This window comes from Telluria sp. ZB4P36, from assembly GCF_059685865.1.
In genome coordinates this window covers 169,935-226,247 of record NZ_JCASIE010000003.1, presented here as the reverse complement: position 1 = coordinate 226,247, position 56,313 = coordinate 169,935, and the positions used below count along the sequence as shown (strand labels likewise).

Genomic DNA, 56,313 nt, shown 5'->3' with positions numbered 1-56,313 from the left:
TGATCGGAGGCAACGTTATTTATGTCTACGACGAGCGGCCTGATTGGTATTTTGTTCAATACGATAATGGAAAAAAGAAGACAACCGGATGGATCAGAAAAATTGACACGGTCCAACCGTGATTCATCGACTGTCGACAGGAATGTTGCTATTGCGTAAGAGGCTCATAGTCGATCAACCACAACATCAGCGAGAATTACGCTCAGGTAGGTAACTCCGCTTGAAAACGCCGCGAGGCGCACAACATGCAGTTGTGATCACGTTTTCGATGAGGAGCACCACCATGAGCCCATCCGATACCCAAAAGCTGCATGATTTCCTCGGCCAGCTCGTCCAGGCCCGGGGCATCCAGAAAGACCCCGAAGCCGACGCGCTCATCCAGCGCGCGGTCGCCCAGCAACCCGACGCTGCCTACCTGCTGGTCCAGCGCGCCCTCTTGATGGAACAGGCCCTGGACAGCGCAAGATCCCAGATCGCCGCACTGGAACGCCAGCTGCAGCAACAGCAGCGCCATGGCGGCAGCTTCCTCGATCCACACTCGTGGGGACATCGCCGGCATGCGAGCCATCCGCAATCCCAGCACATGCATTACCAGCATGCCGGCATGGGTTCGATGGGCCAGGGCATGGGCGGCTTCCTGCGCGGCGGCGGAGGTGGGGGATTGCTGGGTTCGATCGCGGCAACGGCCGCCGGCGTGGCAGCGGGCAGCTTTCTCTTCCACGGCCTCGACAACCTGTTCCACGACCATGACGGCAGCGGTGCGGCCCACCTGCTGGGCGGCGAGAACCAGGCGGGTAGCGACCTGTCGGGCAGCGCACTGGCCGACCAGGCCGGCCTGAACGACATCGGCACCGGCGACGGCCTGCTCGGCGCCGAAGCTGGCATCGAAGGCAGCGGCGGTTTCTTCGACGGCGACGGCTCCGACGAAGGCCTGTTCGGCTGAGCGCGGCCTAAGGAAAACCCGTCACATCTGCTGGAACAGATGCCCGTGATTGCGGCTGACTTCCAGCTCGTCCGGGAAGCCGCGCAGCCTGAGCATCTGCCGTCCGCGCACGTCGCGGACCACTTCGGCGATCGCATCCACCCGCACCAGGGTCGAGCGGTGGATGCGCCAGAACTCGTCCGGGTCCAGCTCGTCCGCCAGTTCCTTGAGCGTCTTGCGGATCAGGAGCTGGGCGGTGGCGGTCTGGACGCAGGTGTACTTGTCGTCGGACTGGAAGAACAGGATCTCGCGCGTGCTGACCATGCGCAGGCTGCCGCCCACCTGCGCCTGGATCCAGCGCAGGTAGCTCGGCTTGGCCGCTCCCCCTTGCTTCAGCAGCGTGCCCAGTTCGGCCAGCTGCGCGCCGATGTCTTGCGGCGAGCGGTGCAGGCGCGCGCGCAGGCGCTCGCAGGTGGTCTGCAGCCGTGCCGGCGTCACCGGTTTCAGCAGGTAGTCGATCGCGCCCTGTTCGAAGGCGTCCAGCGCATATTGGTCGTAGGCGGTCGCGAACACGATGTGGCAGCGGTCGTAGAGCTGGCGGGCGGCATCGATGCCGCCCATGCCCGGCATGCGGATGTCGAGGAAGGCGATGTCCGGCTTGTGCCGCGCGGCCAGCTCCAGCGCCTCGGCACCGTTGGCTGCTTCGGCGACCACGCGCAGTTCGGGCCAGGCTTCAAGCAGGCGCATGCGCAGCTGGTCGCGCATCGGCGCCTCGTCGTCGGCGATCAGGGCAGTCACGGTCATCAGTCGAACTCCGTCATGCGGTAGGGCAGGCGGATCGAGGCGCAGGCGCCGCCGCCAGGCGGCATCTCGATCACCAGCTCGGCATCCTTGCCGTACAGGAGCGCGAGCCGTTCACGGATGTTGGCCAGGCCCACGCCTTCGTCGGCATGCAGGTCGATGCCGACACCATCGTCGCACACGTCCACGTGCAGCGTGGCGACTTCGACGTGGGCGCGGATGGTGATGGTGCCGCCGGCCACCTTCGGCTCCAGCCCGTGCTTGATCGAGTTCTCGATCAGGGTCTGCAGCATCATCGGCGGGAAGGGCGCGCTGCCGAGGAAATCGGGCACCTCGAAGCGCACTGCCAGGCGTTCCTTCATGCGTGCCTGCATGATGGACAGGTAGGCGCGCGACAGTTCGACCTGCTTGCCGAGCGTGCCCTGCGTACCGCCTCCGCCTGCGCGCATCTGCGGCAGCGAGGAGCGCAGGTATTCGATCAGGTGCGCATGCACGCGCGCCGCTTCCTTCGGGTCGGTCTCGATCAGCTGGCCGATCAGGGCCAGCGTATTGAACAGGAAGTGCGGTTCGACCTGGGCCTGCAGCGTGGCCATCTGCGCTTCCATCAGGCGGCGCTCCAGGGTCGCCACGTTGGCCTTGTCGGCGGCTTCGCGGGCGGTGAGTTCGGCGCGGCGCTTGCCGCCGGCCAGCACCTTGACGCCGAAGGAGATCAGGATGAACCACACCGCCGGTTCGGTCAGCTGGAAGGAGATGCCGAACACGAAGACGATGAACCAGGTTACGTACAGCTTGCGCCACTCGACCAGGGCCAGCCAGTCGAAGAAGCTCCACCACAGGGCGCTGGCTTCGCTGACGGCTTCGCGCACGAAGTCGACTGCACGGTTGATCGGGGCGGCGGTCATGGCTTACTCCACGATCTGGGCCGGACGGCGGCCGAACAGGGCCGCGGCCACGAATTTCAGCAGCAGGAAGCAGACGAACAGGGTCAGCGCGAGCGGCACGATGCTCAGCACGAGTGCCAGGGCGATCGACACGGCCAGCAGCGATGGCCAGGACAGGGCGGCCAGGCTGCGGGCGCCGGAGCGCACGGCGCGGTTGGTCTGGCGGCCGATGGCTTTCATGTCGTCGATGAACGAATCGAAGCGGGAGGTTTTCATGCGTGTGTCCTTCGGTTGAGTTGATGGCGCCACTGTAGGCCCTCGGCGCCAGCAGCGCCATGGTGATCCGACGAACGGTCGAAATCCCGGTTCTGGCGGTAGCGTGGGGCGATAAGCGGAAGGCGCCGTCTTACTGTCGGGGGAGCTTTGCCGCTTCCTGCTGCATCAGTGCGAACAGGGTGTCGCCGGGCCGTGTTGCGCAAGCGGCAACGGCTGCCGCTGCGACAGCACTGCTGTTGCGCGCGTAGGGCATTTGCTGCGGACCCGGCAGCGTAAAGATGACCCTGTCCTGCAGCGCCTTCACCACCTCCATGTCGCCCGGCCTCTTCCAGGGGAAGGTGGCGCTGAACCAGGCCTTGTCGATATTGAAATCCGCGCAGGTTTTCTTCGGCAGGTCGGACGGGCGATCCTTGATAAAGCGGATCGTGACCAGGGTTTCGCTCCCCGCTGCGCCCTTGCTTGCCGGTGGGTAGGGATAGGAGCGTGCCAGGGCCAGTGCCGCATCGTCCAGTTCACGCGAGCGCGAGGAGGTGCCGATGGCGGCGGCGGCAGCCTTGCCCTCGGCATTCACCGACACGCGCACCACCGTCCGGCCTTGCACGCCGCGCGCGGCGAGGCCGGCCGGGTAGGCGGCGTCGCCGGGATAGACCAGGGTGTCGCCGACCATCATGTGCCCGTCGGGCTGGGCCAGTGCGCTGGGCAGTTGGAAGGCGGCCAGCATGAAAGTAGCGAACAGCGCAGCGTGGGTGCTCATCGGTATCCGGTTCAGGTGCGCGCGCGCGCGTCCCAGTAGCGGCGCAACAGGCCGTAGTTGATCGTGTCCGCCATCTCGCCATGCACGAACCAGCGCTCGGGCATATAGCCTTCCTTGCGAAACCCCATCCGCTCCAGCACGGCGGCCGACGCGCCGTTGCGTGGATCGATGTCGGCTTCGACGCGGTTCAGGCGCAGTTCATGGAAGCCGTAGTCGAGCGCCGCTTGCAGGGCTTCGGTGGCATAGCCTTTGCACCAGTGCGGACTGCCGAGCGCGTAGCCCAGTTCGCAGCGGCGGTTTTGCGGGAAGAAGTGGTGCAGGTTGACGGTGCCGATCATGGCGCCGGTGGCGGCGAGTTCGATCCCGAAGCGCACCTCCGACTGTTCCCGGTAGCTGTCGAGCGCACGCGCGATGGCGTTTTCCGCGAAGGCGACCGAGGTCCAGGGCTCAGCGCTCCAGTAACGCACCACGGCCGGGTCGGAGAACACCGCGAACAGGTCTGCCGCATCGTCCGGTGTCAGGGGGCGCAGCGTGAGCCGCGCGGTCGTCAGGATAGGGGTGGGATAGCTGGACATGACGGAAATGATAACACCCGCGCGGCATCAAGCCGCCGCGGCCACCGCCCGCACCACCATGTCGCCGATCAGGCGTTCGGCGCCCTCGAAATCTTCCCCCGTGAGTTCGGGTTTGCCGAGCACCAGTGTCATCTGGGCCGCGAAGTCGGCATACGACTGCGTCATGGCCCACAGCGCGAACAGCAGGTGGGTGGCGTCCACCCGGGCGATGCGTCCGTCCGCCATCCAGCGTTCGAAGACCTCGATGTCGCGGCGCAGCAGCGGCACCACGCGGGCGCGGATCTGCTCGCCGTAGAACTTGGCGCCGCCGATGACTTCCATCGCATACACGCGCGAGGCCCAGGGCTGCTCGCGCGAGAAGCGCAGCTTGGCCGCTACGTACGCGCGCAGCACCTCGGCCGGTTCGGCCCCGGCATCGGCCAGGTGGGCCATGCGCGCCAGCCAGTCGTCGAGCACGTCGTCGAGCACGCGTTCGTACAGACCGTGCTTGGTCGGGAAGTAGTAGAGCAGGTTCTGCTTCGAGATGCCGGCCTGCTCGGCGACGGCGGCGATGCTGGTGCCTTCGAAGCCGCATTCGGCGAACAGGCGGGTGGCGGCGGCGAGGATCGTGCCTTCCAGTCGGTCGCGCCGTTTGGCGCCGTCGGTAACATGAATGTCCATGGTGTCCTCAGCGCTGCGCGCGCAGGAAGGCCAGCAGTTGCGGGTGGTCCGCATAGGCGGCATTGAATCGGAACCAGATGCCCTGCGGTTCGCGCTGGGTGAAGAATTCGCCCGGCGCCAGCAGGATGCCGGCGCGCAGGGCTGCGTCGGCGATGGCCCGGCCGGTACGGCCGGGCGCCGTTGCTGCGTCCCAGCCGGCGCTGACGAACATGCCGCCGCGCGGACGCGCCAGCGCCGCCATGCCGATGCCGGCCAGGGCCTCCAGGGTACGCTCGCGCGCGTCCTCGAGCTGGGCCGCGAGGCGCTCGACCACGCGCCGGTAGCCGCGCGCGCTGGTGGCGTGGAAGACCGCGCGCTCGTTGATCTCGGAAGTCGTCAGGCCCGCGACCATCTTCACGCGCAGCAGTTCCGGCACCAGCGAAGGCGAGGCGCACAGGGAACCGACGCGCAGCACCGGCGACAGGGTCTTGGAAAAGCTGCCGACCCGGATCACGCGGCGCAGCCCGTCCATCGCCGCCAGCGAGGCTTCGCCGGGCGCGGCCAGTTCGCGGTAGATGTCGTCCTCCACCAGCCAGAAATCGAACTGCTCGGCCAGCGCCAGCAGGCGGTGCGCCTGGGCCGGCGACAGCGAGGTGCCGAGCGGGTTCTGAAGCACCGTGTTGACGAACATGAGCTTGGGATGCAGCAGGGCGGCCTGGCGCGCCAGCTCGTCCAGGTCGAGGCCGGCCGCGGTGCGCGCGATGCCGACCGGGATGCAGCCGTGGTGGCGCACCAGGGCCAGCAGGTTGCTGTAACCCGGGTCTTCGACCATTACCACGTCGCCCGGGCGGGTCAGCGTGCGCAGCACCAGGTCGAAGGCGTGGGTGGCGCCATTGGTGAGCAAGACCTGGTCGGGCTCGACGGGGAACAGCTCGCTGGAGAGGCTGGCCGCCAGGTGCTGGCGCAGCGAGGGAAAGCCGAGGGGGTGGCCGTAGCCGCGCAGGCGGCTGGCCGGGATCTTCATCGCATGGCGCACGGCGTCGAGGATGGTGTTCTCCCCGTACCACTCGGGCGGCAGCCAGCCGGCGCCCACCGGCAGCGCTTCGCCCTGGCCGCTGTACAGATCGGGGGCGAGGGCATCGATCTCGGATTGCAGGCTGGGCTGCGCGGGACCAGGGCTGCTGGGCGCATGGGGCAGGCTGCGTGCGACGAAGAATCCGGAACCGCGGCGCGAGGACAGCAGGCCCAGCTGGTGCAGGCGCTCGTAGGCTTCCACCACGGTGAATGTGCTGACGCCATTGCACTTTGCGAATTGTCTAACCGATGGCATTTTCGTACCGGAACCGAGCTGGCGCTCGTTTACCATCGCGGAGATAGCGCCGACGATCTGGTCGACCAGGCTGGCCCGTCCCTTCCTGTCGATGGCGAGCAGGGGCCAAGCCTTGGCGGATGCCATACTGGACGCCAATCGCAAGGTTTCAGAAGGAATAATCTCTGTCAGAACAGCTTCTTCCATCGCCACCACTCCAGTCACGGGGTTATCACTGTACAGGCCGCGTGACCTGTACGGTTGGTCGGTTTTGCCCTTGGTGTATCTGTGCCGGTGTTGCCTCGCTGACTATTATTGATCAATATTTTGCCAACTGGTAAAAATTTTCGCCACCATGGCGGGGAGAGAGACGCATGAACGAGTCCATGCCCAAGTCGATGTCCGCATTCTGGATGCCATTTACCAATAACCGCGACTTCAAGGCCAATCCGCGCCTGCTGGTGTCGGCTGAGGGGATGTATTACAAGGATGTGGACGGCAACAGCGTGCTCGACGGCACCGCCGGTCTCTGGTGCGTGCCCTGCGGCCACGCCCAGCCGCGCATCACGCAAGCCGTCAGCGAGATGGTCGGCCAGCTCGACTTCGCGCCCACCTTCCAGATGGGCCACCCGGCCGCCTTCGACCTGGCCGAGCAGCTGATGCACTACACCGGCCATAAGTTCGGCCACGTGTTCTATACGAATTCCGGTTCGGAAGCGGTGGACACCGCGCTGAAGATGGCGCTGGCCTACCACCGGGCGCGCGGCGAAGGCGGGCGCACGCGCCTGATCGGCCGCGAGCGCGGCTACCATGGCGTCGGCTTCGGCGGCCTGTCGGTGGGCGGCATCGGCAACAACCGCAAGAGCTTCGGTCCGCTGCTGCCGGGCGTCGACCACCTGCCGCACACGCACAACCTGCTGAAGAATGCCTTTTCGCGCGGCGAACCGGACTTCGGCGTCGAGCTGGCCGACGAGCTGGAACGCCTGGTCACCCTGCATGACGCCTCGACGATCGCGGCGGTGATCATCGAGCCGGTATCCGGTTCCACCGGCGTGCTGGTGCCGCCCAAGGGTTACCTCAAGCGCCTGCGCGAGATCTGCGACAAGCACGGCATCCTGCTGATCTTCGATGAAGTCATCACCGGCTTCGGCCGCCTGTGCACGCCCTTCGCGAGCGATTACTTCGGCGTCGAGCCGGACATGATGACCACGGCGAAAGGCCTGACCAACGGCGTGGTGCCGATGGGCGCCGTGTTCTCCAAACGCTTCATCCACGACGCCTTCATGGACGCGCCGGCCGGCATCGAGCTGTTCCACGGCTACACCTACTCGGGCCACCCGCTCGCCTGCGCCGCCGCGATCGCCACCCTCGACGTATTCCGCGAGCAGGGCATCATCGAGAACGCGACAGCGATGCAGTCCTGCTTCGAGGATGCGCTGCATTCGCTGCGCGGCCTGCCGCACGTGATCGACCTGCGCTCGATCGGCCTGGTGGCGGGCATCGAGCTCGAACCGATCGCCGGCAAGCCGGGTGCGCGCGCTTACAGCGCCTTCAAGAAGGCCTTCGCGGACGGCATCCTGATCCGCGTGACGGGCGACATCATCGCGCTGTCGCCGCCGCTCATCCTGGACAAGCAGCACATCGACGAACTGTTCGGCAAGCTTGCCGACGTATTGAAAAACCTGGACTAGAGACATGACCATCATTTCGCATTTCATCAACGGCCAACTGGCACACGCGGAAGGCACGCGCCAGGCCGACGTCTACAATCCGGCGCGCGGCGAGCCCTGCGCGCGGGTGGCACTGGCCGAGCCGCGCGACATCGACGCCGCCGTCAACGCCGCCCTGAAGGCCTTCCCGGCCTGGGCGGCCACGCCGCCGCTGGCGCGCGCCCGTGTCCTGTTCAAGTATCTGCAGCTGTGCCAGCAGCACACCGACGACTTCGCGGCCATGGTCGTGCGCGAGCACGGCAAGACTTTCGCCGACGCCCAGGGCGAAGTCGCGCGCGGCATCGAGGTGGTGGAATTCGCGGTCGGCATCCCGCAGATGCTCAAGGGCGAATTCACCGACCAGATCGCGCGCGGCATCGATGCCTGGTCGATGCGCCAGCCGCTCGGCGTGGTGGCCGGCATCACGCCCTTCAACTTCCCGGTGATGGTGCCGATGTGGATGTTCCCGGTCGCGATCGCCTGCGGCAACACCTTCGTGCTGAAGCCCTCGGAACGCGACCCTTCGCCCTCGCTGCTGCATGCCCGGCTGCTGAAGGAAGCCGGCCTGCCGGATGGCGTGTTCAACGTGGTCCAGGGCGACAAGGTCGCGGTCGACGCGCTGCTCGACCATCCCGACGTCCAGGCCATCAGTTTCGTCGGCTCGACCCCGATCGCCGAATACATCTATTCGCGCGGCTCGGCCAAAGGCAAGCGCGTGCAGGCCCTGGGCGGCGCCAAGAACCACATGGTGGTGATGCCGGATGCCGACATGGACATGGCGGTCGACGCGCTGATCGGCGCCGCCTACGGCTCGGCCGGCGAGCGCTGCATGGCGATCTCGGTCGCGGTGGCGATCGGCGACGCCGGCGACAAACTGGTGGCGGCACTGGCCGAGCGCACCGCCAAACTGAAAATCGACGACGGCATGGCCGAGGGCGCCGAAATGGGGCCGGTGGTGACCAGCGCCGCCAAGGAGCGCATCGAACGCCTGATCGGCCAGGGCGTGGAACAGGGCGCGACCCTGGTGGTCGACGGCCGCGGCTACCGCGTGGACGGCTGCCCGAATGGCTTCTTCGTGGGCGGCACCCTGTTCGACCACGTCACGCCCGACATGAGCATCTATCAGGAAGAGATCTTCGGCCCGGTGCTGTGCGTGGTGCGCCTGCCAGACGTGGGGCGCGCGGTCGAGCTCATCAACGCCAACGAGTACGGCAACGGCGTCGCCATCTTCACGCGCGATGGCGGCGTGGCGCGCGAGTTCGTGCGCCAGATCGAGGTCGGCATGGTAGGGGTGAACGTGCCGCTGCCGGTGCCGATGGCCTTCAACAGCTTCGGCGGCTGGAAGCGCAGCCTGTTCGGCGACCACCACGCCTACGGTCCCGAAGGCGTGCGCTTTTATACCCGCCACAAGGCGGTGATGGAGCGCTGGCCCAATACGGCCAGCAGCGGGCCGCAGTTCGCTTTCCCGCAAATGAAGTAAGCCCGGGTTCAACAACACAACAGGGATGCCCATGATCGAATCACTCCAGCACCTGCCACCCGCGGCAGGGTCGAACGGCGAGCTCGCCTCGCAGTTCACCGACCTGGCCCCGCCGCTGACCGCACGCCAGGCCGCCGTCGAGGCGGCGCGCTGCCTGTACTGTTACGACGCACCCTGCATGAACGCCTGCCCGACCGGCATCGACGTCGCCAGCTTCATCAAGAACATCCACGACGGGAACATCGACGGCGCCGCCCACGGCATCCTGAAGGCGAACATTTTCGGGGGCAGCTGCGCCCGCGTGTGCCCGACCGAGATCTTGTGCGAGGATTCCTGCGTGCGCAACAACCCGGCCGAGCGCGAACCGGTGCGCATCGGCCTGCTGCAGCGCTACGCGATCGACAATGCCGGTTTTACCCACCATCCGTTCGCGCGCGCTCCGGCTACCGGCAAGGTGATTGCCGTGGTCGGCGCCGGCCCGGCCGGCCTGTCCTGTGCCCACCGTCTCGCCATGCTCGGCAACGACGTGGTGGTCTACGAAGCGCGTCCCAAGGCGGGCGGCCTGAACGAATACGGCATCGCCAAGTACAAGCTGCCGGGCGACTTCGCCCAGCGCGAAGTGGACTTCCTGCTGTCGATCGGCGGCATCCACGTCGAGTACGGCCGCAGGCTGGGCGAGAACCTGAGCCTGGCCGAACTGCATACCCGCTACGACGCGGTCTTCCTGGGCATCGGTTTGCAGGCCAGCCGTGCGCTCGGCCTGACCGGCGAAAACGCGCCGGGCCTGATGGCGGCGACCGACTACATCGCCGCGCTGCGCCAGGCCGGCGACCTGTCCACGCTGCCGGTGCCGCGCCGCGCGGTCGTGATCGGCGCCGGCAACACCGCCATCGACATGGCGGTGCAGATCAAGCGCCTCGGCGCCGAGGACGTGACCCTGGTGTACCGGCGCGGCCTGGAGTCGATGAGCGCAACAGGCCATGAAATCGAGATCGCCAAGGCGAATTTCGTCCGCATCCGCACCTGGGCCGCGCCGCTCGAGGTGCTGCTCGACGACAGCGGCCGGGTGGCCGGCATGCGCTTCGAGCAGACCCGCATGGAAGAAGGGCGGCTGGTACGCACCGGCGGCTTCATCGAGATCGCCGCGGACGCCGTGTTCAAGGCCATCGGGCAGGGCATGAGCGAAGAGGACTTCAACGAACCGCTCGCACGCGAGCTGTCGCGCGAGGGCGAGCGCATCGGGATCGACAGCCGCTTCCGCACCGCGCTGCCGGGCATCTACGCGGGCGGCGACTGCGTCGCGCCGGGGCAGGACCTGACGGTGCAGGCGGTCCAGCACGGCAAGCTGGCCGCACTCAGCATCCACCAAGACATCCAGGCAAAAACGGAGGCAGCATGGCCGACCTGAGCATCGATTTCTGCGGCATCAAGAGCCCGAACCCGTTCTGGCTGGCCTCGGCGCCGCCGACCGACAAGGCCTACAACGTCGTACGCGCCTTCGAGGCCGGGTGGGGCGGGGTGGTATGGAAGACGCTGGGCGAGGATCCGCCGGCGGTCAACGTCTCTTCGCGCTATTCGGCCCACTACGGCAAGAACCGTGAAGTCATCGGCTTCAACAACATCGAGCTGATCACCGACCGCAGCCTGGAGATCAACCTGCGCGAGATCACCCAGGTCAAGAAGGACTGGCCCGACCGCGCCGTGATCGTCTCGCTGATGCTGCCCTGCGAGGAAGCGCCCTGGGCCGCAATCCTGCCGCTGGTCGAAGCCACCGGCGCCGACGGCATCGAACTGAACTTCGGCTGCCCGCACGGCATGCCCGAACGCGGCATGGGTGCCGCGGTGGGGCAGGTGCCGGACTACGTCAGGATGGTCACTGCCTGGTGCAAGAAGCACACGCGCCTGCCGGTCATCGTCAAGCTCACGCCGAACATCACCGACGTGCGCCAGCCCGCGCGGGCGGCGCTGGCCGGCGGCGCCGACGCCGTCTCGCTGATCAATACCGTCAACTCGATCACCCACCTCGACCTCGACCGCATGGTGGCTTTCCCGGTGGTGGGCGGCGCCAGCACCCACGGCGGCTATTGCGGGTCGGCGGTGAAGCCGATCGCGCTGAACATGGTGGCCGAGATCGCGCGCGATCCGCAGACCGCCGGCCTGCCGATCTCCGGCATCGGCGGCATCGGAAGCTGGCGCGACGCGGCCGAGTTCATCGCGCTGGGCGCCGGCAGCGTGCAGGTGTGCACGGCCGCGATGCTGCACGGCTTCCGCATCGTCGAAGAGATGAAGGACGGCCTGTCGCGCTGGATGGACAGCCAGGGCTACGAGAACATCGCGGCCTTCTCGGGCAAGGCGGTGCGCAACACCACCGACTGGAAATACCTGGACATGAACTACCAGGTGATCGCCCAGATCGACCAGGACAAGTGCATCAAGTGCGGCAAGTGCTACGTGGCCTGCGAGGACACCTCGCACCAGGCGATCTCGCGCGCCGTGGATGAGCTGGGCGCCCGCCGCTACGAGGTGATCAAGGACGAATGCGTGGGCTGCAACCTGTGCGAGATCACCTGCCCGGTGGAGGCCTGCATCACCATGGTGCCGCAGGAGAGCGGCAAGCCCTACATGAACTGGACCCAGGACCCGCGCAATCCAAGGGCGGAGCCGGTCGCAGTATGAGCCGCGCATCCGCCCCGGCGATTGCGCTACACTCGGTTGCATAATCTGCAACCGACGAGGAGAGTCCGACCGTGACCACACAGCACAACGCAAGCTCCGAACTCTGGAACGAGGACCTGGCCCCCACCGCGGCCGCGCAGCGCACCTGGCGCTGGTACCACTTCGCCGCGCTCTGGGTCGGCATGGTGATGTGCATTCCCGCCTATACGCTGTCGGCCAGCCTGATCGAATCCGGCATGTCGTCCTGGCAGGCGGTATGGACGGTCTTCCTGGCCAATGCCATCGTGCTGGTGCCGATGCTCCTGATCGGCCACGCCGGCACCAAGTACGGCATCCCGTATGCGGTGCTGGCGCGCAGCTCCTTCGGTACCAGCGGCGCCAGGCTGCCGGCCTTGATGCGCGCCATCGTGGCCTGCGGCTGGTACGGCATCCAGACCTGGTTCGGCGGCAGCATGATCTACACCCTGCTGGGCGTGATGAACGGCGCACCGATCGGCGGCGAGCCGATCGCGGGCCTCGGCATCAACCTGGCGCAGCTGCTGTGCTTCCTGGCCTTCTGGGCGATCCAGCTCTACTTCATCGTGCACGGCATCGAGTCGATCCGCAAGCTCGAGACCTGGACCGCGCCGCTGAAGATCGCGATCTGCTTCGTGCTGCTGTGGTGGGTCTACGAGCGCGCCGGCGGCTTCGGTCCGCTGCTCGACCGTCCGTCGGCCTTTGTGCCGGGTGGGCCGAAAGAAGGGCAGTTCTGGCAGGTGTTCTGGCCTTCGCTGACCGCCATGATCGGCTTCTGGGCCACGCTGGCCCTCAACATTCCCGACTTTACCCGCTTCGCCAAGACCCAGCGCGACCAGGTCGTGGGCCAGACCGTCGGCCTGCCGGTGCCGATGGGGCTATTGGCTGCCCTGGCGGTGATCGTCACCTCGGCCACCGTGGTCCTGTACGGCAAGGCGCTGTGGGACCCGGTGGACCTGGCCAGCCGCATGGAAGGCACGGCGGTGCTGGTGGCGCTGATCGTGCTGCTGGTCGATACCGTCAGTGTCAACCTGGCGGCCAACCTGGTCGGCCCGGCCTACGATTTTTCCGCACTGGCGCCGCGCGCGATCAGCTACCGCATGGGCGGCTACATCACGGCCGGCCTGGCGCTGGTCATGATGCCCTGGAAGATCCTGGAAACCACCCAGAACTACATCTTCACCTGGCTGGTCGGCTACTCCGCGCTGCTCGGACCGATCGCCGGCATCCTGATCGTCGACTACTACCTGGTTCGCAAGACCCAACTCGATGTCGGCCAGATGTACCGCGACGACGGCATCTACTCGTATAAAAACGGCTGGAACATGGCGGCTGTCGTCGCCTTCGTGCTGGGCGTGCTGCCGAATATCCCGGGATTCCTGAACGCCGCCTTCCCGAATTCCTTCCCGGGCGTCGGCGAGGTGTTCAAGACGATCTATACCTATGCATGGTTCGTCGGCGTCGCCATTGCGGCAGTCGTCTACGGCGCCATGATGAAGGGGCACCGCACGCAGGTGGAATCAGCCCTGGCAGCACACCAATCCTAGACAAGGGGAAAAGCATGACGACTCTGATCCGTGGCGGTACCGTCGTGAACGCCGACCGTGCCTTCCGCGCCGATGTGCTGTGCGTGGGCGACAAGATCGCGGCGGTGGGCGAGAACCTGGAGGCCCCCGTGAACGCGGCGGTCGTCGACGCCGGCGGCCAGTACGTGATGCCGGGCGGGATCGATACCCACACCCACATGCAGCTGCCCTTCATGGGCACCGTCACGGCCGACGATTTCTTCACCGGCACCGCGGCCGGCCTGGCGGGCGGCACGACCACCATCATGGACTTCGTGATCCCCGACCCGAAGCAGTCGCTGCTCGAGGCCTTCCATACCTGGCGCGGCTGGGCGCAGAAGTCGGCGGGCGACTACAGCTTCCACGTGGCCGTCACCTGGTGGGATCCCTCGGTGCATGAAGAAATGGGCGTGCTGGTGCGCGAGCACGGCGTGAACAGCTTCAAGCACTTCATGGCCTACAAGAACGCGATCATGGCCGACGACGAGACCCTGGTGAAAAGCTTCCGCCGCGCCCTCGAACTGGGCGCGATCCCGACCGTCCACGCCGAGAACGGCGAACTGGTCTACCAGCTGCAGCAGGAGCTGCTGGCCAGGGGCATTCGCGGCGCCGAAGCGCACCCGCTCTCGCGCCCGCCCGAGGTGGAAGCGGAAGCCGCCAACCGCGCGATCGCGATCGCCAACGTGCTCGGCACCCCGGTCTATATCGTGCACGTGTCCTGCGCCGAATCGCTGGAAGCCATCACGCGCGCGCGCGCCAAGGGCCAGCGCGTCTACGGCGAAGCGCTGGCCGGCCACCTGGTCATCGACGACAGCGTGTACCGCCACCCCGATCCCGAGTTCGCACGCGCCCACGTCATGAGCCCGCCGTTCCGCAGCAGCCACCACCAGCAGGCGCTGTGGCAGGGCCTGCAGGGCGGGAACCTGCACACCACGGCGACCGACCACTGCAGCTTCTGCGCCGAGCAGAAGGCGGCCGGCAAGGACGATTTCACGAAGATCCCGAACGGCTGCGGCGGCGTGGAAGAGCGCATGGCCGTGGTCTGGGACGCCGGCGTCAACAGCGGCCTGCTCACGCCGATGGAGTTCGTGCGTGTCACCTCGACCAATGCGGCCCAGATTTTCAACATGTACCCGCGCAAGGGGCTGATCGCCGCCGGCGCCGATGCCGACATCGTGGTCTGGGATCCGAACGGCAGCCGTACCATCTCGGCCCGGACCCAGCATTCGAAAGGCGGTTTCAACGTCTTCGAAGGCCGCACGGTACGCGGCGTTCCGACCCACACGGTGGCCGCCGGCAAGCTGGTGTTCGAGCGCGGTACGCTGCGTGCCGAAGCGGGCGCCGGGCGCTACGTCGAACGTCCCGCCTTTAGCGCCACCGCAGCCTGAGGAGAACCCGCATGAACGAACTGCATATCGATGGCGACCGCCTGTGGAAGTCGCTGATGGACCTGGCCGCGATCGGCGCCACCGAGAAGGGCGGCGTCAAGCGCCTGGCGCTGACCGACCTCGACCGCCAGGGCCGCGACCTGGTCGTGCAGTGGGGCCGTGAGGCCGGACTGGAAGTCACGGTCGACCAGATCGGCAACGTCTTCATGCGGCGTGAAGGACGCAACGCGTCCTTGCCCCCGATCGTCACCGGCAGCCACGTCGACACCCAGCCGACCGGCGGCAAGTTCGACGGCAACTACGGGGTGCTGGCAGGGCTGGAAGTGGTGCGCACCCTGAACGACATGAAGATCCGGACCGAGGCGCCGATCGAGGTCGCGTTCTGGACCAACGAGGAGGGCTCGCGCTTCGTGCCGGTGATGATGGGGTCGGGCGTGTTTTGCGGCGCCTTCAGCCTCGAGACGGCCTATGCGGCGCGCGACGTGGAAGGCAAGAGCGTGCGCGAGGAACTGGAGCGCATCGGCTACCTGGGCGACGAGGTGCCGGGCCGGCATCCGATCGGCGCCTATTTCGAGACCCACATCGAGCAGGGGCCGGTGCTGGAAGACGCCGACAAGGTGATCGGCGTGGTGCCGGCCGTGATGGGCCTGTCCTGGTACGACTGCACGGTGACCGGGATGGAAGCGCATGCGGGTCCGACGCCGATGGGCCTGCGCCGCGATGCCCTGCAGGTGGCCACCACCATCATGCAGGAGGTGGTGCGGATCGCGAACCGCTACCCGCCCTACGGCCGCGGGACCGTGGGCATGGTCCAGGTATTCCCGAACAGCCGCAACGTGATCCCGGGCCAGGTGAAGTTCAGCATCGACCTGCGCAACGTGAACGATGCGCTGCTCAACACCATGCATGAGGAGATGCTGGCCTTTGTCGCCAAGACCCGGCAGGACAGCGGCTTGGGCATCGAGGTCGAGCGGGTGTCCTACTACCCGCCATGCCCCTTCCACCCCGACTGCGTGAATGCCGTGCGCGCCGCCACCGACAAGCTGGGCTATTCGACCATGGACGTGGTGTCGGGCGCCGGCCACGACGCCATCTATGCCGCGCGCGTCGCGCCGGCGGGCATGATCTTCGTGCCCTGCAAGGACGGGATCAGCCACAACGAGATCGAAGATGCCCAGCCGGCGCACCTGGAGGCGGGCTGCAATGTGCTGCTGCATGCGATGCTGGAACGGGCCGGCATCGCGGACTGAGCGAGTATTCCTGTCGAGAATATTTACACTTGCCTGGACAGGAAACCCACCGGCTCGGGCAAGTCTTTGTTTCAAATCACTTTAATTTTCTTGGCATAAATATTGCTTTCTCACCCTTATCGTTAATTAAAGGTAAGGGAAGTTGGAAATGAGCAAAATCACCACGCTGCTGGCCGGTATCGCATTCGTCGCTGCTGCGGGCAGTGCCATGGCGGCGCCAATTCCTGTCGACCACTTTGTCTTCAAGGACAATCGCCTGGACACCGGCTCGAAGCCTTTGACCATGAACCAGAGCGGTACGGTCACGTACGCGGCGACCGCGCCGGCCGCGGCCGAAGGCAAGGCAGCCGTCTTCAATGGCACCGGGTATATGCGTTCGACGGCCGTGCCATCGAATAACATCTCGGGTGATTTCAGTGTGTCGTTCTGGATGAAGACCGCCAGTGTCGGTCCGCAGAATGCCGGCCAGTGGTACCAGGGCCTGGGCCTGGTCGATGCGGAACGCGGCGGCGTGACGACCGACTGGGGCCTGAGCTTCATGAACAACAAGGTCGGTTTCGGTATCGGCTGGCCGGATACCACGATCACGACCGCGAAGAACGTCAACGACAACCAGTGGCACCTGATCAATGCGACCTGGCAGATGAACACCGGCAGCATGTCGCTCTACCTGGACGGCGTACTGAGCAACTCCACCATTGCCACCCGCTCGATCGGCATGCAGCGCACCGGGCAGAACCCGCTTGCCATCGGCGGTATCGCGGTCGGTAACAACTTCTTCACCGGCTCGATTGCGGACGTCCAGGTCTTCGACAGCGTCCTGACTGCCGCCCAGGTCGCCGAGATCAAGAACGCGAACGCCGTGCCTGAACCAGCGTCGATCGCACTGCTCGGCCTGGCCGGTCTCGCAGGCCTGGTGGCGCGCCGCCGCCGTCAAGCCTGAGGCTCTGCTCCGCCTCAGCTACGGCTGAGGCGGGCGACACCGTTCTTGCATAAGTGGCATCATCCCCAGCTTGATTCGGGAGGAGCTGCATGGATTGGCTGGAACGGAGCTGGCGCACCATCGCGCTGGAATTTTCCGACCTCGGCAACGTCGAGGACATCACGCGCATCGTGTTGCGTCTTCTCGTTGCGGTCGTCCTGGGCGGCCTGCTCGGCTACGAGCGCGAGTCGGTCGGCGCCTCGGCCGGCCTGCGCACCCACATGCTGGTGTCGCTCGGCGCCGCACTGTTCGTGCTGATCCCGCTGCAGGCGGGGATGCAGATCGGCGACCTGTCGCGCGTGCTGCAGGGCGTCACCGCGGGCATCGGCTTCATCGGCGCCGGGGCCATTCTCAAGCACCACCAGCAGGACGACGTCAAAGGCGTCACCACGGCGGCCAGCGTCTGGCTGACCGCCGCCATCGGCATCGCGGCCGGCATGGGACGCGAAGCGACCGCGGTGCTGAGCGCCCTGTTCGCGCTGGTGATCCTGGCGATCTTGCGGATCACGCCGAAGCGCGACCAGGCCGAGCCTAAGAATTAAGCGGTCGCCAGGGTGCGCAGGAAGCCGAGCAGCACCTCGCCCGCGATCTCCGCATCGTCCGCCGTCATGGTCTCGAGCGGATTGTGGCTGATGCCGCCGTTGCCGCAGCGCGTGAACAGCATCGCCACCTCGGTGATCTTCGCCATCTCCATGGCATCGTGCCCGGCGCCCGACAGCAGGTCGAAGCGCGCCAGGCCGCTCGTCTCGACGGCCGCGCCCAGCAGGTCCATCAGCCGCGGCGCGCAGGGCGCGGCATCCGCTTCCAGCAGCTTCCACAGCTTTTCCTCGATGCCGCGGCGCGCGCAGATGGCGCTGACACCGGCCAGGATCTCGTCCACCGCCGCCAGGCGTTCCTCGTCGCTGGCGGCGCGGATGTCGAGCGACAGCCGGCACTGGCCGGGTATCACGTTGACCGAGCCGGACGGTACCTCGAGCTGGCCGACCGTGCCCACCAGCGAACCGCGTCCGCTGCAGCGCCGCTCGACCAGCAGCACGATCTCGGCGGCCGCAGCGGCGGCGTCGCGGCGCATGTCCATCGGCGTGGTGCCGGCATGGCTGGCCACGCCCGACAGCTCGACCAGGTAGCGCGAGCTGCCGGCGATCGCCGTCACCACGCCGACCGGCAGCCCGCGTTCGAGCAGCACCGGGCCCTGTTCGATGTGCACTTCGACAAAGCCCAGCAGCGTTGCCGGATCGCGTGCCAGGCCGGGAATCGCCGACGGATCGTGGCCGGCGGCGGCCAGGGCCGCGCGCATGCTCAGGCCCGCGCTGTCCTGCTGGTCCAGCAGGGCCGGATCGAAGCGGCCGGTGAGCGCGCTGCTGCCCAGGAAAGTGCTGCGAAAGCGTACGCCTTCCTCTTCCGCGAAACCGATGACCTCGAGGTGGAAGGGCAGGCGTTCGCCGCGTGTGTTCAGGTGGCGCACCAGGGCGATCGGCAGCAGGACGCCGAGCCGGCCGTCGTACTTGCCGCCATTGCGGACGGTGTCGTAATGCGAGCCGGTGAGGAGCGTCTTCGCATCCGGCTGGACGGCGGCATAGCGCCCGACCACATTGCCGACCGCGTCGATGTGCGCTTCCATGCCGGCCTCGATCATCCAGTCGCGCAGCTGGCTTGCCGTGCGCTGGTGGGCCGGCGTCATGTAGGCGCAGGTCAGCCCGTCTTCGCTGTCGCTGAAGTTGTCATTGACTGCGCCTAGCGTTTCGGCCCAGTCCATGACCTGCGGCCCGAAGGCGTGCTGCACGCTCAGCAGGGCGTTGAGGCGGATTTCCGCAATGCGGTGCACCTGGCGCAGGCACTCGGCCATCTCGTCGCCGCGGCTGTTTTTCAGGCGGCGCGAGAAAGTCGCGATGATGGCGGCGCGGCTCAGGCCGCGGCCCGTCGGACCCTTCACCGCCAGGATGAAGGGAAAGCCGAATTTCTCCTTGTACTGCGCGTTCAGCGCCTGCAGCAGGGCGAATTCTTCCGGGCTGCAGCGGTCCAGCCCGGAGGCCGCCTGCTCGCCGGTCGATTCGGCCGTCAGTTCGCCGGCGATCGCCGCCTTGCCCGCCAGCTCGGGGTGGGCGCGCAGCAGGGCGAGCTGCTCGTCTGGCGTGGCCCGGGTGACGACCGTCTGCAAGGCCTGCTTGAGGGCGGCGATGCTGGCGAAAGGACGCAGGCCGGCGGCGCGTTCCGCGATCCAGGGAGAGTGTTCGTAGATGCCGCGCAGGGCCTCGACGAAGTCGGCTGGCGCTAGGCTGTTCAGGTCCGGCAGGGTGGTCATGGTATGCATCGCCTCATTGGAATCAATGATGATAAATCCTGCAAGCCATCCAGCTTATACGCGGGTGCGCATAAGCGGTATTGTTACTTGACTGCGAGTGCGCGCGCGGCCGCGCTCACCTGGTCGCGCAGCCACTTGTGCTCGGTCGACTGGTGCACCCGCTGGTGCCACAGCTGGTAGAAGCGCATCGGCGGAAACTTGATCGGCACCGTGAAGCTCTTGAGCGGCAGCGTGCGCTCGTAGAAGCGGATGAACTGGCGGCCGGTGGTCAGCACCAGGTCGGTCTGGGTCAGCATGTAGGGGATCACGCCGAAATAGGGCGACTCGACCGCCACCTTGCGCTGCAGCCCCAGGCGGTCGAGGTGGGCGTCGATCACGCCGTGGTAACCCGGCAGCATCTGCGAGGGCGCCACGTGCGGCAGCGACAGGTAGTCCTCGACCGTCATCGCGTCGCTGGCCGTACGCCGCGCATAGGGGCTGTCGGCGCGCATGGTGCAGGTGATCGGGTCTTCGAACAGCTTCGACATGTGCAGGTGGGCGGGCGGTTCGTCCCAGTTGGCGATCACCAGGTCCATCTCGCCGTCGGACAGCATGCGCAGGTAGTCCAGGCCCGGCCCCAGGCTGTGGATCACCACCTTGCTGTTGGGCGAACCGCGCCGCAGCGAGGCCACCACCCCCGGCAGGAACTGGGTGTCGAGGTAGTCCGGCGCGGCGATGTGGAAGGTGCGCGCCGCTTCCTCCGGCACGAAGGGCGACTTGCGCACGAACAGGCTCTCGGTTTCGTCCAGGATGCGCTTGGCCGGCTTCATCAGGCTTTCGCCGTGCTGGGTCGGCACCATGCCGCGCGCGCCGCGCACCAGCAGCGGATCGCCGGTCAGCTCGCGCAGCTTGCGCAGCGAGGCCGAGATCGAGGGCTGCGGCTGGTTCAGCTTGAGCGCCACGCGCGAGACGTTCTTCTCCTGCAGCAGCAGGTAGAGGATGCGGATCAGGTGCAGGTCGAGGTGCTGGGGCAGGCTGGCCATCGGTATCGTGTGTATATCAATTCGGCTATGTCGAATATACGCTAAATTTCATGTTACAGAAATTGAAATCAGGCTATTGTCGAGGGATAGACATCAAGGAAGCCCCATGGACGTTTTCGGCTATCTGGGCCCGTATGCCCTCGAATGGTTCAACATGCTGGTGCGCTGGCTGCACATCATCACCGGCATCGCCTGGATCGGCGCCTCGTTCTACTTCGTCTGGCTCGACAACACGATCCGGCCGCCGGCCCCCGGCTCCGAACTGGCCAGGAAGGGCGTGGCCGGCGAGCTGTGGGCGGTGCACGGCGGCGGCTTCTACAACCCGCAGAAATACCTGGTGGCGCCCGCCGAGCTGCCCAAGGAACTCCACTGGTTCAAGTGGGAAGCCTATTCCACCTGGATCTCCGGCTTCGCGCTGCTCGTCATCGTCTATTACCTGAATGCGCAGGCGATGATGGTCGACCGTAGCGTCGCCGACCTCGGCAGCTGGCAAGCGGTGGGCATCGGCCTGGCCAGCCTGGTGGTCGGCTGGATCGTCTACGACCTGCTGTGCCGCTCGCCTTTGGGCAAACACGACCTGGCCTTCGGCCTCGTGATCTTCGCCTTCCTGGTCGCCAGCAGCTACGTGCTGACCCATTTGCTCAGCGGCCGCGCGGCCTACCTGCACGTGGGCGCGATGATCGGCACCATGATGGTGGCGAACGTGGCGATGCTGATCATCCCGGGCCAGCGCAAGATGGTGAACGCGATGATGGCGGGCCAGAAGCCGGACCCGGTGCACGGCATCAAGGCCAAGCAGCGCAGCGTCCACAACAATTACTTCACCTTGCCGGTGCTGTTCATCATGATCAGCAATCACTACGCGATGACCTACCGCCACGAATACGCGTGGGCGGTGCTGGGCGTGATCATGGCGGCGGGCGTGCTGATCCGCCACTTCTTCAACCTGCGCCACAAGGGACGCGTCGAGTGGAAGTACCCGGCGGCGGGCGTGGCCTTGCTGCTGGCCCTGGCCGTCGCGATTGCGCCGAAGGCGCCGGTCCAGGCCAGGGCCGGCGCCGGCGCCGACGATGCCGCGCGCTTCGCCCGGGTAGGTGCCATCATCGACCAGCGCTGCGTGTCCTGCCATGCGCAGCAGCCGACCCAGCCAGGTTTCGCCACCGCGCCGGCCGGCGTGATGCTGCACACCCCCGAACTCGTGAGCCAGAACGCGCAGCGCATCTACCAGCAGACGGTGCAGATGAAGGCCATGCCGCTGGCGAACCTCACCAACATGACCGATGCCGAACGGGCGCAGGTCGGCGCCTGGTTCGAAGCCGGCGCCAAAACCGGACAAAAGTAATGGACAAGCAACGCCAGCAGCAGCTCCTGGAATGGATCGACGCCCACTTCGACGAGGAAGTCGGCTTTCTGCAGCAGGTAATCCGCATCCCGACCGACACGCCGCCGGGGAACAACGCGCCGCACGCGGAAGCGGTGGCCGGCATGCTGGCGCAATATGGGTGGAAGGCCGAGAAGCACGCCGTGCCGGCACAGGAAGTACGCGACTACGGCATGGAGAGCATCACCAACCTGATCGTGCGCCGCCCCTACGGCGACGGCGGCCCGACGCTGGCGCTGAATGCCCACGGCGACGTGGTGCCGCCGGGCGAGGGCTGGAGCAAGCCGCCCTACGGCGCCGAGATCCACGGGGGCGCCATCTACGGCCGCGCCGCGGCGGTCTCGAAGAGCGACTTCGCCACCTATGTGTTCGCGGTACGCGCGCTGGAAGCGCTGGGCGTGCCGCTCAAGGGCGCGCTCGAGCTGCACTTCACCTATGACGAGGAATTCGGCGGCCTGCTCGGCCCGGGCTGGCTGCTGGCGCAAGGCCTGACCCGTCCCGACTACGTGATCGCGGCCGGCTTCAGCTATAACATCGTCACCGCGCACAACGCCTGCCTGCAGCTCGAGATCACGGTACACGGCAAGGCCGGCCACGGCGCCATGCCGGAGCTGGCGGTGGACGCGCTGCAGGCCGCCACCCGCATCCTGAACGCGATCTACGGCCAGCTGCCGGCGCTCAAAAAGATCACATCGAGCGTCCCGGGCATCGACTCGCCCACCATGCTGGTGGGCCGCATCGACGGCGGCACCAATACCAATGTGGTGCCGGGCAAGGTGGTCATGAAGATGGACCGCCGCATGATTCCGGAAGAAGATCCGGTGGCGGTCGAAGCGCAGCTGCGCGCCCTCATCGAAGAAGCGGTGGCCGGCATGCCCGGCATCCGGCTCGAGATCCGGCGCCTGCTGCTGTCGCATGCGCTGCGCCCGCTGCCAGGCTCCGGGAAGCTGGTGGCGAGCCTGCAGCGCCACGGCCGCGCCATCCTCGGCGAAGACATCACGGCCCAGGGCACGCCGCTGTATGCGGATGCGCGCCTGTACGGCGAGCGCGGCATCCCGGCGGTGCTGTACGGCGCCGGCCCGCGCAGCGTGCCGGAATCGAACGCCAAGAAGGCCGACGAGCATGTGCAGCTGGACGACTTGCGCAAGGCCACCAAGGTGGTGGCGCTTACCCTTCTTGACTTCCTTGGGGCCGGGTAAGCCCTAGCGCGGCACGATCGCAAACTGCGGAGCCATGCTGTAGTCGGGCTTGACGTTGCGCGCCATGAAGCGTTCCCAGGCCTTGCGGCCGGGTTCCCCGGCGACGCCGGCCGCGTAGGCCAGCGCCGGCTGCAGGTTCGCCGGCTGTCCTGTCGGGCTGTGCGCGGTACCGTTCATTTCGCCCGGCTTGAGCTTCAGCGCAGCCGCCATCTCGGGGCCGGCGCAGGGCAGGGCGGCGAATTCCGGCGTGTGGTTCGCGCGATAGACTTTCCCGATGCTGTCGTACAGCGGCGTGGCCTCGCTGTCGCGCACCTGCATCTTGTAGGCCGCGGCCTCGATCCAGCAGTAACCCGGGCCCATCATGCGCGCCACCGGGAAGCTTGCCTTCCAGGCCAGCAGCGGCCGCGCTTTCTCGAATCCGAGGTCGGCGACATGGCCGACGGCCGAGGTGAAGAAATCGTCCTGCCATGGCGCCAGTCCGATCCCGTTGTCGTAGGCCATCGCGCCATCGACGATGACGCCCAGCTTGTTCGCGCGCGGATCGCGGGTGTAATGGGTGTTGTACCAGTCCAGGTTATTGTCCAGCAGCTTCAGGAAATGGCGTTTCAGGAGGTCGCCATCCGGGGTGATCCAGGCCGCATGGGCCAGCGTCCGCAAGGCCCAGGCCGAGCCGCGCAACTGGTCGGTCTTCAGCAAGCCCTTGGCGTATTCGCGGTAGGGCGGGTTCGACCAGAACACGCTGTACATCGCCCAGAACTGCAGCTCTTCGAGGTAGTAATGGTCGCCGGTCAGCAGGTAGGGCAGGTAGGCCAGCGAGGGCTGGTGCGCGCGGTCTTCGGCGTTGGGCGATTTGCAGGCGTCGGAGGCGGCGCACAGCGGGAAGGCCTCGAGCTTTCCCGTGACGGGATTGCGGGTTTCGCCACGGCCCGGCAGCACCGTCATGTAAGGAAAGTCGAGCAGGCTGATCGGACGCCCGGTGCGCTTGTCGCGGTAGTGCATCGGATAGCTGCCCGCGAGATCGCCGGTGCCCAGCGTCACCCGCCGGGCACGCGCATCGGCGCTGAGCACGTACAGGGCGGCCCAGCCTGGCAGCAGGCCGATGTCCGGGCGGCCGCCCGTGGTCGGCATATAGGGCATGGCCGCGCCGGTGCCCATCGGTTCGATGCGTTCTCCCTGCCACAGCGTCTGCAGTTCGGCCAGCGCCGGTTCGGCCGCCTGCAGGGACGGATCATAGTTCGGAACGGCGCCGCTGGCGATCAGGTGGCGCATGTCGGGATGCACCTCGATTCCCGGGTCGCCGCCAATCCAGAACACCTTGCGCCAGCGCGCATGGTGATAATGGAGCAGGCCCGGCTTGGTGAAGACCGGCTTGCCGTCGACGATGATCTCGGCATCGTAGCCGAAGTTGCGCGGGCCGGGCTCGTAAGCCCAGTTGTTCTCCACCGTGACATCCACGCGGGCGCGCGCTGCGCCGGGATAGGTGCGCAGGGCGAAGCGCACTGCCAGATGCGGGTGCTCCTCGCCCGCGGCGCTGCGCAGCGGAAGGCTGGCATGCCATTCGTTGGCGATCGGTCCGGCCAGCCATCCGCCCCTGCTGTCCGGCGCGCGGCCCAGCGAAGCGCTGTAGCGCGTGCCGTCGATCGTGGCGGAGACCGTCGCCGTGGCCGCCGGCTTCGGCGTAGCGGCTGCGCCGTCCGGCGCAGGGAGCCCGGAGGCGGCGACGATCAGGCCCAGTGCCAGGGGTTTGCGCTTTTCCGGGCGGGGCAGCAGCGTGGAGATCACCGCATGGCGGACCGACCCATCGGCGTGGACGGCCTTGACGTCCAGCTGCAGCGGCAGGGTGCCGGATGCGGTCTTGCCTTGCAGGCTGCGGCCGCGGGGGAGCTCGCCCGGCGCGAAGACCTGCCCGAAGCTCAGTGGAACGGTTTCACCGGCCGTGGCGCCGGCCACGTTCTCCACCATCAGCGTGACGAGGCTGCCGTCGATCTTCTGGATAGGGGCGCTCGGACCGGCGACGCCGCTGGCGCCGTAACGTGTTTCGACCACCTTGCGTGCATCCAGCCCTCCGCCGGCCGGCAGGCCGCTGAAGGTCTGGGCCGAAGCCTGGAGGGCGCCGCACAGCAGGAGCGAAGCGGGGATGTAGCGCAGGATGGCGGCGTTGAACGGGCAGGTGGGCATGTCGGCTTCTCGAGAGGCGTGACGTCGGCGTTGGACGCTCATCATAATGCTTCGCCGCTGCCAGGCGTGCACGATGCAAACAGGGCGCCCGGAGGCGCCCTGTTTCGGCTTACTGCTTGAGCGTGCGCTCGAACAGCTGGTAGATGCGGCGGTACTGGTCGTACCAGGCTTCCGGCTGGACGTAGGCGTGGCGTTCCAGCGGGTAGCTGGCCAGTTCCCAGTTATCCTTCTTCAGCTCGATCAGGCGCTGGGCCATGCGCACCGAGTCCTGGTAGAACACGTTGTCGTCGATCATGCCGTGGGCGATCAGCAGGTGGCCCTGCAGCTTGTCGGCGTACTCGATCGGCGACGAGATCTTGTAGGCCTGCGGATCGATGTCCGGCGTGTTCAGGATGTTGGCGGTGTACTCGTGGTTGTAGGTCACCCAGTCGGTCACCGGACGCAGTGCGGCGCCTGCCTTGAAGGTTTCCGGCGCGCGCATCATGCCCATGAAGGCCATGAAGCCGCCGTAGCTGCCGCCGTAGATGCCGACGTTTTTCGCGTCGCCCTGGTGCCTGGACACCATGTAGTTCACGCCGTCGATGTAGTCCACCAGTTCCGGATGACCCATCTGGCGGTAGATCGCGGTGCGCCACTTGCTGCCGTAGCCCTTCGAGGCGCGGTAGTCCATGTCGAGCACGACGTAGCCCTTCTGGACCAGCAGGTTGTGGAACATCTGCTCGCGGAAGTAGTTCGGGTAGCGCTTGCTGACGTTCTGCAGGTAGCCGGCGCCGTGCACGAACATCACGACCGGGTACTTCCTGTTCGGGTCGAGCTGGGCCGGTCGGTACAGCTTGGCCCAGACCGGGTCGCCGCCATCGCTCGAGGGCACCGCCACGTACTGCGGCTCGATCCACTGGCGCGCCTTGAATTCGGCGGTGCGGGTATCGGTCAGCTTGACGGCCGCGCCGCCGCTTGCCGGCACCGTGGCGATCTGCACCGGGGTATAGCTGCTCGACCAGTGTACCAGCAGCTTGCGCTCGTCCGGCGACAGGCGGAAGCGCTCGACGCCGTCCAGGCTGGTCACTTCGCGGATCGCGCCGGTCTTCGCGTCGACGGCGCAGACTTCGTAGTCACCCGGGGTGGCGCGGTTGCACATCACCCAGGCGACGCTGCCGTCATGCGACCAGCGCACGTCCGAGGCTTCCCACTTGCCCGAGGTGAGGGCGCGCTGGGCTCCGCCTTCGGCAGGCTGGGTGTAGAGGTGCGAATAGCCGCTTTCCTCGGACAGGTACCACAGGGTGCGGTTGTCCGGCAGCCAGCCGAATTCGTTGTTGTCGTAGTTGATCCAGGCCTGCTCGGTCAGGCGGTGCAGCGGCTTGAGCCTGGCGCCCGCCAGGTCGACGGTGGCGATCCAGCGGTCCTTGTTGTCGACCGAGCGCAGCATGACGGCGACGTTGGCGCCGTTGGCCGACCATTCGATCGCATCGGCGCCGTCGATCACGCGCACCGGGCGGTTGCCCTTCAGCGGCTCCTTCTTGGCGGCGGCGCGCAGCTCGGCCAGCGGATCGGTCGTGATCCCCGGCAGTACGTCGAAGGACAGGTCCTGCACCTTGTTGGTGCGCAGGTCGACCAGCTTCAGTGCATGAGGCGCCGGCATGTTGCGTCCGACGCGGGTGCGCTGGTCGTCGAATTCTTCGTAGCCCGACTCGGTCACGTAGCGCGGCATCTTGCCGACGCGGCCCTTGTCGCCGTTCTTCGGCGCGGTCACGACCAGCAGCCAGCGGCCGTCCGGGGACAGCACGCTGCTCTCGATCGCGACCTTGTCGCCCAGGTAGACCGGCGCCGGGGGCAGGGTCGGGTCGAAGCGGCGCTGCTCGTTCATGCGCTCGCGCAGCGCATCGCGCTCGTCCTTCTGGCGCTTCAGGGTGGCGATCAGGCGCAGCTGCTGGTCGCGCAGCGCGTCTTCCTCGTTCACCGCCGGATCCTTGGCGGCGCGCGGCAGCGCGACCGGGCCGACCACCCTGGTGGCGCGGTCCCAGCCGTACCAGTCGGTGCCGATGCGGTAGTGGACGCTGCGTTCGTCGCTCGAATACTGCGGTGCTTCGAGCCTGCTGGCGCCGCGCGTGATCTGCACCAGCGCGCCGCTCCTCAGGTCGCGCTCGAACAGGTCGCCGTTACGCAGCATCAGGGCGCGGGTCTGGGCCGGGTTGTAGACGACGTCGGCGCCATCGATCTTCGCGCCTTCGGCATCGCCCACCAGCTTCGGCTGTCCGCCCTGCACCACCTGCCAGGTGTCGCGGATCGGCGAACCGCTGCGCTTCTGCTTGTAGAACACCTGCTTGCTGTCCCAGCTCCACCAGGCGGTTTCCACCGGGGTGCCGATCCAGTCGGGGTGGGCCATGGCCTGGTCGAGGGTGATGGGCGTGGAGGCCGCGGCCGGCAGCGCTGGCAGCACCAGCAGGGCCGCAAAGATCGTGATAACAGGTGGTCGCATCGTGTCGTGGATAGCTGATTGAAAGGTTTGGCTTTCTAGCCAAAAATGCGATTTGCATTCTAGCTCAGCATTTCACGGTGCGGGGAATGTGGAGAACGGACTTGCTAAAAAAGACAATGCCGGCGTACATACATACGCCGGACCGGCAAATACATATCAATACGGCTGCTGCGTCGCAGCGTGTCAGGCGGCCGTGCGCGGGCGCTTGGCGGGGCGCAGGAACAGGGCCAGGCGGACCACCAGCGCCATCAGGGCGCAGACGCTCAGGACGGAGTCGAGCGTGTTCATGTTCAGCCCCGGACTGCCGGCGCCCAGCCGCCGTGGGCGGCATAGAGTTCGATCGAGAAGCTGCGCACTGCGGCGGCGGCGTTGGCGAAGAAGCGGCGGGTTGCGGCCATGGTGGACTCCTGTGAAAAAAGGTGATGTTGCGTCGCAGTATAAGGAGGGACGAGCCATAAATAAACTTTAGATTCGTGATTGCAGCGATGCGTTCTGTGAATAATTAACGATCCGAGCTCATCCGTGATATTGACGCCGCGAATGTCTCATCCCCGCCACTTCGCATGAGGCTCACTTGGGGTGGTGCGGTTCTTGCATGCCATACCGGCATGACATCCTCAAGCTGTGGTCCACCTCATCTGCGCATCGTCGTCGTCAACCCCGCCGCGCCGCCCGGCGCGGAGCGCGATGCGGCCCTTGCCGAACAGGCGCGCCGCAGCGCCGCACTGCGCATCGGGCTGCTGGAATCGGGCTACGACCTGATCGCCTCGCTGCCGGCCGACGTGTTCCTGCCCGAGCGCATCGCCCAGCTGCAGCCGGACATGATCATCGTCGACAGCGAGTCGGACGCGCGCGACATCCTCGAACACATCGTGATCGCCACCCGCGATGCGCGCCGTCCGATCGTGCTGTTCACCGAAGACGATGCGCCGGCCAGCATGGATGCCGCGCTGGAAGCGGGGGTTTCGGCCTACATCGTGGCCGGCCTGCACGCAGAGCGCGTCAAGCCGGTGCTGGACGTGGCGCTGGCGCGCTTCCGGCGCGAACAGAAGCTGCTCGACGAATTGCAGGGCACGCGCCAGAAGCTGGCCGAGCGCAAGATCGTCGACCGCGCCAAGGGCCTCCTGATGACGCGCTACCAGCTTACCGAGGACCAGGCCTACCAGCGCCTGCGCAGCATGGCCATGAACAAGAACCTGAAGCTGGCGGAGATCGCGCAGCGGCTGATCGATGTGGAAGACCTGCTCGGATGATGCCGGCGGCGGAGAAACGGAACACTATGGCAGGCAGCGAGCAAAGCGGCGCATGGATCGCCGGTTCCGACCAACCGGAGCGAACCACCGTGCGGATCGGCTTCATGCCGCTGGCCGACTGCGCGCCGGTGGTGATGGCCTCGGTGCTCGGCTTCGACGAACAATACGGGATCCGGTTCGAACTGAGCCGCGAGCTGTCCTGGACCGGCATGCGCGACCGCCTGGTGGGCGGCGGGATCGATGCGGCCCACGTCCTGTATGGACTGCTGTACGGCCTGCAGATGGGCGTCGGCACGCGGGCGCGCCAGATGGCCGTCCTGATGAACCTGAACCAGAACGGCCAGGGCATCACGCTGTCGCGCGCCCTGGCCGCGCGCGCCCAGGACGGGGCGGCGCTGGCGCGGCTGCTGCATGCGGAACAGTTGCGTCCCACCTTCGGCCATACATTCCCGACCGGGAACCACGCGATGCTCCTGTATTACTGGCTGGCCGCCGCCGGCATCGATCCTTTCGAGGACTGCAAGCTGGTCACGGTGCCGCCCGGGCAGATGGCATCCAGCCTGGCGGCCGGCCACATGGACGGCTTCTGCGCCGGCGAGCCCTGGGGCCAGCGCGCGCTGCGCGAAGGCGTGGGCGTGCCGGCGCTGTCGAGCGAAGAGATCTGGCCGGACCATCCGGGCAAGGTGCTGGGCACGAGCGCCGACTTCGCCGCCGCCCATCCGCACACTTGCCGCGCGATGGTGGCCGCGCTCTTGGCGGCGGCGCGCTGGCTGGATGCCTCGCGCACCAACCGCGAAGCGGCCGCCGAGGTGCTGGCCAGCCCCGGCTACGTGAATGCGGGCAGGGACGTGCTGCAACATTGCCTGGCCGGTCGTGCGGGCGGCAAGGGCGTCGCCGGCGCCTGGCGCGGCCACAACGGCCTGCGCTTCTTCGGCGAGGGCGAAGCCACCTTCCCCTGGCTGTCGGACGGCATGTGGTTCCTCACCCAGCAGCGCCGCTGGGGCCTGCTGCGTACCGACCCGGCCTATGCCGCCATCGCGCGCGAGGTCAACCGCATCGATCTCTACCGCGACGGCGCGGCGCTCGCCGGCGTGGCCGTGCCGGATACGCCGCTGCGCAGTTCGACCCTGCTCGACGGCCGCGTGTGGGACGGCAGCGACCCTGCCGGCTACGCCGCATCGTTTTGAGTGGTTTGACTGAATCGGTGCGCCGGACTGCATCATTTGCGGGCATGTTGCACCGCAATGTAGCGCGCCGCCCGATCCTTCCCTTGCGCTTCCCTCTGTGCCCGGTCTGGCACGGCTCTTGCTCATACTTTGGTAAAGGATCAATGGCGATCCCCTTCAACTTGTCGCTGGTCTAACGAGGGACCGGCAAACAAGCGCAACGACAGGACAACGGCGTCCGCAGCTCACTGCTTCAACAGCAGGAGCGCGGACGCCGTTTTGTTTTCTAAAGGAAGAAACATGGCCAGCAAAGCAGACAGCATCAAACTCTTCTCGTTCAATACGGCGCCGATGCGCGCCTTTCACCTGACCTGGGTCGCCTTCTTCATCTGCTTCTTCGCCTGGTTCGCCTGCGCACCGCTGATGCCGGTCATCAAGGGCGAGTTCGGCCTGTCGATGGAGCAGGTCGCCAACATCAACATCGCCGCCGTCGCCATCACGATCTTCGTGCGGCTGCTCATCGGCCCCCTGTGCGACCGCTTCGGCCCGCGCAAGGCCTATACCGGATTGCTGCTGCTGGGTTCCATCCCGGTGCTGGGCGTGGCGATGGCGCAGAGCTACGAGAGCTTCCTGCTGTTCCGCCTCGGGATCGGCGCGGTCGGCGCCAGCTTCGTGATCACCCAGTACCACACCTCGGTGATGTTCGGCCCGAAGGTGGTCGGTACCGCCAACGCGGCTGCCGCGGGCTGGGGCAACAGCGGCGGCGGCGCGGCCCAGGCCCTGATGCCGCTGCTGCTCACCGCGGTCACCATGCTCGGCGTCTCGCAGGCCATGAGCTGGCGCGTGGCGCTGGTGGTGCCGGGCCTGATGATGATCGTGATGGCCTTCGTCTACTGGCGCTACACCCAGGATTGCCCGGCCGGGAACTACGACGAGCTGCGCGCCAAGGGCGAACTCCCGCAGGGGAACAAAGGCGGCCTGGCGAGCTTCCGCGAAGCCTGCCGCAACCACCGCGCCTGGCTGCTGTTCGTCACCTACGGCGCCTGCTTCGGCATCGAGATCTTCATCCACAACATCGCCGCCGTGTACTACGTCGACAAGTTCGGCCTGTCGCTCGGCGCGGCCGGCCTGGCCGCCGGCAGCTTCGGCCTGCTGGCCCTGTTCGCCCGCGCCCTCGGCGGCTGGCTGTCGGACCGCAGCGCCAGGGCCGGCAGCCTCAACAGCCGTGTCACCGTGCTGTTCGTGCTGATGATCGGCGAAGGCCTGGGCCTGCTGTGGTTCGCACAGGCCGAGGGCGTGGCCTACGCCGTGATCGCCATGCTGTGCTTCGGCCTGTTCACCCACATGGCCTGCGGCGCCACCTACGCGCTGGTGCCCTTCGTCGCACCGAGGGCGCTGGGCGGTGTGGCCGGCATCGTCGGCGCGGGCGGCAACGTCGGCGCCGTGGCGGCCGGTTTCCTGATGAAGGGCACGGGCGACATCGCCCAGACCCTGACGATCTTGAGCGTGATGGTGCTGGTCGCAAGCCTGTGCGCCATCGCCGCCCGTTTCACCATGACCGCAGGCGAGGCATCGCCGGCGGTCTCCGCCGCATAAGGAGTAGAGCAATGCATATCGTCGTCGTCGGCCACGGCATGGTGGGCCATAAATTCGTTGAAACCCTCGCAGCCAGCGGAGACCCGGACCTGCGCGTCACGATCCTGGGCGAAGAACCGCGCCCGGCATACGACCGGGTCCACCTGTCCGAATTCTTCGCCGGGAAAAGCGCGCAAGACCTGTCGCTGGTAGCACCTGGCTTCTTCGAGAACCAGCAACTGTCGCTGCGCCTCGGCACCCGCGTGGTCGGCATCGACCGCGAGGCGCGCCAGGTCACGCTCGCGGAAGGCGAGCCTGTGAGCTACGACAAGCTGGTGCTGGCCACCGGTTCCTACCCTTTCGTGCCGCCGGTGCCGGGATCGGACCGCAAGGACTGCTTCGTCTACCGCACCATCGAAGACCTGGAAGCCATGCAGGAGTGCGGCGGCCGTTCGCGCACCGGCGTGGTGGTCGGTGGCGGCCTGCTCGGCCTGGAATGCGCGAAAGCGCTGCGCGACCTGGGCCTGCAGACCCACGTGGTCGAGTTCGCGCCGCGCCTGATGGCGGTGCAGGTCGATGATCCGGGGGCGCGCGTGCTGCGCAACAAGATCGAAGAGCTGGGCGTGCAGGTGCACACCCAGAAGAACACCCTGCTCATCGCCGACGGCGAGGAGGGCACGCACCGCATGCAGTTCGCCGACGGCAGCCACCTGGACACCGACATGATCGTGTTCTCGGCCGGCATCCGTCCGCGCGACGAGCTGGCGCGCTTCAGCGGCCTGGCCCTCGGCCAGCGCGGCGGCATCGTCATCGACGACGCCTGCCTGACTTCCGATCCGCACATCTACGCCATCGGCGAATGCGCCTTGTGGAAGGGGCAGCTGTTCGGCCTGGTGGCGCCGGGCTATGACATGGCGCGCACCGCGGCAAAGCACATCCTCGGCATCGAGACCAGCTTCACGGGCGCCGACATGAGCACCAAGTTGAAACTGATGGGCGTGGACGTGGCCAGCATCGGCGACGCGCATGGCGCCACCAGCGGTTGCCGCAGCTACCAGTTCCTCGACGAGCGCAAGCAGGAATACCGCAAGATCGTCACCTCGAGCTGCGGAAAGCAGCTGATCGGCGCCGTGCTGGTGGGCGATGCCTCGTCCTACGGCGAGCTGCTGCAGATGATGCTGAACGGGATCGCACTGCCGGAGTCGCCCGAAGTCCTGATCCTGCCGCAACTCGACGGCGCGGCGCGCCCGGCGCTCGGCGTCGACGCATTGCCTGCCAGCGCCCAGATCTGCTCCTGCAACGACGTCTCGAAAGGGGCACTGTGCGAAGCGGTGGCGGGTGGCGCCGGCTCGATCGGCGCGCTGAAAAGCTGCACCAAGGCCGGCACCGCCTGCGGTGGCTGCGTGCCCCTGATGACCCAGGTGATGAATGCCGAGCTGACCCGGCTGGGCGTGGCCGTCAACGACCACCTGTGCGAGCACTTCGCCTGCTCGCGCCAGGAGCTCTACCACCTGGTGCGTGTGGAGGGCATCCGCAGCTTCGGCGAGCTGATCGCGCGCCACGGCAAGGGCCTCGGCTGCGACATCTGCAAGCCGGTGGTGGCGAATATTCTCGCCTCGGCCTGGAACGACTTCGTGCTCAAGCCGGAGCACGCCAGCCTGCAGGATTCGAACGACTACTTCCTCGGCAACATCCAGAAGGACGGCACCTATTCGGTGGTGCCGCGCATGCCGGGCGGCGAAGTGACGGCCGACGGCCTGATCGCGGTGGGGCAGGTGGCCAAGAAGTACGGCCTGTACACCAAGATCACCGGCGGCCAGCGGGTCGACCTGTTCGGCGCCCGCCTGGAGCAGCTGCCGAACATCTGGGAAGAGCTGATCGCGGCCGGCTTCGAATCGGGCCACGCCTACGGCAAGTCGCTGCGCACCGTGAAATCCTGCGTCGGCTCGACCTGGTGCCGCTACGGCGTCGGCGACAGCCTGGCCTTCGCCATCGCGCTGGAGAACCGCTACAAGGGCCTGCGCTCGCCGCACAAGATCAAGTTCGGCGTCTCCGGCTGTACCCGCGAGTGCGCCGAGGCGCAGGGCAAGGACGTCGGCCTGATCGCCACCGAGAAGGGCTGGAACCTCTACGTCTGCGGCAACGGCGGCATGAAGCCGCGCCATGCGGAACTGATCGCCTCCGGCATCGACGACGAAACCGTGGTCAAGCTGGTCGACCGCTTCCTGATGTTCTACGTGCGTACCGCCGGCCGCCTGCAGCGCACCAGCGTGTGGCGCGAGAACCTCGAGGGTGGCCTGGACTACCTGAAGCAGGTGGTGGTCGAGGACAAGCTGGGAATCGCGGCCGAGCTCGAGGCCCAGATGCAGCACGTGGTGGACACCTATGCCTGCGAATGGAAGGAGGCCGTCACCAATCCGGAAGTGCGGCGCCGTTTCCGCCACTTCGTCAACAGCGAAGCGCTTGATAGCAATGTCGTGTTCGTGCCGGAGCGCGGCCAGATCCGCCCGGCCAATCCCGAAGAGCGACGCGGACGCGTCATCCCGATCGCCGCCAGCGCGGCTTGAATCCAAGGAGAAAACCATGCACCGAGATATGCAGCTTCAGAACTGGACCGCCGTCTGCGCCCTTGACGAGATCGTGCCGGACACCGGCGTCTGCGCCCTGGTCGACAACCGCCAGGTGGCCGTGTTCCGCGTCGGCGGCGCCGACCCGCGTGTCTTCGCCATCGACAACTTCGACCCCAACGCCCAGGCGGCGGTGCTGTCGCGCGGCCTGGTCGGCAGCATCGGCGAGCGCATCGTGGTCGCCTCGCCCATCTACAAGCAGCATTTCGACCTTCACAGCGGCGAATGCCTGGAAGCCCCCGAGCATTCGGTGGCCAGCTACCCGGCCCGCGTGGAAGGAGGCAAGGTATGGATCGCTCCATAAAACCCCGGCTGGTCGTGGTCGGCAACGGCATGGCCGGCATGCGTACCGTCGAGGAACTGCTGAAGCTCGACGCGGGCATGTACGACATCACCGTGTTCGGCGCGGAGCCGCGCGTGAACTACAACCGCATCCTGCTCTCGCCGGTCCTGGCCGGCGAGAAGCGGGCCGAGGACATCGTGCTGCACACCCGCGAGTGGTATGCGGAGCAGGGCATCGTGCTGCACGCCGGCGATCCGGTGGTGGCGATCGACCGCAAGCGCCGCACCGTTCACTCTCGTTCGGGACTGGCCGTTGCTTATGATCGACTCCTGCTGGCGACCGGTTCCAGCCCCTTCATCGTGCCGGTGCCGGGTTCGACGCTCGAGGGCGTCATCGGCTTCCGTGACCTCGACGACGTCGAGGTGATGCTGGCCGCGGCCCGGCGCGGCGGCAGCGCCGTCGTCATCGGCGGCGGCCTGCTCGGGCTGGAAGCGGCCAACGGCCTGCTGCGGCAGGGCATGCAGGTGACCGTGGTGCACCTGACGAACAGCCTGATGAACCAGCAGCTCGACCCGCAGGCCGCCCTCTTGCTCAAGCTGGCGCTGGAACGGCGCGGCCTGCGCATCCTGCTCGGCGCGCAGACCGAGACCATCCTGGGCAGCGGCAGGGTGGAAGCGGTACGCTTCGCCGACGGCCTCGAAGTGCCGGCCGACCTGGTCGTGATGGCCGCCGGCGTGCGCCCCAACGTGGCGCTGGCCCGCGAGGCCGGCCTGCACGTCGAGCGCGCCATCGTGGTCGACGACACCCTGCAGACCTACGATCCGCGCGTGTACGCCGTGGGCGAGTGCGTCCAGCACCGCAAGGCCACCTTCGGCCTGGTGGCGCCGATCTGGGACCAGGCGCGCGTCTGCGCGGCCCACCTGGCCGGGCTCGGGCACCGCCGCTACGTGCAGCAGGCCACCGCGACCAAGCTGAAGGTGACCGGGATCGACCTGTACTCGGCCGGCGACATCGTCGGCCTCGAGGGCAGCGAAGACCTGGTGCTGCGCGACCGCCACGCCGGCGTGTACAAGCGCCTGGTGCTGGCCGGGAACCGCGTCACCGGTGCGGTGCTGTACGGCGACGTGTCCGACGGCCCCTGGTACTTCGACCTGATCCAGCGCGGCGCCGACGTGTCGGGCTTCCGCGACCGGCTGCTGTTCGGTCCGGCCCTGTGCGAGGCTGCCTGATGAATGCACCCATGATTCCGATCGCTTCGGCGGTCCGCACCACCTGTCCCTACTGCGGCGTCGGCTGCGGCATCAAGGCCACCCCCATGGCGGACGGCGCCCTGATCGAGGGCGACCCCGATCACATGGCGAGCCGCGGGCGCCTGTGCGTCAAGGGATCGGCACTGGGCGAGACGCTCGGCCTGGACGGGCGCCTGCTGGCCCCCGCCATCCGCGAGGAGGGCAGGCTGCGTACGGCAAGCTGGGACGAGGCGCTCGGCAAGGTCGCCTCGACCTTCGCGGCCATCATCGCCGAGCATGGCCCGGACGCGGTGGCGATGTACGTCTCGGGCCAGCTGCTGACCGAGGACTACTACGTCGCCAACAAGTTCATGAAGGGCTACGTCGGCAGCGCCAACATCGACACTAATTCGCGCCTGTGCATGTCTTCGGCGGTGGCCGGCCACAAGCGCGCCTTCGGCGAAGACCTGGTGCCCGGCTGCTACGAAGACTTCGAACTGGCCGACCTGGTCGTGCTGGTCGGCTCGAACACGGCCTGGTGCCACCCGACCCTGTTCCAGCGCATCGCCAAGGCGAAGGAGGCGCGCCCGTCGATGCGCATCGTGGCGATCGACCCGCGCCGCACCGCCACCTGCGAACTGGCCGACCTGCACCTGCCGGTCAAGGCCGGCACCGACGTCTGGCTGTTCAACGGCCTCCTGACCCACCTGGCGCGCGCCGGCGCCGCCGACCATGCCTTCGTCGCCGCCCACACGGACGGCCTCGACGCCGCGCTGGAAGAAGCGGCCGGCTGCGCCGACATCGACTTCGTCGCCCGTACCTGCGGCGTCGATCCGCACAAGCTGGCCGAGTTCTACGACATGTTCGCCGCGACCGGGAAGGTCGTCACCGCCTTCTCGCAGGGCGTCAACCAGTCCTCGAGCGGCACGGACAAGGTCAACAGCATCATCAACTGCCACCTGCTCACCGGCCGCATCGGCCAGGCGGGCATGGGGCCGTTCTCGCTGACCGGCCAGCCGAACGCGATGGGCGGGCGCGAAGTGGGCGGCCTTGCCAACATGCTGGCGAGCCATCTCGACCTGGACAAGCCGGCCCACCGCGAGGCCGTGCGCAGCTTCTGGGATTCTCCGCGCATCGCCGACAAGCCCGGGCTGAAGGCGGTCGACCTGTTCCGCGCCATCGAAGCCGGCAAGGTCAAGGCCGTGTGGATCATGGCGACCAATCCCGTGGTCAGCCTGCCCGACGCCGACCAGGTGAAACGCGCGCTGCAGCGCTGCGAGCTGGTGGTGGTATCGGACATGAGCGGCGCCACCGACACCGCCGCGCTGGGACACGTGCTGCTGCCCGCGCTCGGCTGGGGCGAAAAGGACGGCACGGTCACCAATTCCGAGCGCTGCATCTCGCGCCAGCGCGGCTTCCTGCCGGCGCCGGGCGACGCAAGAAGCGACTGGCAGGCGATCTGCCAGGTCGCGCAGCGCATGGGGTTCCGCGGCTTCGATTACGAGGACGCGCACCAGATCTTCGACGAGCACGCCCGGCTCTCGATCTGGCGCAACGAAGAAGGCGGGCTGCCGCGCGCCTTCCGGATCGACGGCCTGGTGGGGATGGACCGCGCCGCCTATGACGCGCTGGAGCCGCTGCAATGGCCCGTCCTGCAGGGGCGGGAAGGCAGTACGCGGCTGTTTGGCGACGGCCGCTTCTCCCACCCCGACGGCAAGGCGCGCTTCGTCGCAACCGCCCCACGCGCGCCGGTGCACGCGCCCGGCGGCGAATTCCCGCTGGCGCTGAACACCGGGCGCCTGCGCGACCAGTGGCACACCATGACCCGCACCGGCAAGTCGCCGCGCCTGGCCGGCCATGCCCCCGAACCCTTCGTGGACCTGCATCCGCACGATGCCCTGCTCAGCGGCGTGCGCGAGGGTGAACTGGCGCGCGTCACCAGCCGCTGGGGCGCGATGGTGGCGCGGGTGGCGCACAGCGGCGGCATCGCGCGCGGCGCCGCCTTCGTGCCGATCCACTGGAACGGCCAGACCGCCTCGGATGCGCGGGTCGGCGCCGTGGTCAATCCGGAAGTCGACCCGGTCTCGGGCGAACCCGAGTTCAAGCACACGCCGGTGCGGATCGAACCCTTCGGCGTGGCCTGGCACGGCTTCATCTTGAGCCGTGAGGAGCTGGACCTCGCGCGCGTGGCCCACTGGACGCGGGTGCGCGGCACGGGCTTCATACGTTACGAGCTGGGCGGGCGCGAAGCGGTCTCGCCGGAGTGGGCGAAAGTGCTGTTGGGTGGGGCTGACGAGGAAGCGGAATGGATCGAATATCAGGACAAGTCGGAGGGCATGCTGCGCTGCGCGCTGCTGGTCGATGGCCGCCTGCAGGCCTGCCTGTTCGTCTCGCGCCGCCCGGACCTGCCGGCGCGCAGCTGGCTCGGCGGCCTGTTTGCCGACGAAGTCCTGCCGGCGAAGGAACGGGCCACGCTGCTGGCAGGCCGCCCACCGGTGCAGGGGGAGGACCCTGGCCCGACGGTGTGTTCCTGCTTCGGCGTGGGACGCAACACGATCCGTATGGCCATCCGCGAGCATGGACTGTGCGATGCCGCAGCCGTCACCGCCTGCGTACGTGCGGGCGGAAACTGCGGTTCCTGCCTGCCCGAGATCCGGCAACTGCTGGCAGAGCCTGACTAGCGCAGGGTGCGCGAGAATAAGGCTTCGGTGCGCGTGACCTGGCAGCCGAAGCTGCCCTGAAATTGCGTAAAGGAAATATTTTCGGTAGACTGTTCTACAATTTATAGCAACCTTGCTGATCGAATTGAGGAACAGAGAAACTATGAGGCGCTTGGGATTGATCGGTACCGTGGTACTGGGGTTATTGGCAGGATGCGGCGTAGAGCAGCAGCCGGTAGCCGAGAAGGCAAGCGCTTCACGCCGCAGCGCAAAGCTGCTGGCAAGCGTCACCGCGGCCGATGCGGCGACCGGCGTCCATGCAGTTTCAGGGTACCGGGCAAACTACGCTATCGCTCATAAGGACGGTGTCGTTACCGTAACCAGCAAGGTCGACAGTCGGGATGTTCACGTGTTCCAGGCTCCGAAGTTGATCAAATTTGTGGACAGGTGGACGTCGTTCGACATCGATGGCACGCCGGGTCAGATCTATCGTCTTTACCAGGCGGCATTCAATCGGAAGCCAGATCATGCCGGCCTCGGCTTCTGGATCAAGGCAAACCAGGACGGATCCAGCCTGGCCCACATCTCAGGCAACCTCATCGGCTCGGCTGAATTCAAGACGGCATATGGCGAACGTTCCTCGCCTGGCGTGTTTGTCGACGCGCTGTATCGGAATATCCTGCACCGGGCGGGGGAGGCTGGCGGGTTCGACTGGTGGGTTCAGCAGGTGTCCAATGGCCTGGACCGGTCCGCAGTGCTGATCGGCTTTGCCGACAGCAAAGAAAACAGGCTTGCGCTCATGCCGGATATGGCGAATGGATTCGACTTCGTACCTCACAACCCTGGCGGTCCTATCGTCGCGCGGTCGAGTTCATACGAGAATAGAATGCAGGCGTTTGCTGCGCTAGGTCCGGTCACCCTGCCTACATTCTCGAATGGCGAGGTCATTGGCGCGGCATACGCGTTTGCCGACTTCCTGCAAGACGGTAGCTATACGATGGTCGCGGCGACGGCGAACTTCTCCCGGGAACACACTGATGCGCGCGGCACTCCAGACAAACCGGCCAAGCTGTACTTCTTCCAACGGGTAAATGGCACTTGGGTCGATATATCGGCACGTTTGCTCTCTGACCAAACAGCTTGTATCAGCGCACGCAAGGCGATCGTGGCCGATTTCAATGGTGACGGCAAGCCGGATGTTTTCTTGTCTTGTCACGGCTACGATGCCGAACCTTTTCCTGGCGAAAATCAGCGCGTGCTGCTCAGCCATGCCACGGGTTATCGCAACGTCGAGATCGCGATCAATTGCTTCTGCCATGGTGCAGCGGCTGCGGATTTTTCTGGGAATGGATATGCGGACATTCTGCTGGCCGACCAGATGGTCGCCAGGACGCCGTATTTCCTGATCAATAACAGGGACGGCTCCTTCAAGGCCGACAAGACGCGCTTCCCGTCCGGGCTCATGTATAAATTGATCTGGACTGCTGAATTGGTCGACACTACCGGCACGGGAAGATTCGATGCCTTCCTGGCCGGGGCGGATCCCGCCGGCGACGGCTACCAGATCGCGCCGACCATCTTCCGTAACGATGGACAGAACGGCTTCCACCATGCGTCCACGACGATTCAGATGCTGCCGTCCGCAGGCGATAAATTTGGCTACGGCGTAACCCTGGATGCCATTTTCGACCGCGACACGGTCTACCTTTTGCGCACTTTTAATTACGCATCGATGGCTGTTCAGAAGACCAAGCTGTCCACAGGCGCATCATCCGAGATCTATGCACATTCGGGCAGCTATCACCCCAGCTTGAATACACAAAACTGGCACTGGTTCCCGTGGATCGGATTCGCTGGCAATCGCGTTGTAGCGACTGAGGCTACGTATGATGCAAAGGCCGACAAGTGAAGGCGTGGACGTTTCGTGGGTGGCGACACCGCCACCGCACAAACAAAAACAGCGGATGGATATCCGCTGTTTTTGTTTGATGAATTCGGTGGTCGGGGTGAGAGGATTCGAACCTCCGGCCTCTACGTCCCGAACGTAGCGCTCTACCGGGCTAAGCTACACCCCGACGGTTTGAGATCGCGTTTCCACAATCTCGGGAAGGCATTACTATAATTTGCTCAGTGGTTCCTGTCAACAGCGAAGCTGCAGAGCTGGAGCAGGCTGGCCTTGTAGAGACTGTCCGGAAGGCCGGAGATCGCCTCGGCCGCGCGCCGTCCCGCCTGTTCCGCCTGCTTGCGGGTATAGTCCAGCGCGCCGCTCGAGGTGACCGCCGCCAGCACCGCCTCGAACTGTTCCTCGTCGCCGTGTTCGATGCAGCTGCGCACCAGCTGGCGCTGTTCGTCGCTGCCGTTTTCCATCAGCCAGATCAGCGGCAGGGTAGGCTTGCCTTCGCGCAGGTCGTCGCCCAGGTTCTTGCCGATCTCGGCGGCGTCGCCGGCGTAGTCCAGCACGTCGTCGATCAGCTGGAAGGCCGTGCCCAGCGAGCGGCCGTACTCGCCGGCCGCTTCGATCTGCGCGTCGCTCGCGCCGCCGATCAGGGCGCCCAGCTCGGCCGCCGCCTCGAACAGCTTGGCGGTCTTGGAGCGGATCACCTTCAGGTAGCTCTCGTGGGTCACGTCGGGGTCGTGCATGTTCAGCAGCTGCAGCACCTCGCCTTCGGCGATCACGGTGGTGGCGCGCGACAGGATGCTCATCACGCGCATGTTGTCGAGGCTGGTCATCATCTCGAAAGAGCGCGAGTACAAATAGTCGCCGACCAGCACCGAGGCCGCGTTGCCGAACAGGGCGTTCGCCGTCTGGCGGCCGCGGCGCATCGAGGATTCGTCGACCACGTCGTCGTGCAGCAGGGTCGCGGTATGGATGAACTCGACCACCGCCGCCAGCTCGTGGTGCGCCGTGCCCTTGTAGCCGTAGGCGTTCGCCAGCAGCAGGACCAGCACCGGCCGGATCCGCTTGCCGCCCGCGCTGATGATGTACTCGGAGATCTGGTTCACCAGGCTCACTTCCGACTGCAGTCGCTGTCGGATCACCGCGTTCACGGCCTCCATGTCGGTGGCGATCGATTGGGCGATGGTGTTCTGGGCGTGTTGGGTAGCGGCTGACAAGGCGAACCTGCAATAAACGGTGAGTATTAAGTGCCGGGATTATACGTCATGCAAGGAAAGGCTGTCCCACTGATGGCTTATCAGTCGCCGCGGCGAGCGAAACGCCGGCCGGGAGCATTGTTGGCATTGTGCTACGCAGACAACACGATCCCAGCCGAATCGTCAAGGCCTTTTGACGCGCTGCAGCGAGTTATGTATAATCCCCTGTTCCCCGGCTTCCGAACAGTCCAGCGTCTCGACGCCGGCGGGATTCTTTTAACATTTGATGAGGTTTCAATCATGTACGCGGTCATAAAAACCGGTGGCAAGCAATACAAAGTTGTCGCTGGCGAAAAACTCAAAGTAGAACAGATACCTGCTGACATTGGTTCCGAACTCACCATCGATCAAGTTCTCGCGCTCGGCGCGGGCGATAGCATCAAGTTTGGTGCTCCGCTGGTCGAAGGTGCCTCGGTCCTGGTGAAAGTTGTTTCCCACGGTCGCCACGACAAGGTCCGCATCTTCAAGATGCGCCGTCGTAAGCACTACCAGAAGCGTCAGGGCCATCGCCAGAACTTCACCGAAATCCAGGTGGTGTCGATCAACGGCTAATCGCCGTTCGATTCACCAAGTTCATTCATCAAGGAGCAAATAAATGGCACACAAAAAAGGTGGCGGTACTACCCGCAACGGCCGTGACTCAGAAAGCAAGCGCCTCGGCGTGAAAGTCTACGGCGGCCAGGCGATCAACGCCGGCGGCATCATCATCCGTCAACGCGGCACCCCGGTGCGCGCTGGCACCAACGTCGGCACCGGCAAGGATCACACCCTGTTCGCGCTGGTCGACGGTACCGTCAAGTTCGTCAAGCAAGGCGTGGGCTCGAAGCAGTTCGTGACCGTCGTTGCTAACGAAGCAGTCGCTGCTTAATTAAGCACACGCGCCGCGCGTTCTGCGGCGCTTCTTTGCAAGGCGCAAGCCTTCCATCGAAAGGCTCTGCCCACGGTAGGGCCTTTTTAGTTTTTATCGGTCACCATCATGAAGTTTATCGACGAAGCAAGAATTGAAGTCATCGCCGGCGACGGCGGCAACGGGTGCGCCTCGTTCCGCCGCGAGAAGTTCCGCCCATTCGGCGGCCCGGACGGCGGCGACGGCGGCAAGGGCGGCTCGATCTACGTGGTGGCCGACCGTAACATCAACACCCTGGTGGACTTCCGCTACTCGAAGACCCACCACGCCCGCAACGGCGAACCGGGCCGCGGCTCCGACTGCTACGGCAAGGGCGCCGAGGACGTCTACCTGCGCATGCCGGTGGGCACCCTGATCGTGGACGACGTCAACGGCGAGATCATCGCCGACCTGACCGAGCACGGCCAGACCGAACTGCTGGCGCAAGGCGGCGAGGGCGGCTGGGGCAACATCCACTTCAAGACCTCGACCAACCGCGCGCCGCGCCAGAAGACCGAAGGCAAGGAAGGCCAGCGCCGCACCCTGCGCCTGGAGCTGAAGGTGCTGGCCGACGTCGGCCTGCTGGGCATGCCGAACGCCGGCAAGTCGACCTTCATCACGGCCGTCTCGAACGCCAAGCCGAAGATCGCCGACTACCCGTTCACCACCCTGCACCCGAACCTGGGCGTGGTGCGCGTGTCGCACGAGAAAAGCTTCGTGATCGCCGACATCCCGGGCCTGATCGAGGGCGCGGCCGAAGGCGCCGGCCTGGGCCACCAGTTCCTGCGCCACCTGGCGCGTACCGGCCTGCTGCTGCACATCGTCGACCTGTCCTCCTTCGATGCCAACGTCGATCCGGTCAAGGAAGCCAAGGCCCTGATCAAGGAACTCGAGAAGTACGACGAAGAGCTGCTGAACAAGCCGCGCTGGCTGGTGCTGAACAAGCTCGACGTGGTCGAGGAAGCCGAGCGCAAGAAGCGCGTCAAGGACTTCGTCAAGCGCCTGGGCTGGAAGGGCCCGGTGTTCGAGATTTCGGCGCTGAACCGCGAAGGCTGCCAGGACCTGGTCAATGCGATCTACCTGCACCTGGAAGAAAAGCGCCACAGCGAGCACCGTGCCGAAGAGACCACGATGACCGAGGAAGCGCGCGGCATCCATTCGATCGATCCGGACGATCCGCGCTTCAAGATCCTCGAAGATTAAGGTTCCAGCTTGAGTGCAGCTGTGCTGAACCGCAGCTGGCTGCGCAGCCAGCTGCTGCAACTCCTCGCCACCGCCAGTTCGCTGGCGGCCCTGGCGGCCATGCTCGATCCCGACCGTATCGCGTCGGCGATGGGCATCTTTCTCGTCGGCGTGAACGGCTACAGCCAGTTCTACGCCGTCTACGTGGGCATGCGCCTCGCTACCGCGATGCTGGCGCTGCTGGCAGCGAGACAGGGCGACCGGCCCCTGCTCGTCGACCTCACCGCATTGTTCCTCCTGGCCCAGCCGGCCGGGCGCCTGGCCGCGGCTTTCGCGATCGGGCTGCCGAAGGGGGTATTATTAGCAGTCTGCGCGGTCGAGTTGTTAGCAGGACTTTCCCTGCTGGCCTTACGGCCGCGAGGAAAATTCCTGTCGACATGAACTCAGCCCATCACTCAGCCCTCCAGCAAGCCTCCCGCATCATCGTCAAGGTCGGTTCCTCGCTCGTCACGGACGAGGGCAGGGGCCTCGACCATACCGCCATCGCCCGCTGGGCCGCCCAGATCGCCGCCCTGCGCGGCCTCGGCAAGGAAGTCGTGCTGGTGTCCTCGGGCGCGATCGCCGAAGGCATGCTGCGCCTCGGCTTCACGGCGCGCCCGACCGACATCCACGAGCTGCAGGCCTGCGCCGCCGTCGGCCAGATGGGCCTGGCCCAGATCTACGAAACCAGCTTCCGCACCCACGGCATCGGCACCGCCCAGGTGCTGCTGACCCATGCCGACCTGGCCGACCGCGAACGCTACCTGAATGCGCGCTCGACGCTGACGACCCTGCTGCGCCTCGGCATCGTCCCGATCATCAACGAGAACGACACCGTCGTCACCGACGAGATCAAGTTCGGCGACAACGACACCCTGGGCGCGCTGGTGGCCAACCTGATCGAGGCCGACGTGCTGGTGATCCTGACCGACCAGCGCGGCCTGTTCTCCGCCGACCCGCGCAAGGATCCGGCCGCATATCTGATCGGCGAGGCGCAGGCGGGCGACCCGGCGCTCGAAGCGATGGCCGGCGGCGCCGGTTCCAGCCTGGGGCGCGGTGGCATGCTGACCAAGGTGCTGGCGGCCAGGCGCGCGGCGCGCTCGGGCGCCCACACCGTGATCGCCTGGGGCCGCGAGCAGGACGTGCTGGTGCGCCTGGCCCGTGGCGAAGCCATCGGCACCCAGCTGACCGCGCCGACCGGCCGCCTGACCGCGCGCCGCCAGTGGATGATCGACCACCTGCACACCACCGGCGAGGTGGTGCTCGACGCCGGCGCCGTGCAGAAGCTCACCAGGGAAGGCAAGTCGCTGCTGCCGATCGGTGTCGTCGCCGTGCGCGGCGAGTTCGGGCGCGGGCAGGTGATCACCTGCATCGACGAAGCGGGCAAGCCGCTGGCGCGCGGCCTGACCAACTACACCAGCAGCGAAGTGCGGCGCATCATGCGCCATTCCTCGGCCGAGATCGAGCGCATCCTGGGTTACGTCGAGGGCCCGGAACTGGTACATCGGGACAATCTCGTCCTGCTTTGATGTAAAGCGTGCGCTGCAATGTGCGAGTGTTGCTCTCTGGCTACAAAACGATGTCGGCCAAGCAAAAGGTCAACTTTTGATTTTGCTCAATAGCTATGCAGCACATAAACTGGATGCACCTCGCATAGCATCCGAAAGTTCAGCATGAAACTCAGCCGTAAACTGCCCCTTGGTTTTGCCGCCGTCACCCTGGTCGTTGCCTGTGCCGGCTTTTTCGGGGTGAGCCGGATGAATCACGCCCTCGATACCTCCAACGCCGCCGTGGTCCAGTCCGGCCACGCCCAGCGTGTGGAGGCGCTGCTTTCGCATTTCCGCCTGCAGACCCAGGAATGGAAAAACACGCTCCTGCGCGGCAAGGATGAGGAGCAGCGCGCCAAATACTGGAAGGCCTTCCAGCATAGCGAGGCCGCGGTCGCCACGGAGGCGAAGGAGCTGGTCGCGGCCCTGCCGGCCGGCGAGGTGCGCGAGCTGCTGGCCCGGTTTTCGCAAGCGCACCTGAAGATGGGCCAGGGCTACCGCCGCGGCTTCGACGACTTCACGGCGGCCGGATTCGATTCGGGGGCCGGCGACAAGGCCGTCAAGGGCATGGACCGGGCGCCGGCCGAGCTGCTGGTGAAGGCGCATGAAGCGATGGCGAAGCAGGCTGCCGCGACCGTCGTCAGCGCCGAAGCGGTGGGCAAGCGCGCCACGCTGCTCAGCTATGTGCTGATGCTGCTGGGCTCCATCGTGGCCGTGGTGGCAGGCGTGCTGGTATCGCGTTCGATCACCCGTCCGCTCGGCGCAGCCGTCGAAGCGGCGCAAAGCGTGGCCGCGGGCGACCTGCGGACCACGATCGAGGTACGCAGCAGCGACGAGACCGGCCAGCTGCTGCAGGCCTTGAAGGACATGACCGGCAGCCTGCAGAACATCGTCGCGCAGGTGCGCAGCGGTACCGAGACGATCGCCGTGGCCTCCGGCGAGATCGCACGCGGCAACCTGGACCTGTCGAACCGCACCGAGCAGCAGGCCGGGGCGATCGAGGAGACCGCTTCCTCGATGGAAGAGATCACCTCCACGGTCCAGCAGAACGCCGACAATGCGCGCCAGGCCAACCAGCTTGCGGTGTCGGCCTGCGACGTCGCCGCCAAAGGCGGCCACATGGTCGAGCAGGTGGTCGGCACGATGGCCTCGATCAGCGAATCCTCGCGCAAGATCGTCGACATCATCAGCGTCATCGACGGCATCGCCTTCCAGACCAACATCCTGGCGCTGAACGCGGCGGTGGAAGCGGCGCGTGCGGGCGAACAGGGCCGTGGCTTCGCCGTGGTGGCGGGCGAAGTGCGCAACCTGGCGCAGCGCTCGGCCACCGCCGCCAGGGAGATCAAGGAGCTCATCAACGATTCGGTGCAGCGCGTCGACGCCGGCAACCGCCTGGTGGGCGAGACCGGCGCCACGATGGGCGAGATCGTCACGAGCGTGCACCGCGTGATGGAGATCATCGGCGAGATCAGCACGGCCAGCGCCGAGCAGGGCGCGGGTCTCGCGCAGGTCAACATGGCCGTCAGCGAGATGGACGCCGTCACCCAGCAGAACGCCGCACTGGTGGAAGAAGCCGCGGCGGCGGCGCAGTCGCTGCGCGACCAGACCGAAGCCCTGAACGAGGTGGTCGCGGTCTTCAAGCTCGAGGATGCGCGGCAGTCGCGCAAGGCGCTTCCGGGGCGCTCTCCTGCGCGCTTGAGCGCCTGACGCTATGAAGCTGACTTCTCCCCTCGCCGTCGTCCAGGCGCAGCTCGATGCCTACAATGCCAAGGACCTCGACGCGCTGATGCGTACCTATGCCGCGGACGCGCAGCAGTTCGCGCTGCACGGTGCGCTGCTGGCGCAAGGCCACGACCAGATCCGCCCGCGCTACCAGGAGCGCTTCCTCGAGCCCGACCTGCAGGCCCGCCTGCTCACGCGCTCGGTTCTCGGCAACTTCGTCACCGACCTCGAGATCGTGACCCGCAACTTCCCGGAGGGGCGCGGCACGGTGGAGATGCTGTGCGTGTATGAAGTGGTCGACGGGCGCATCGCGCGCGCCTCGTTCGCCACCGGAGAACAACGCCTCGGCTGAAGTCAGCCGAGTTCCGCCACTTCGCTGGCCAGGTCGGCGGCCGGGTCCAGCACGCCTGCGGGCGCGGGCGTCTTGTCCTTGAACTCGCACAGGTCCTTGATCAGGCAGTTCCAGCACTTCGGCTTGCGCGCCACGCAGGTGTAGCGGCCGTGCAGGATCAGCCAGTGGTGGGCGTCGTGGAGAAAGTCCTTCGGCACGAACTTGAGCAGCTTCCGCTCGACGATGTCGACGTTCTTGCCCGGTGCGATCTTCGTGCGGTTCGACACCCGGAAGATGTGGGTGTCGACCGCCATGGTCGGCTCGCCGAAGGCGGTGTTGAGCACCACGTTGGCGGTCTTGCGGCCCACGCCCGGCAGGGCTTCCAGGGCCTCGCGCGCGCGCGGCACCTCGCCGCCGTGCTGCTCCACCAGGATCCGGCAGGTCGCCATGACATTGGCCGCCTTGGTGTTGTACAGGCCGATGGTCGAGATGTAGGACTTGAGTTCGTCCAGGCCGAGATCGAGGATGGCTTGTGGCGTGTTGGCCACCGGGTAGAGGCGGCGCGTGGCCTTGTTGACGCCGACGTCGGTCGACTGCGCCGACAGCAGCACCGCGATCAGCAGCTCGAAAGGCGTGGTGAATTCGAGCTCGGTGGTCGGTTTTGGATTGGCGGCGCGGAAGCGCGTGAAGATCTCTAAACGTTTGGCAGGATTCATCGGTCGTCAGGCTTTGTCGGGAGGATTGCCGGCCGCCTTCTGGCGCGCGCGCTCCATGGCGGCGGCGATGATGGCGCGCTTGCGTTCCTTCTCCGCCAGCTCTTCCGGCGTGTTCGTTACTTCGGCCGTCACCGCGCGCATCTTTTCCAGCGCCTTGGCGGCCAGGCGCGCGTCGTTCTCCTCGCGTTCGCGCTGCAGGCGCTCGCTGCGGAAGTCGTGGCGCGCACGCGCCGCATCGGCGGCCTCCTGCGACCAGGCGTCCCAGCCGGTGCGTTCGCCCGTCACCGGCAGCATCGAGATGCAGTCGACCGGGCAGGGCGCCACGCACAGGTCGCAGCCGGTGCACAGGCTCGGCAGGATGGTATGCATCTGCTTGGCCGCGCCCAGGATCGCGTCCACCGGGCAGGCCTGGATGCACAGCGTGCAGCCGATGCAGAGCGACTCGTCGATGAAGGCGACCGGGCGCGGGCGTTCGATGCCGTTGGCAGGGTTGATCGGGATCACCGGGTGCCCGGTGACGCTCGACAGGCGGCGCACGCCTTCGATGCCGCCGGGCGGGCACTGGTTGATCCCGGCTTCGCCGCGCGCGATCGCTTCCGCATACGGACGGCATGCGGGGTAGCCGCACTTGGTGCATTGCGTCTGCGGCAGTACGTCTTCGATCTGGTCGGCGAGGGTCTTGGTCACGGCGCGGGGTGGAGCGGTAAAGCCGACATTATCCGCCAAAACCGGGAGCGGTGCGACCCACCCGCCTCCGTGCTGGAGCGAACAGACTGCGGCGTCCGTGCGTGGTGTACTGGGACCTCGACGCTGAGAGGAGCTCATATGAACAGGATCATCGTTCCGCTGCTGGTCGCCGCGGTGCTGGCCGGTGGCGCCGCGGCCCAGGCGCACCAGCGCGGCGAACAGGAAGCGCGCCTGCAGCAGGCCAAGTCGGCCAAACCCGGTCCCTATCGCAGCGTGGCGGCCAGCGGCCAGCTCAAGCGCGGCGAGCAGCTGCCGCCGCGCTACCGGACCCATCATTTCGTGGTGGAGAACTGGAAGGCGCATCGCCTGACCGAGCCGCCGCCGGGGCACCAGTGGGTGCAGGCGGGGAGCGAGTATGCGCTGGTGGCGATTGCGACCGGGGTGGTGCAGGAGGTCTTGGTGGGGAAGTGAGCTTGAGGCCGCCCTGCCGAAAAAATGCCGGAGCATGCTCCGGCATTTTTCACGTCATTGCCGCCACTGGAGGCAATGACCTCAGGCATGCGCCCGGATGAACTCCCCGATTTTCGGGCAGATGATCTCGCGCCAGCGGCGGCCCGAGAAGATGCCGTAGTGGCCGCACTTGGGCGCCACGAACTCGAGGTGCTTGTCCTTCGGGATGCCGCTGCACAGGTCGTGCGCGGCGCGGGTCTGGCCGAGGCCGGAGATGTCGTCCAGCTCGCCCTCGACGGTGAACAGCGCCACCGTCTTGATGTCCTGCGGACGCACCAGCTGGCCGCCGACTTCCCAGGTGCCCTTCGGCAGACGGTGTTCCTGGAACACGGTCTTGATCGTGTCGAGGTAGTACTCGGCGGGCATGTCGAGCACGGCGTTGTATTCGTCGTAGAACTGGCGGTGCGCCTCGGCCGAATCGTCGTCGCCCTGCACCAGGTGCGAATAGAACTCGCGGTGGCTCTGGGCGTGGCGGCCCGGGTTCATCGCGATGAAGCCGGCATGCTGCAGGAAGCCCGGATAGACCTTGCGGCCGAAGCCCGGGTAGTTGCCCGGCACCGAATAGATCACGGTGTTCTCGAACCACGAGAACGGCTTCTCGACCGCCAGGTCGTTCACCGCGGTCGGCGACTTGCGCGGGTCGATCGGGCCGCCCATCATGGTCATCGTCTTCGGCAGCTTCGGGTCCTTGTTGGTCGCCATCAGCGAGATCGCGGCCAGCACCGGCACGGTCGGCTGGCACACGGAGATCACGTGCACGTCCGGGCCGAGGTGGCGGATGAAGTCCTGGACGTAATAGATGTAGTCGTCGAGGTGGAAGGGACCATTCGACAGCGGCACCATGCGGGCGTCGGTCCAGTCGGTGATGAAGACGTCATGCTCGACCAGCAGGGCGCGCACGGTGTCGCGCAACAGGGTGGCGTGGTGGCCGGACAGCGGCGCCACGACCAGCACGCTCGGCTGTTCCAGCGCGGCAAACTCCTTGTCGCTCAGGTCTTTCTTGAAATGGAGGAGCTTGCAGAACGGCTTGTCGACCACCGTGCGCTCGATGATGCCGACCTCGGCGTCCTTGATGGTGACGCTTTTGATGCCGAAGGCCGGCTTTTCGTAATCCTTGCCGAGGCGGTACATCAGCTCGTAGCCGGCAGCGATACGCTGGGCGAAGGGCGTGTGCGCAAAAGGCGAAACCGGGTTCGAAAACATTTTTGAGGACGCATCTGCCCACTGCATGAGTGGGGTCAGGAAGGAACGTTGCATCTCGTGAAGTTGGTAAAGCATAAAGTTTTCCTTCGTGGGGAATGGCCCGTGCAATCGTTGCGCGTGACTGTAATCAATTATAGGGGATAGTCATTTACTTGTGGAAACAGTCGTTTTCACATCCCGTTTGCATAGACCAGTTGTAGCATATTTGTGCAATACCGCTCCGTGAACCGGCCCACATAACTAGGTAGGTCCTGTCCGACACGGTATTTTGTTGCGCCACACTAACTGAACATCGAGGGAATAGAAAATGCCGCCGGGCTTGCGCCGGGCGGCATTTCTAGAGGAAGCAGTCTCTGGATCAGTCGAAGACCGGGGTCTCGACGCCGAGGATCTTGTGCAGTTTCGGCGAGGTCGTCGTGTACTGCATGTGGATCTTCTTGTCCGGGAAGATGTAGGGCGCGGCGCCGAAGGCGGCCAGCGCGGCTTCGTGGAAGCCCGACAGGATCAGCTTCTTCTTGCCCGGGTAGGTATTGATGTCGCCCACCGCGAAGATGCCCGGCACATTGGTCTCGAACTTCTCGGTGTCCACGACCTTGAGCTGCTTGCGCTCGATGTCCAGGCCCCATTCGGCGATCGGACCCAGCTTCGGCGACAGGCCGAAGAACACCAGCAGCATGTCCAGCGGCACGCGGCGGGTGACGCCGTCGGCGCCGGTGACCTTCACTTCGCTGAGCTTGCCATCGGTCTCGTCGAAGCCGGTGACCTGGCCGATGATCAGCTGCATTTCGTATTCGTCGCACAGGGCCTTCATCTTGGCGACCGAAGCCGGCGCGGCGCGGAAGTCCTCGCGGCGGTGCAGCAGCACGACCGACTCGGCCTTGCCGACGAAGTTCAGGGCCCAGTCCAGCGCGGAGTCGCCGCCGCCGCAGATGACCAGGTTCTTGCCTTCGAACAGTGCCGGATCCTTGACGCGGTAGAACAGCTGGCTGTTCTCGAACTTCTCGATGCCGTCGACTTTCATGGTGCGCGCCTGGAACGAACCGACGCCGGCCGCGATGAAGATGGTCTTGGTGATGAAGCGGGTACCGGTCGAGGTCTCCACGTTGAAGCGGCCGTCTTCGCGGCGCTGCACGGTGGTGACTTCCTGGCCCAGGTGGAAGGTCGGCTCGAACGGCTCGATCTGCTTGAGCAGGTTGTCGGTCAGTTCCTGGCCGGTGCACACCGGCACGGCCGGGATGTCGTAGATCGGCTTGTCCGGATACAGTTCCACGCACTGGCCGCCGACGGCCGGCAGCGAATCGATGACGTGGGCCTTGATCTCGAGGAGGCCGAGTTCGAAGACCTGGAACAGGCCGACCGGACCGGCGCCGATGATCACGGCATCGGCATCGATCGCGCCGGCGAACGAGCTGTTGGGAGCGATGCTGCCCGCTTCGTGGGAGGCACTGATAGTCATGCGCTAGTCTTTCTTTGAACGTTTCTGTGTATTTGGGTGTGCGTGTGACGATGGCCGCTAGTGTGCCATGATTGACGAGCCTGCGCTGGCAGGGCCCTGGCGGGCCCTGCCTGGGGGATCAGCGGGCCAGCTGGTCCAGCTTGTCCTTGACGTCTTTCCACTCGTCCGCGTCCGGCAGGGCCGGTTTGGTCTTGGTGATCGACGGCCAGAAGCGCGACAGGTCGGCATTGATCTTGATGAACTGCTGCTGATCCGACGGCACGTCTTCTTCCGCGTAGATCGCATTCACCGGGCACTCGGCCACGCAGACGGCGCAGTCGATGCACTCGTCAGGGTCGATGGCGAGGAAATTTGGGCCTTCCCGGAAACAATCTACCGGGCATACATCGACGCAGTCGGTGTAACGACAACGGATGCACGATTCGGTGACAACGTGGGTCATAACAGTCCTATTAGTTTGTATGGTGTCGCGGCGCCGGGCGCTGACTGGGCCGGCGGGACTTGCAAAGCACTGTATTTTAGGGCAATTCGGCTTTTCCTACAAATTAGGCTTATACACAATATATATAAGCAAATGTGGGCTGTGGTGGCGCGCCGCAGGGCCCGGGGAGGCTCAGGCAGTCGTCCGCAGCCGGTCCAGCAGGGACTGCCAGTCGCCGCCGCTGCCGTCCTCGCGCACGAAGACCGTGTGGCAGCGCGGACCGTCCTCGACCGTGATTTCCCAGCGCGGCAGGTCGGCCCCGATCGGGCAGCTGGGCGCCGCCGAGAAGAAGTCGAGGCGCTGCAGGAGCGCTTCGAACTCGCCGCCGCCGGGATGGGCGGCGGTATCGAGGTCGTAGGCTTCGGCCAGCCCGGCGAAGCCGCCGCAGGCGCGCGCGCTGATTTTCATGCCTGGTCCGCCACTGCGGCGACCGGAACGGCGACGGACGCGGGCGCGACACATTCGCCGAGGCGGCCATTCGCCGCGCACCAGCGCGCCAGGGCCTGGGCTTCGCTGTCGAGTACCCGGTCCACCCGGTAATACTCGGGCAGGTTCATGGTGCCGCAGCAGGCGCGCCGGTCCTGGCGCGCGCCGGGCTTGTCGCACACCTTCGGCGCCAGCGGCCCGGCCGGCGCGGCGGCGTCGGCTGCTGCGGCGCCCGGCTGCTCGACCACCTCGCGGCGCGCGAACTGGTTGCGGATGAAGGCGGCATAGATGGCCGGCTTGCCGTCTTCCTGGACGATGCGCAGCATCTGGTTGACCACGTCCACGTAGCTGGCGGCGCTGTCGGGGGCGGCGATCAGGGCGCGCAGCAGCAGCCCGCGCAGGTAGGCCGCCACCCGGTGCAGCACGGCGGCGCAGTCGTCCAGTACGGGATTGCGCTCGTAGGCGAACATGTCGGCCAGCACGTCGTACATGGCGCCGGTGAACACCTGCGAAATCGCATGCACCTGGGTGCCGGCCTGCGACAAGCTCAGGTCGTTGTCGGCGTTGCGCAGGGAGCTGGCGCCGCCCAGGGCCATGCCGAACTGCTCGGCGATGTCGGCCAGGTAGGTCTTGTCGTGCAGGTGGGCCCGGGTCTGGGCCACCACCGCCTCGCACTGGTCGAGCTGGGACAGGGCCAGGAAGATCGCGGTGAGGTCGCCGAAGGCTTCGTGCAGGCCGCCGGTCTGGGGTGGGGCATCGGCCAGCAGCCACTGCGGCTTGAGGCCGTCGAGCACCGCATGCGCGGTCTCGTGGGCCACGATGTCGAAGGAGCGGCAGGTGTACACGCGCGCGGCTTTGCCTCCCTCCACTCCGCTGGGAATGAAGTCGCCGAACTTCAGGCAGGCCTGGGTGCGGCTGTAGAAGGCGTTCATCACGTTCGGCAGGCCGTAGGGATAGACCGCCAGCGGGCGGGTATCCATGCTGGTGTTCCACTGCCAGGGCAGGGGCATGTCGAGGCCGGCCGCAAGCAGGGCGCGCTGGTACATGGTCAGGGTCTGGCGCACCACCGCGAAGGTGTGCACCGCGTCGAACTGCGGGGTGTCCGGCTGGGTGACGAAGTCGCCCACGGCGTTCGGCTCGACCGGATCGATGCCGGGCGTGCCCGGGGCGATGCGGGCGTCGCGCGGGCCGGCCAGGACCGGGCCGGGCAGCCAGGCGCGGCGGGTGCCGATCTCGCCCACCGACGGGTCCTGCTTCCACATCAGCACGCGCGCGCCGAAGGCATGCGGCAGCGGCGGCGCTTCGGCCTGCGGCTCGTCGGCCGGCTCGGGCGGCTGCTCGAGCAGCTTCGCGAGGCGGTGCTGCTGCCGGTAGGGGGCGCTGGGCGTGGGGATGAAGCGGACCGGCGGCTGGTCACGGGACGTGTCCAGTTCGTCCGGCAAGAGGGCACCTGGTTCCATGACGGGCTCCTTGCGATAGGTCGGGCGGCAGCTCCATGGTCGCGCGCCCGGCGGCGCGGATATTGACTAAAATCAATTGACTTAGATCGGGACCGGAATCGCCCGGCACACTGGCATACTCAGCCGTCAGCTGGCATCATGGCGGGCTTTCTTGTAACGGATTCAGAATAGGATTGCCCAGCATGTCGGAAATCAGCATCGTCCAGGAACACAATCTCAGCCCGGAACAGGCGCGCGCCGCCGCCCAGCAGGTGGCGCAGCGGATCGCGGCCGAGTACGGCCTGGCGTGCAAGTGGGATGGCGACGTGCTGCGCTTCGAGCGCAGCGGCGTGGAAGGGGCCCTCAGCCTGGAGGACCGGCAGGCCGCCATGCGGATCCGCCTGGGATTCTTCATGGGGGCCTTCGCCCCGGCGATCGAGGCCAAGGTGGCGGAAAAGATGCGCAAGGTGTTCGCGCCCGCATGATTCCATACGGGAAAATCAGCCCTTCAGTTCCTCGATCAGGTCGATGTACTGCTGCATCGCGTCTTCCTGCGAGGTGCCCTTCAGCGCGGCCCAGGCGTCGAACTTGGCGCGGTTGACGAAGTCGGTCATGCCCGGGCGCTCGCCGGTGGCGTCGCCGCTCGCGCCCTGTTTGTACAGCGCGTAAATCTTCAGCAAGGTCATGTTGTCCGGGCGTTCCGGCAGATTCTTCGATTCGGCCTGGGCCTGGGCGAACTGTTCTTGCAAGCTCATGAATACTCCTGTGTTGGTTGCGTTGGCAATGTGGTCATGCAGGAGGATGATCTTAGCGCAGGAGGGGGCGTCCACCGCCAAACGGGGCGAACTTTAGAGGGGATGCTCAGGCGGCGCCCGCGGAGAACGCCGCCGGGTAATGCTTAGACGGCGAGCAGTTCGACGTCGAAGATCAGGGTTGCGTTCGGCGGGATCACGCCGCCGGCGCCGCGTGCGCCATAGCCGAGGCTGGCCGGGATGGTCAGGCGGCGCTGGCCGCCGACCTTCATGCCCTGCACGCCTTCGTCCCAGCCGCGGATCACGTGGCCGGCGCCCAGCGCGAACTGGAACGGGTCGTCGCGGTCCTTGCTCGAATCGAACTTGGCGCCGGTGCTGCCGTCGTCGTTGCGCAGCCAGCCGGTGTAGTGGACGGTGACGTGCTGGCCGGCTTTCGCCTCGGCGCCGGTGCCCGGGACGGTGTCTTCGTATTGCAGGCCGGAATCAGTAGTGATGGTGGACATGGTTTTCCCTGTTGTTCAAGTTGAACGGGGAATTGTAGTGCATGCATCCAGAGGACGCCAAATGGGCCCGGCGCGCGCATTGCGTACAATGGCAATATTGGAATCCAGACAAGGAGCCGCGATGCCCCAGCCTTCCCGCCCGACCCGTTCCGAGGCCGCCCGATGAAGGGCGTCGGTGCCGCCTACCGGCGCGCCCTGCGCGCCCAGTTCTCGCGCCGCATGCTGATGCTGTCCGGCGCCCCGCTGGCGCTGTCGCTGCTGCTGTGGGGGGCGCTCCTGTGGACCGGCCTGCAGCCGCTGCTCGACTGGCTGCAGGGCGTGTTCGCCGACTACGGACTGTTCCAGTCGAGCGGCGGCCTGCTGGCCATGCTCGGCCTGGGCATGCTCAAGGTGATGGTGGTGCCGCTGGTGGCGATCGCACTGCTGCTGCCCCTGATGATCGCCTCGGCCTTGCTGTTCATGGGCGTGATCGCGATGCCGGTCATCGAGCGCCACGTCGGCAACAACCACTACCCCAAGCTGGAGAAGAAGGAGGGCGGTTCCTTTGTCGGCAGCGTCGCCATCAACGTCGGCAGCACGGCGGTGTTCGCGCTGCTGTGGCTGCTCACGCTGCCGCTGTACGCGGTGCCGCCGCTGGCCTGGCTGGTGCAGGCCTGCCTGTGGGCCTGGGTGACCTCGCGCGTGATGAGCTACGACGCGCTGGCCGG

Annotated in this window: 52 protein-coding genes and 1 tRNA gene (2 of these 53 running past the window's edge); 31 read left to right on the top strand and 22 right to left on the bottom strand. The window is 66.4% G+C overall.

Annotation, left to right across the window (positions count from 1 at the left end):
* Positions 1-122, top strand: the 3' portion of a protein-coding gene (locus AC56LK_RS06245; RefSeq protein WP_497183700.1) for a hypothetical protein. It extends 535 nt beyond the left edge of the window; the window shows 122 of its 657 coding nt (coding positions 536-657); its start codon lies beyond the left edge, outside the window; it ends in the stop codon at positions 120-122.
* Positions 123-283: 161 nt separating this feature from the next.
* Positions 284-943: a DUF2076 family protein gene (locus tag AC56LK_RS06240; protein WP_497183699.1), complete on the top strand. Its 660-nt coding sequence runs from the start codon at positions 284-286 to the stop codon at positions 941-943.
* A 21-nt stretch (positions 944-964) separates the two neighbouring features.
* Here AC56LK_RS06240 and AC56LK_RS06235 read toward each other — a convergent pair whose 3' ends face one another.
* From AC56LK_RS06235 to AC56LK_RS06205, 7 genes are all read right to left on the bottom strand, one after another.
* Positions 965-1,726, bottom strand: a complete 762-nt coding sequence (locus tag AC56LK_RS06235; RefSeq protein ID WP_497183698.1) for a LytR/AlgR family response regulator transcription factor — start codon at positions 1,724-1,726, stop codon at positions 965-967.
* Entirely contained in the window at positions 1,726-2,625 is a 900-nt protein-coding gene (locus AC56LK_RS06230; protein WP_497183697.1) for a sensor histidine kinase, read from the bottom strand. The genes AC56LK_RS06235 and AC56LK_RS06230 overlap by 1 nt, the downstream gene beginning before the upstream one ends.
* Before the next feature lie 3 nt (positions 2,626-2,628).
* A complete protein-coding gene (locus tag AC56LK_RS06225) occupies positions 2,629-2,880 on the bottom strand; it encodes a hypothetical protein (RefSeq protein WP_436107307.1) in 252 nt (83 codons plus the stop codon).
* A gap of 130 nt (positions 2,881-3,010) precedes the next feature.
* Entirely contained in the window at positions 3,011-3,634 is a 624-nt protein-coding gene (locus AC56LK_RS06220) for an energy transducer TonB (RefSeq protein ID WP_497183696.1), read from the bottom strand.
* 11 nt (positions 3,635-3,645) lie between these two features.
* The gene (locus AC56LK_RS06215; protein WP_497183695.1) at positions 3,646-4,209 is read right to left on the bottom strand and encodes a GNAT family N-acetyltransferase; all 564 of its coding nucleotides are present in this window, start codon (positions 4,207-4,209) and stop codon (positions 3,646-3,648) included.
* Between the two features lie 27 nt (positions 4,210-4,236).
* Entirely contained in the window at positions 4,237-4,869 is a 633-nt protein-coding gene (locus AC56LK_RS06210) for a TetR/AcrR family transcriptional regulator (RefSeq protein ID WP_497183694.1), read from the bottom strand.
* 7 nt (positions 4,870-4,876) lie between these two features.
* On the bottom strand, positions 4,877-6,304 hold the full coding sequence (locus AC56LK_RS06205) for an aminotransferase-like domain-containing protein (protein WP_497183693.1): 1,428 nt from the start codon (positions 6,302-6,304) through the stop codon (positions 4,877-4,879).
* A gap of 227 nt (positions 6,305-6,531) precedes the next feature.
* Here AC56LK_RS06205 and aptA point away from each other — a divergent pair, with 227 nt between their 5' ends.
* The 9 genes from aptA (at position 6,532) to AC56LK_RS06160 (ending at position 17,764) form a co-directional block, all read left to right on the top strand.
* Positions 6,532-7,848, top strand: coding sequence for an omega-aminotransferase AptA (aptA, locus tag AC56LK_RS06200; RefSeq protein WP_497183692.1), 1,317 nt, complete (start codon positions 6,532-6,534; stop codon positions 7,846-7,848).
* A 4-nt stretch (positions 7,849-7,852) separates the two neighbouring features.
* Positions 7,853-9,346 (top strand): CoA-acylating methylmalonate-semialdehyde dehydrogenase, encoded by a 1,494-nt coding sequence (locus AC56LK_RS06195; protein WP_497183691.1) that lies wholly within the window; start codon positions 7,853-7,855, stop codon positions 9,344-9,346.
* Between the two features lie 31 nt (positions 9,347-9,377).
* On the top strand, positions 9,378-10,754 hold the full coding sequence (locus AC56LK_RS06190) for an NAD(P)-dependent oxidoreductase (RefSeq protein ID WP_497183690.1): 1,377 nt from the start codon (positions 9,378-9,380) through the stop codon (positions 10,752-10,754).
* Positions 10,742-12,022, top strand: coding sequence for an NAD-dependent dihydropyrimidine dehydrogenase subunit PreA (gene preA / locus AC56LK_RS06185; protein WP_497183689.1), 1,281 nt, complete (start codon positions 10,742-10,744; stop codon positions 12,020-12,022). Before AC56LK_RS06190 ends, preA begins: the two co-directional genes overlap by 13 nt.
* A 71-nt stretch (positions 12,023-12,093) precedes the next feature.
* Positions 12,094-13,584, top strand: coding sequence for an NCS1 family nucleobase:cation symporter-1 (locus AC56LK_RS06180; RefSeq protein WP_497183688.1), 1,491 nt, complete (start codon positions 12,094-12,096; stop codon positions 13,582-13,584).
* A gap of 14 nt (positions 13,585-13,598) precedes the next feature.
* Entirely contained in the window at positions 13,599-14,990 is a 1,392-nt protein-coding gene (gene hydA, locus AC56LK_RS06175; RefSeq protein ID WP_497183687.1) for a dihydropyrimidinase, read from the top strand.
* A gap of 11 nt (positions 14,991-15,001) precedes the next feature.
* Positions 15,002-16,240 carry a Zn-dependent hydrolase gene (locus AC56LK_RS06170; protein ID WP_497183686.1) on the top strand — a complete coding sequence of 413 codons (1,239 nt, stop codon included), beginning with the start codon at positions 15,002-15,004 and terminating at the stop codon, positions 16,238-16,240.
* Positions 16,241-16,388: 148 nt separating this feature from the next.
* Positions 16,389-17,183, top strand: coding sequence for a LamG domain-containing protein (locus tag AC56LK_RS06165; protein WP_497183685.1), 795 nt, complete (start codon positions 16,389-16,391; stop codon positions 17,181-17,183).
* Between the two features lie 89 nt (positions 17,184-17,272).
* Positions 17,273-17,764: an MgtC/SapB family protein gene (locus AC56LK_RS06160; RefSeq protein ID WP_497183684.1), complete on the top strand. Its 492-nt coding sequence runs from the start codon at positions 17,273-17,275 to the stop codon at positions 17,762-17,764.
* On the opposite strand, the gene AC56LK_RS06155 is transcribed toward AC56LK_RS06160, so the two are convergent.
* Both AC56LK_RS06155 and AC56LK_RS06150 read right to left on the bottom strand, forming a co-directional pair.
* Positions 17,761-19,524, bottom strand: coding sequence for an allantoate amidohydrolase (locus AC56LK_RS06155; protein ID WP_497183947.1), 1,764 nt, complete (start codon positions 19,522-19,524; stop codon positions 17,761-17,763). The two genes, AC56LK_RS06160 and AC56LK_RS06155, sit on opposite strands and share 4 nt — an antisense overlap.
* Before the next feature lie 83 nt (positions 19,525-19,607).
* On the bottom strand, positions 19,608-20,546 hold the full coding sequence (locus AC56LK_RS06150; RefSeq protein WP_436107294.1) for a LysR substrate-binding domain-containing protein: 939 nt from the start codon (positions 20,544-20,546) through the stop codon (positions 19,608-19,610).
* Between the two features lie 106 nt (positions 20,547-20,652).
* Here AC56LK_RS06150 and AC56LK_RS06145 point away from each other — a divergent pair, with 106 nt between their 5' ends.
* The gene (locus AC56LK_RS06145; RefSeq protein ID WP_497183683.1) at positions 20,653-21,888 is read left to right on the top strand and encodes a urate hydroxylase PuuD; all 1,236 of its coding nucleotides are present in this window, start codon (positions 20,653-20,655) and stop codon (positions 21,886-21,888) included.
* Positions 21,888-23,126 (top strand): M20/M25/M40 family metallo-hydrolase, encoded by a 1,239-nt coding sequence (locus AC56LK_RS06140; protein WP_497183682.1) that lies wholly within the window; start codon positions 21,888-21,890, stop codon positions 23,124-23,126. Before AC56LK_RS06145 ends, AC56LK_RS06140 begins: the two co-directional genes overlap by 1 nt.
* A gap of 3 nt (positions 23,127-23,129) precedes the next feature.
* Here the strand turns inward: AC56LK_RS06140 and AC56LK_RS06135 are convergent, their stop codons facing one another.
* Both AC56LK_RS06135 and AC56LK_RS06130 read right to left on the bottom strand, forming a co-directional pair.
* The gene (locus AC56LK_RS06135) at positions 23,130-25,304 is read right to left on the bottom strand and encodes a hypothetical protein (RefSeq protein ID WP_497183681.1); all 2,175 of its coding nucleotides are present in this window, start codon (positions 25,302-25,304) and stop codon (positions 23,130-23,132) included.
* A 109-nt stretch (positions 25,305-25,413) separates the two neighbouring features.
* The gene (locus AC56LK_RS06130; RefSeq protein ID WP_497183680.1) at positions 25,414-27,780 is read right to left on the bottom strand and encodes a S9 family peptidase; all 2,367 of its coding nucleotides are present in this window, start codon (positions 27,778-27,780) and stop codon (positions 25,414-25,416) included.
* Positions 27,781-28,388: 608 nt separating this feature from the next.
* Here AC56LK_RS06130 and AC56LK_RS06125 point away from each other — a divergent pair.
* From AC56LK_RS06125 to AC56LK_RS06090, 8 genes are all read left to right on the top strand, one after another.
* Positions 28,389-29,033, top strand: a complete 645-nt coding sequence (locus tag AC56LK_RS06125; RefSeq protein WP_497183679.1) for an ANTAR domain-containing response regulator — start codon at positions 28,389-28,391, stop codon at positions 29,031-29,033.
* 26 nt (positions 29,034-29,059) lie between these two features.
* Complete coding sequence (locus AC56LK_RS06120; RefSeq protein WP_497183678.1) at positions 29,060-30,220, top strand: CmpA/NrtA family ABC transporter substrate-binding protein; 1,161 nt, start codon at positions 29,060-29,062, stop codon at positions 30,218-30,220.
* A 279-nt stretch (positions 30,221-30,499) separates the two neighbouring features.
* Entirely contained in the window at positions 30,500-31,795 is a 1,296-nt protein-coding gene (locus AC56LK_RS06115) for an MFS transporter (RefSeq protein ID WP_497183677.1), read from the top strand.
* An 11-nt stretch (positions 31,796-31,806) separates the two neighbouring features.
* A complete protein-coding gene (nirB, locus tag AC56LK_RS06110) occupies positions 31,807-34,341 on the top strand; it encodes a nitrite reductase large subunit NirB (protein ID WP_497183676.1) in 2,535 nt (844 codons plus the stop codon).
* A gap of 16 nt (positions 34,342-34,357) precedes the next feature.
* Positions 34,358-34,705 carry a nitrite reductase small subunit NirD gene (nirD, locus tag AC56LK_RS06105; protein ID WP_497183675.1) on the top strand — a complete coding sequence of 116 codons (348 nt, stop codon included), beginning with the start codon at positions 34,358-34,360 and terminating at the stop codon, positions 34,703-34,705.
* On the top strand, positions 34,690-35,913 hold the full coding sequence (locus AC56LK_RS06100; protein WP_497183674.1) for an NAD(P)/FAD-dependent oxidoreductase: 1,224 nt from the start codon (positions 34,690-34,692) through the stop codon (positions 35,911-35,913). Before nirD ends, AC56LK_RS06100 begins: the two co-directional genes overlap by 16 nt.
* Positions 35,913-38,594: a molybdopterin-dependent oxidoreductase gene (locus AC56LK_RS06095; RefSeq protein WP_497183673.1), complete on the top strand. Its 2,682-nt coding sequence runs from the start codon at positions 35,913-35,915 to the stop codon at positions 38,592-38,594. The genes AC56LK_RS06100 and AC56LK_RS06095 overlap by 1 nt, the downstream gene beginning before the upstream one ends.
* A gap of 157 nt (positions 38,595-38,751) precedes the next feature.
* Positions 38,752-40,482 carry a DUF4214 domain-containing protein gene (locus AC56LK_RS06090; protein ID WP_497183672.1) on the top strand — a complete coding sequence of 577 codons (1,731 nt, stop codon included), beginning with the start codon at positions 38,752-38,754 and terminating at the stop codon, positions 40,480-40,482.
* A gap of 89 nt (positions 40,483-40,571) precedes the next feature.
* Here AC56LK_RS06090 and AC56LK_RS06085 read toward each other — a convergent pair.
* Positions 40,572-40,648 (bottom strand) — tRNA-Pro (locus AC56LK_RS06085).
* A gap of 52 nt (positions 40,649-40,700) precedes the next feature.
* Positions 40,701-41,687 (bottom strand): octaprenyl diphosphate synthase, encoded by a 987-nt coding sequence (ispB, locus tag AC56LK_RS06080; RefSeq protein ID WP_497183671.1) that lies wholly within the window; start codon positions 41,685-41,687, stop codon positions 40,701-40,703.
* Between the two features lie 279 nt (positions 41,688-41,966).
* On the opposite strand from ispB, the gene rplU reads away from it, so the two are divergent.
* From rplU to AC56LK_RS06045, 7 genes are all read left to right on the top strand, one after another.
* Positions 41,967-42,278, top strand: a complete 312-nt coding sequence (gene rplU / locus AC56LK_RS06075) for a 50S ribosomal protein L21 (protein ID WP_027865917.1) — start codon at positions 41,967-41,969, stop codon at positions 42,276-42,278.
* Between the two features lie 43 nt (positions 42,279-42,321).
* A complete protein-coding gene (rpmA, locus tag AC56LK_RS06070; protein WP_027865916.1) occupies positions 42,322-42,594 on the top strand; it encodes a 50S ribosomal protein L27 in 273 nt (90 codons plus the stop codon).
* 108 nt (positions 42,595-42,702) lie between these two features.
* On the top strand, positions 42,703-43,815 hold the full coding sequence (gene cgtA / locus AC56LK_RS06065) for an Obg family GTPase CgtA (protein ID WP_497183670.1): 1,113 nt from the start codon (positions 42,703-42,705) through the stop codon (positions 43,813-43,815).
* Positions 43,816-43,824: 9 nt separating this feature from the next.
* Positions 43,825-44,235 (top strand): hypothetical protein, encoded by a 411-nt coding sequence (locus AC56LK_RS06060; protein ID WP_497183669.1) that lies wholly within the window; start codon positions 43,825-43,827, stop codon positions 44,233-44,235.
* Positions 44,232-45,362: a glutamate 5-kinase gene (gene proB, locus AC56LK_RS06055; protein ID WP_497183668.1), complete on the top strand. Its 1,131-nt coding sequence runs from the start codon at positions 44,232-44,234 to the stop codon at positions 45,360-45,362. Before AC56LK_RS06060 ends, proB begins: the two co-directional genes overlap by 4 nt.
* Positions 45,363-45,506: 144 nt before the next feature.
* Complete coding sequence (locus AC56LK_RS06050) at positions 45,507-47,087, top strand: methyl-accepting chemotaxis protein (protein ID WP_497183667.1); 1,581 nt, start codon at positions 45,507-45,509, stop codon at positions 47,085-47,087.
* A gap of 4 nt (positions 47,088-47,091) precedes the next feature.
* Positions 47,092-47,454 (top strand): nuclear transport factor 2 family protein, encoded by a 363-nt coding sequence (locus AC56LK_RS06045; protein ID WP_497183666.1) that lies wholly within the window; start codon positions 47,092-47,094, stop codon positions 47,452-47,454.
* Between the two features lie 2 nt (positions 47,455-47,456).
* On the opposite strand, the gene nth is transcribed toward AC56LK_RS06045, so the two are convergent.
* Positions 47,457-48,149 carry an endonuclease III gene (nth, locus tag AC56LK_RS06040; protein ID WP_497183665.1) on the bottom strand — a complete coding sequence of 231 codons (693 nt, stop codon included), beginning with the start codon at positions 48,147-48,149 and terminating at the stop codon, positions 47,457-47,459.
* A 6-nt stretch (positions 48,150-48,155) separates the two neighbouring features.
* Positions 48,156-48,836 (bottom strand): electron transport complex subunit RsxB, encoded by a 681-nt coding sequence (gene rsxB, locus AC56LK_RS06035; protein WP_497183664.1) that lies wholly within the window; start codon positions 48,834-48,836, stop codon positions 48,156-48,158.
* Positions 48,837-48,974: 138 nt separating this feature from the next.
* Here rsxB and AC56LK_RS06030 point away from each other — a divergent pair, with 138 nt between their 5' ends.
* Positions 48,975-49,307, top strand: coding sequence for an RcnB family protein (locus tag AC56LK_RS06030; protein ID WP_497183663.1), 333 nt, complete (start codon positions 48,975-48,977; stop codon positions 49,305-49,307).
* A gap of 81 nt (positions 49,308-49,388) precedes the next feature.
* Here the strand turns inward: AC56LK_RS06030 and AC56LK_RS06025 are convergent, their stop codons facing one another.
* The 5 genes from AC56LK_RS06025 to AC56LK_RS06005 all read right to left on the bottom strand — a co-directional run bounded on the left by AC56LK_RS06025 (position 49,389) and on the right by AC56LK_RS06005 (position 54,372).
* Positions 49,389-50,624 carry a polyhydroxyalkanoate depolymerase gene (locus AC56LK_RS06025; RefSeq protein ID WP_497183662.1) on the bottom strand — a complete coding sequence of 412 codons (1,236 nt, stop codon included), beginning with the start codon at positions 50,622-50,624 and terminating at the stop codon, positions 49,389-49,391.
* A 283-nt stretch (positions 50,625-50,907) separates the two neighbouring features.
* The gene (locus AC56LK_RS06020) at positions 50,908-52,005 is read right to left on the bottom strand and encodes an NAD(P)/FAD-dependent oxidoreductase (protein ID WP_497183661.1); all 1,098 of its coding nucleotides are present in this window, start codon (positions 52,003-52,005) and stop codon (positions 50,908-50,910) included.
* A gap of 118 nt (positions 52,006-52,123) precedes the next feature.
* Positions 52,124-52,447, bottom strand: coding sequence for a ferredoxin FdxA (fdxA, locus tag AC56LK_RS06015; RefSeq protein WP_436107266.1), 324 nt, complete (start codon positions 52,445-52,447; stop codon positions 52,124-52,126).
* A 171-nt stretch (positions 52,448-52,618) separates the two neighbouring features.
* The gene (locus tag AC56LK_RS06010) at positions 52,619-52,894 is read right to left on the bottom strand and encodes a protealysin inhibitor emfourin (RefSeq protein WP_497183660.1); all 276 of its coding nucleotides are present in this window, start codon (positions 52,892-52,894) and stop codon (positions 52,619-52,621) included.
* On the bottom strand, positions 52,891-54,372 hold the full coding sequence (locus tag AC56LK_RS06005) for a hypothetical protein (RefSeq protein ID WP_497183659.1): 1,482 nt from the start codon (positions 54,370-54,372) through the stop codon (positions 52,891-52,893). Before AC56LK_RS06005 ends, AC56LK_RS06010 begins: the two co-directional genes overlap by 4 nt.
* Positions 54,373-54,554: 182 nt before the next feature.
* On the opposite strand from AC56LK_RS06005, the gene AC56LK_RS06000 reads away from it, so the two are divergent.
* On the top strand, positions 54,555-54,836 hold the full coding sequence (locus AC56LK_RS06000) for a polyhydroxyalkanoic acid system family protein (protein WP_436107263.1): 282 nt from the start codon (positions 54,555-54,557) through the stop codon (positions 54,834-54,836).
* A gap of 15 nt (positions 54,837-54,851) precedes the next feature.
* Here the strand turns inward: AC56LK_RS06000 and AC56LK_RS05995 are convergent, their stop codons facing one another.
* Positions 54,852-55,106: an acyl-CoA-binding protein gene (locus AC56LK_RS05995; RefSeq protein ID WP_159696209.1), complete on the bottom strand. Its 255-nt coding sequence runs from the start codon at positions 55,104-55,106 to the stop codon at positions 54,852-54,854.
* Between the two features lie 143 nt (positions 55,107-55,249).
* Positions 55,250-55,606, bottom strand: a complete 357-nt coding sequence (locus AC56LK_RS05990; RefSeq protein WP_497183658.1) for an FKBP-type peptidyl-prolyl cis-trans isomerase — start codon at positions 55,604-55,606, stop codon at positions 55,250-55,252.
* A 162-nt stretch (positions 55,607-55,768) separates the two neighbouring features.
* Between AC56LK_RS05990 and AC56LK_RS05985 the strand changes: the two genes are divergently transcribed.
* A protein-coding gene (locus AC56LK_RS05985) for an EI24 domain-containing protein (RefSeq protein ID WP_497183657.1) crosses the window boundary here: on the top strand, positions 55,769-56,313 show its 5' portion. It continues 256 nt past the right edge of the window; only the first 545 of its 801 coding nucleotides appear in the window; it begins with the start codon at positions 55,769-55,771; the stop codon falls past the right edge of the window.

Excerpts from the sequence above, each read along its gene's own strand:
- AC56LK_RS06240 (WP_497183699.1), top strand. The coding sequence starts at position 284 with ATGAGCCCATCCGATACCCAAAAGCTGCATGATTTCCTCGGCCAGCTC.
- AC56LK_RS06235 (WP_497183698.1), bottom strand. The coding sequence starts at position 1,726 with ATGACCGTGACTGCCCTGATCGCCGACGACGAGGCGCCGATGCGCGAC.
- AC56LK_RS06230 (WP_497183697.1), bottom strand. The coding sequence starts at position 2,625 with ATGACCGCCGCCCCGATCAACCGTGCAGTCGACTTCGTGCGCGAAGCC.
- AC56LK_RS06225 (WP_436107307.1), bottom strand. The coding sequence starts at position 2,880 with ATGAAAACCTCCCGCTTCGATTCGTTCATCGACGACATGAAAGCCATC.
- AC56LK_RS06220 (WP_497183696.1), bottom strand. The coding sequence starts at position 3,634 with ATGAGCACCCACGCTGCGCTGTTCGCTACTTTCATGCTGGCCGCCTTC.
- AC56LK_RS06215 (WP_497183695.1), bottom strand. The coding sequence starts at position 4,209 with ATGTCCAGCTATCCCACCCCTATCCTGACGACCGCGCGGCTCACGCTG.
- AC56LK_RS06210 (WP_497183694.1), bottom strand. The coding sequence starts at position 4,869 with ATGGACATTCATGTTACCGACGGCGCCAAACGGCGCGACCGACTGGAA.
- AC56LK_RS06205 (WP_497183693.1), bottom strand. The coding sequence starts at position 6,304 with ATGGCATCCGCCAAGGCTTGGCCCCTGCTCGCCATCGACAGGAAGGGA.
- aptA (WP_497183692.1), top strand. The coding sequence starts at position 6,532 with ATGAACGAGTCCATGCCCAAGTCGATGTCCGCATTCTGGATGCCATTT.
- AC56LK_RS06195 (WP_497183691.1), top strand. The coding sequence starts at position 7,853 with ATGACCATCATTTCGCATTTCATCAACGGCCAACTGGCACACGCGGAA.
- AC56LK_RS06190 (WP_497183690.1), top strand. The coding sequence starts at position 9,378 with ATGATCGAATCACTCCAGCACCTGCCACCCGCGGCAGGGTCGAACGGC.
- preA (WP_497183689.1), top strand. The coding sequence starts at position 10,742 with ATGGCCGACCTGAGCATCGATTTCTGCGGCATCAAGAGCCCGAACCCG.
- hydA (WP_497183687.1), top strand. The coding sequence starts at position 13,599 with ATGACGACTCTGATCCGTGGCGGTACCGTCGTGAACGCCGACCGTGCC.
- AC56LK_RS06170 (WP_497183686.1), top strand. The coding sequence starts at position 15,002 with ATGAACGAACTGCATATCGATGGCGACCGCCTGTGGAAGTCGCTGATG.
- AC56LK_RS06165 (WP_497183685.1), top strand. The coding sequence starts at position 16,389 with ATGAGCAAAATCACCACGCTGCTGGCCGGTATCGCATTCGTCGCTGCT.
- AC56LK_RS06160 (WP_497183684.1), top strand. The coding sequence starts at position 17,273 with ATGGATTGGCTGGAACGGAGCTGGCGCACCATCGCGCTGGAATTTTCC.
- AC56LK_RS06155 (WP_497183947.1), bottom strand. The coding sequence starts at position 19,524 with ATGACCACCCTGCCGGACCTGAACAGCCTAGCGCCAGCCGACTTCGTC.
- AC56LK_RS06150 (WP_436107294.1), bottom strand. The coding sequence starts at position 20,546 with ATGGCCAGCCTGCCCCAGCACCTCGACCTGCACCTGATCCGCATCCTC.
- AC56LK_RS06145 (WP_497183683.1), top strand. The coding sequence starts at position 20,653 with ATGGACGTTTTCGGCTATCTGGGCCCGTATGCCCTCGAATGGTTCAAC.
- AC56LK_RS06140 (WP_497183682.1), top strand. The coding sequence starts at position 21,888 with ATGGACAAGCAACGCCAGCAGCAGCTCCTGGAATGGATCGACGCCCAC.
- AC56LK_RS06135 (WP_497183681.1), bottom strand. The coding sequence starts at position 25,304 with ATGCCCACCTGCCCGTTCAACGCCGCCATCCTGCGCTACATCCCCGCT.
- AC56LK_RS06130 (WP_497183680.1), bottom strand. The coding sequence starts at position 27,780 with ATGCGACCACCTGTTATCACGATCTTTGCGGCCCTGCTGGTGCTGCCA.
- AC56LK_RS06125 (WP_497183679.1), top strand. The coding sequence starts at position 28,389 with ATGACATCCTCAAGCTGTGGTCCACCTCATCTGCGCATCGTCGTCGTC.
- AC56LK_RS06120 (WP_497183678.1), top strand. The coding sequence starts at position 29,060 with ATGGCAGGCAGCGAGCAAAGCGGCGCATGGATCGCCGGTTCCGACCAA.
- AC56LK_RS06115 (WP_497183677.1), top strand. The coding sequence starts at position 30,500 with ATGGCCAGCAAAGCAGACAGCATCAAACTCTTCTCGTTCAATACGGCG.
- nirB (WP_497183676.1), top strand. The coding sequence starts at position 31,807 with ATGCATATCGTCGTCGTCGGCCACGGCATGGTGGGCCATAAATTCGTT.
- nirD (WP_497183675.1), top strand. The coding sequence starts at position 34,358 with ATGCACCGAGATATGCAGCTTCAGAACTGGACCGCCGTCTGCGCCCTT.
- AC56LK_RS06100 (WP_497183674.1), top strand. The coding sequence starts at position 34,690 with ATGGATCGCTCCATAAAACCCCGGCTGGTCGTGGTCGGCAACGGCATG.
- AC56LK_RS06095 (WP_497183673.1), top strand. The coding sequence starts at position 35,913 with ATGAATGCACCCATGATTCCGATCGCTTCGGCGGTCCGCACCACCTGT.
- rplU (WP_027865917.1), top strand. The coding sequence starts at position 41,967 with ATGTACGCGGTCATAAAAACCGGTGGCAAGCAATACAAAGTTGTCGCT.
- rpmA (WP_027865916.1), top strand. The coding sequence starts at position 42,322 with ATGGCACACAAAAAAGGTGGCGGTACTACCCGCAACGGCCGTGACTCA.
- cgtA (WP_497183670.1), top strand. The coding sequence starts at position 42,703 with ATGAAGTTTATCGACGAAGCAAGAATTGAAGTCATCGCCGGCGACGGC.
- proB (WP_497183668.1), top strand. The coding sequence starts at position 44,232 with ATGAACTCAGCCCATCACTCAGCCCTCCAGCAAGCCTCCCGCATCATC.
- AC56LK_RS06050 (WP_497183667.1), top strand. The coding sequence starts at position 45,507 with ATGAAACTCAGCCGTAAACTGCCCCTTGGTTTTGCCGCCGTCACCCTG.
- AC56LK_RS06045 (WP_497183666.1), top strand. The coding sequence starts at position 47,092 with ATGAAGCTGACTTCTCCCCTCGCCGTCGTCCAGGCGCAGCTCGATGCC.
- nth (WP_497183665.1), bottom strand. The coding sequence starts at position 48,149 with ATGAATCCTGCCAAACGTTTAGAGATCTTCACGCGCTTCCGCGCCGCC.
- AC56LK_RS06030 (WP_497183663.1), top strand. The coding sequence starts at position 48,975 with ATGAACAGGATCATCGTTCCGCTGCTGGTCGCCGCGGTGCTGGCCGGT.
- AC56LK_RS06025 (WP_497183662.1), bottom strand. The coding sequence starts at position 50,624 with ATGCTTTACCAACTTCACGAGATGCAACGTTCCTTCCTGACCCCACTC.
- AC56LK_RS06020 (WP_497183661.1), bottom strand. The coding sequence starts at position 52,005 with ATGACTATCAGTGCCTCCCACGAAGCGGGCAGCATCGCTCCCAACAGC.
- fdxA (WP_436107266.1), bottom strand. The coding sequence starts at position 52,447 with ATGACCCACGTTGTCACCGAATCGTGCATCCGTTGTCGTTACACCGAC.
- AC56LK_RS06010 (WP_497183660.1), bottom strand. The coding sequence starts at position 52,894 with ATGAAAATCAGCGCGCGCGCCTGCGGCGGCTTCGCCGGGCTGGCCGAA.
- AC56LK_RS06005 (WP_497183659.1), bottom strand. The coding sequence starts at position 54,372 with ATGGAACCAGGTGCCCTCTTGCCGGACGAACTGGACACGTCCCGTGAC.
- AC56LK_RS06000 (WP_436107263.1), top strand. The coding sequence starts at position 54,555 with ATGTCGGAAATCAGCATCGTCCAGGAACACAATCTCAGCCCGGAACAG.
- AC56LK_RS05995 (WP_159696209.1), bottom strand. The coding sequence starts at position 55,106 with ATGAGCTTGCAAGAACAGTTCGCCCAGGCCCAGGCCGAATCGAAGAAT.
- AC56LK_RS05990 (WP_497183658.1), bottom strand. The coding sequence starts at position 55,606 with ATGTCCACCATCACTACTGATTCCGGCCTGCAATACGAAGACACCGTC.